The sequence below is a fragment of the Paenibacillus profundus genome (assembly GCF_021369635.1).
Lineage (GTDB): Bacteria > Bacillota > Bacilli > Paenibacillales > Paenibacillaceae > Paenibacillus_B > Paenibacillus_B profundus.
Genome location: NZ_JAJNBZ010000006.1, coordinates 115,343 through 173,013 on the forward strand (window position 1 = coordinate 115,343; position 57,671 = coordinate 173,013).

General features: G+C 48.1%; 36 protein-coding genes and 1 pseudogene (2 of these 37 running past the window's edge). 6 read left to right on the forward strand and 31 right to left on the reverse strand.

The genetic code is table 11. The features are described from left to right. The 23 genes from LQV63_RS10605 to LQV63_RS10715 all read right to left on the reverse strand — a co-directional run. Window positions 1-62, reverse strand: partial view of a hypothetical protein gene (locus LQV63_RS10605; RefSeq protein WP_233696677.1) — the start only. Its footprint begins 280 nt before the window's first position; only the first 62 of its 342 coding nucleotides appear in the window; the start codon lies at window positions 60-62; the stop codon falls past the left edge of the window. Between the two features lie 386 nt (window positions 63-448). Then, window positions 449-1,162, reverse strand: coding sequence for a GNAT family N-acetyltransferase (locus LQV63_RS10610; RefSeq protein WP_233696678.1), 714 nt, complete (start codon window positions 1,160-1,162; stop codon window positions 449-451). A gap of 104 nt (window positions 1,163-1,266) precedes the next feature. Continuing rightward, a complete protein-coding gene (locus LQV63_RS10615; protein ID WP_233696679.1) occupies window positions 1,267-3,663 on the reverse strand; it encodes an ABC transporter permease in 2,397 nt (798 codons plus the stop codon). Window positions 3,664-3,688: 25 nt separating this feature from the next. Next, window positions 3,689-4,393 (reverse strand): ABC transporter ATP-binding protein, encoded by a 705-nt coding sequence (locus LQV63_RS10620; RefSeq protein WP_233696680.1) that lies wholly within the window; start codon window positions 4,391-4,393, stop codon window positions 3,689-3,691. Between the two features lie 115 nt (window positions 4,394-4,508). Then, complete coding sequence (locus LQV63_RS10625; protein ID WP_233696681.1) at window positions 4,509-5,765, reverse strand: MFS transporter; 1,257 nt, start codon at window positions 5,763-5,765, stop codon at window positions 4,509-4,511. A 20-nt stretch (window positions 5,766-5,785) separates the two neighbouring features. Further along, window positions 5,786-6,592 (reverse strand): class I SAM-dependent methyltransferase, encoded by an 807-nt coding sequence (locus LQV63_RS10630; RefSeq protein ID WP_019423138.1) that lies wholly within the window; start codon window positions 6,590-6,592, stop codon window positions 5,786-5,788. 14 nt (window positions 6,593-6,606) lie between these two features. Continuing rightward, window positions 6,607-12,357 carry a non-ribosomal peptide synthetase gene (locus tag LQV63_RS10635; RefSeq protein ID WP_233696682.1) on the reverse strand — a complete coding sequence of 1,917 codons (5,751 nt, stop codon included), beginning with the start codon at window positions 12,355-12,357 and terminating at the stop codon, window positions 6,607-6,609. A gap of 27 nt (window positions 12,358-12,384) precedes the next feature. Further along, window positions 12,385-15,369: a type I polyketide synthase gene (locus LQV63_RS31755; protein WP_233696683.1), complete on the reverse strand. Its 2,985-nt coding sequence runs from the start codon at window positions 15,367-15,369 to the stop codon at window positions 12,385-12,387. Continuing rightward, window positions 15,366-21,908 (reverse strand): non-ribosomal peptide synthetase, encoded by a 6,543-nt coding sequence (locus LQV63_RS10645; protein WP_233696684.1) that lies wholly within the window; start codon window positions 21,906-21,908, stop codon window positions 15,366-15,368. Before LQV63_RS10645 ends, LQV63_RS31755 begins: the two co-directional genes overlap by 4 nt. Before the next feature lie 36 nt (window positions 21,909-21,944). Then, complete coding sequence (locus tag LQV63_RS10650; protein WP_233696685.1) at window positions 21,945-25,313, reverse strand: type I polyketide synthase; 3,369 nt, start codon at window positions 25,311-25,313, stop codon at window positions 21,945-21,947. Beyond that, window positions 25,314-26,948 carry a fatty acyl-AMP ligase gene (locus tag LQV63_RS10655; protein WP_233696686.1) on the reverse strand — a complete coding sequence of 545 codons (1,635 nt, stop codon included), beginning with the start codon at window positions 26,946-26,948 and terminating at the stop codon, window positions 25,314-25,316. A gap of 520 nt (window positions 26,949-27,468) precedes the next feature. Continuing rightward, window positions 27,469-27,966 carry a hypothetical protein gene (locus LQV63_RS10660; RefSeq protein WP_233696687.1) on the reverse strand — a complete coding sequence of 166 codons (498 nt, stop codon included), beginning with the start codon at window positions 27,964-27,966 and terminating at the stop codon, window positions 27,469-27,471. 30 nt (window positions 27,967-27,996) lie between these two features. Then, window positions 27,997-28,140 carry a GNAT family N-acetyltransferase gene (locus tag LQV63_RS10665; RefSeq protein ID WP_233696688.1) on the reverse strand — a complete coding sequence of 48 codons (144 nt, stop codon included), beginning with the start codon at window positions 28,138-28,140 and terminating at the stop codon, window positions 27,997-27,999. Between the two features lie 195 nt (window positions 28,141-28,335). After that, entirely contained in the window at window positions 28,336-29,883 is a 1,548-nt protein-coding gene (gene gntK / locus LQV63_RS10670) for a gluconokinase (RefSeq protein WP_233696689.1), read from the reverse strand. A 48-nt stretch (window positions 29,884-29,931) separates the two neighbouring features. Beyond that, window positions 29,932-31,293 (reverse strand): GntT/GntP/DsdX family permease, encoded by a 1,362-nt coding sequence (locus LQV63_RS10675; RefSeq protein WP_233696690.1) that lies wholly within the window; start codon window positions 31,291-31,293, stop codon window positions 29,932-29,934. Window positions 31,294-31,409: 116 nt separating this feature from the next. Then, window positions 31,410-32,087 (reverse strand): GntR family transcriptional regulator, encoded by a 678-nt coding sequence (locus tag LQV63_RS10680; protein ID WP_233696691.1) that lies wholly within the window; start codon window positions 32,085-32,087, stop codon window positions 31,410-31,412. A gap of 109 nt (window positions 32,088-32,196) precedes the next feature. Next, window positions 32,197-33,096 carry a phosphogluconate dehydrogenase (NAD(+)-dependent, decarboxylating) gene (gnd, locus tag LQV63_RS10685; RefSeq protein WP_233696692.1) on the reverse strand — a complete coding sequence of 300 codons (900 nt, stop codon included), beginning with the start codon at window positions 33,094-33,096 and terminating at the stop codon, window positions 32,197-32,199. A gap of 181 nt (window positions 33,097-33,277) precedes the next feature. Then, window positions 33,278-33,712 carry a GNAT family N-acetyltransferase gene (locus LQV63_RS10690; protein ID WP_233696693.1) on the reverse strand — a complete coding sequence of 145 codons (435 nt, stop codon included), beginning with the start codon at window positions 33,710-33,712 and terminating at the stop codon, window positions 33,278-33,280. Between the two features lie 148 nt (window positions 33,713-33,860). Next, window positions 33,861-34,865 carry an oligopeptide/dipeptide ABC transporter ATP-binding protein gene (locus LQV63_RS10695; protein WP_233696694.1) on the reverse strand — a complete coding sequence of 335 codons (1,005 nt, stop codon included), beginning with the start codon at window positions 34,863-34,865 and terminating at the stop codon, window positions 33,861-33,863. Further along, window positions 34,847-35,692 (reverse strand): ABC transporter ATP-binding protein, encoded by an 846-nt coding sequence (locus LQV63_RS10700; RefSeq protein ID WP_233696695.1) that lies wholly within the window; start codon window positions 35,690-35,692, stop codon window positions 34,847-34,849. The genes LQV63_RS10695 and LQV63_RS10700 overlap by 19 nt, the downstream gene beginning before the upstream one ends. Window positions 35,693-35,719: 27 nt before the next feature. Further along, on the reverse strand, window positions 35,720-36,577 hold the full coding sequence (locus tag LQV63_RS10705; protein ID WP_233696696.1) for an ABC transporter permease: 858 nt from the start codon (window positions 36,575-36,577) through the stop codon (window positions 35,720-35,722). Further along, the gene (gene nikB / locus LQV63_RS10710) at window positions 36,564-37,514 is read right to left on the reverse strand and encodes a nickel ABC transporter permease (protein ID WP_233696697.1); all 951 of its coding nucleotides are present in this window, start codon (window positions 37,512-37,514) and stop codon (window positions 36,564-36,566) included. Before nikB ends, LQV63_RS10705 begins: the two co-directional genes overlap by 14 nt. Continuing rightward, window positions 37,511-39,151 (reverse strand): nickel ABC transporter substrate-binding protein, encoded by a 1,641-nt coding sequence (locus LQV63_RS10715; protein ID WP_233696698.1) that lies wholly within the window; start codon window positions 39,149-39,151, stop codon window positions 37,511-37,513. Before LQV63_RS10715 ends, nikB begins: the two co-directional genes overlap by 4 nt. Before the next feature lie 394 nt (window positions 39,152-39,545). On the opposite strand from LQV63_RS10715, the gene LQV63_RS10720 reads away from it, so the two are divergent. Continuing rightward, a complete protein-coding gene (locus tag LQV63_RS10720; RefSeq protein WP_267933989.1) occupies window positions 39,546-40,364 on the forward strand; it encodes a class I SAM-dependent methyltransferase in 819 nt (272 codons plus the stop codon). Between the two features lie 96 nt (window positions 40,365-40,460). Here LQV63_RS10720 and LQV63_RS10725 read toward each other — a convergent pair. The 3 genes and pseudogenes from LQV63_RS10725 to LQV63_RS10735 form a co-directional block, all read right to left on the reverse strand. After that, window positions 40,461-40,934 (reverse strand): annotated as a pseudogene (locus LQV63_RS10725) (GNAT family N-acetyltransferase). Window positions 40,935-40,956: 22 nt separating this feature from the next. Next, window positions 40,957-41,217, reverse strand: a complete 261-nt coding sequence (locus LQV63_RS10730; RefSeq protein WP_233696700.1) for a cyclase family protein — start codon at window positions 41,215-41,217, stop codon at window positions 40,957-40,959. A 110-nt stretch (window positions 41,218-41,327) separates the two neighbouring features. After that, window positions 41,328-42,260 carry a DNA-3-methyladenine glycosylase family protein gene (locus tag LQV63_RS10735; RefSeq protein ID WP_233696701.1) on the reverse strand — a complete coding sequence of 311 codons (933 nt, stop codon included), beginning with the start codon at window positions 42,258-42,260 and terminating at the stop codon, window positions 41,328-41,330. Between the two features lie 871 nt (window positions 42,261-43,131). On the opposite strand from LQV63_RS10735, the gene LQV63_RS10740 reads away from it, so the two are divergent. Together LQV63_RS10740 and LQV63_RS10745 are read left to right on the forward strand one after the other, a co-directional pair. Beyond that, window positions 43,132-44,166, forward strand: a complete 1,035-nt coding sequence (locus LQV63_RS10740) for an efflux RND transporter periplasmic adaptor subunit (RefSeq protein ID WP_233696702.1) — start codon at window positions 43,132-43,134, stop codon at window positions 44,164-44,166. Between the two features lies 1 nt (window position 44,167). After that, on the forward strand, window positions 44,168-47,263 hold the full coding sequence (locus LQV63_RS10745) for an efflux RND transporter permease subunit (protein WP_233696703.1): 3,096 nt from the start codon (window positions 44,168-44,170) through the stop codon (window positions 47,261-47,263). A gap of 597 nt (window positions 47,264-47,860) precedes the next feature. On the opposite strand, the gene LQV63_RS10750 is transcribed toward LQV63_RS10745, so the two are convergent. Continuing rightward, window positions 47,861-49,693 (reverse strand): ABC transporter ATP-binding protein, encoded by a 1,833-nt coding sequence (locus tag LQV63_RS10750; RefSeq protein ID WP_233696704.1) that lies wholly within the window; start codon window positions 49,691-49,693, stop codon window positions 47,861-47,863. A 697-nt stretch (window positions 49,694-50,390) separates the two neighbouring features. Between LQV63_RS10750 and LQV63_RS10755 the strand changes: the two genes are divergently transcribed. The 3 genes from LQV63_RS10755 to LQV63_RS10765 all read left to right on the forward strand — a co-directional run bounded on the left by LQV63_RS10755 (window position 50,391) and on the right by LQV63_RS10765 (window position 52,168). After that, window positions 50,391-50,960 (forward strand): RNA polymerase sigma factor, encoded by a 570-nt coding sequence (locus tag LQV63_RS10755; RefSeq protein ID WP_233696705.1) that lies wholly within the window; start codon window positions 50,391-50,393, stop codon window positions 50,958-50,960. A gap of 72 nt (window positions 50,961-51,032) precedes the next feature. Continuing rightward, the gene (locus LQV63_RS10760) at window positions 51,033-51,539 is read left to right on the forward strand and encodes a MauE/DoxX family redox-associated membrane protein (RefSeq protein ID WP_233696706.1); all 507 of its coding nucleotides are present in this window, start codon (window positions 51,033-51,035) and stop codon (window positions 51,537-51,539) included. A 17-nt stretch (window positions 51,540-51,556) separates the two neighbouring features. Further along, on the forward strand, window positions 51,557-52,168 hold the full coding sequence (locus LQV63_RS10765; protein ID WP_233696707.1) for a peroxiredoxin family protein: 612 nt from the start codon (window positions 51,557-51,559) through the stop codon (window positions 52,166-52,168). A 77-nt stretch (window positions 52,169-52,245) separates the two neighbouring features. Here LQV63_RS10765 and LQV63_RS10770 read toward each other — a convergent pair whose 3' ends face one another. The 4 genes from LQV63_RS10770 to LQV63_RS10785 form a co-directional block, all read right to left on the reverse strand. After that, window positions 52,246-53,049 (reverse strand): PfkB family carbohydrate kinase, encoded by an 804-nt coding sequence (locus tag LQV63_RS10770; protein WP_233696708.1) that lies wholly within the window; start codon window positions 53,047-53,049, stop codon window positions 52,246-52,248. Window positions 53,050-53,168: 119 nt separating this feature from the next. Next, on the reverse strand, window positions 53,169-55,274 hold the full coding sequence (locus LQV63_RS10775; RefSeq protein WP_233696709.1) for an ADP-ribosylglycohydrolase family protein: 2,106 nt from the start codon (window positions 55,272-55,274) through the stop codon (window positions 53,169-53,171). Between the two features lie 96 nt (window positions 55,275-55,370). Next, on the reverse strand, window positions 55,371-56,531 hold the full coding sequence (locus LQV63_RS10780; RefSeq protein WP_233696710.1) for an ADP-ribosylglycohydrolase family protein: 1,161 nt from the start codon (window positions 56,529-56,531) through the stop codon (window positions 55,371-55,373). A gap of 137 nt (window positions 56,532-56,668) precedes the next feature. Beyond that, window positions 56,669-57,671, reverse strand: partial view of an extracellular solute-binding protein gene (locus tag LQV63_RS10785; protein ID WP_233696711.1) — the 3' portion only. The gene runs 455 nt beyond the window's last position; the window shows 1,003 of its 1,458 coding nt (coding positions 456-1,458); the start codon falls outside the window, past its right edge; the stop codon is at window positions 56,669-56,671.

Consider the following 57,671-nt stretch of genomic DNA (forward strand, 5'->3'; position numbering starts at 1 on the left):
GTCACCTTGCCGTCGGTTTCGTTGGAGTTCATCCAATAGTTTGACACTGCATCCACACCCATGGCTCAAAACCAGCTGGATTCATTGGACAATTTCCAGTCTACATGCCGTTTAGACACCGAGTCGGTGGATTTGACTGTATCATTTCCAATGGCGCATACTTCGGACTCCGATCTTGACTGCGGTCCGCAGAGAAGAAAACAGCGAGTTCCACGTCGCCACGCAAACCCGCTGCAAACCATCCATGTCGTTCACCATACAACATCTGCTGCCTTCAGATTACGGCCTAACTAATCAGTGAGCCTCGATAACTGTCCACTCTTTGCCCACATGTGAGCTGAAAAATGTCCAAGCCAATCACTGCGGTACCGAGTCATTTTTACGAAATCTGAGGCATTTCCATATCATTGAGATGGATCGTTCTCTCCCCTTCCTCGTATAAGCTCGTTCAGCTTCCTGCTTGTTCATACACATGCATATTGCAAATCGGTTCAAAGCCCAGCTTTTTATACAGGGGATAACCCATATCGCTTGAAGCAAGAATGCAGCTTTTGGATAGTGGCTGCGCTCTGTGCAGAAGAGTCGAGCATAGCACTTTACCTAACCCATTTCCTCGGTACGCAGCATCCACATATATGTTATCCATGCAAGCCACACCTTCCGCCGGGTTAAACGAGATTCTTCCATTTCCTGCAGGTTTCCCGTTAACGTAAACCGCATAATCCTCTATATCCGTATCCTTGATTCGTCTTGGATCGGCGATGGCAGCATTGAAATAAGCATTTAGCTCCAATGCCTCAGCCTCGTCATCAATTAGCTTCACTTCGGTTCCTGCGGCTGCCGTAATTTGATCTAACGGTTCTATTAACTTATTCACCATCAACGTTTCGCTGACTCTATACAGATATTGGGACAGGTTAAGCGGTTCACCCTCTGAAAAAACCGTGAGCCAATACTTCTGCTGCTCGTTCATATACTGCTCCACTTGTTTCAATGTCTCAGGCGCAGCTTCATTTATAAAAATCTCATCCGTCCGGCCCCCTACATGCTCGCCAAATTGCACATGAATAAATGCGCTCTCTTTATGAATTCGAGTATTTGGCACTCTTCTGCATATTACCCAGCCCTCAACAAACTGTTCAATTGTGGATTGAACTAGCATCGATCGCACTCCCCTCCCATATGTAATTTTTCGAGATAATAGTACTGATGTTCCGCTTCTTATTCTACCATTTTCCAAAAGTTAGAGAAGTTCTTTTTCCCAACTCACATATCGACCCGCTTAGGAGGCTTAGGAGCGGCGATCGGCACTGCATAAGACGGTTGGGAGTAAAAACGTCTGGCAATAAAAAGCACAGCATAATAAATAATCAAAATAATGGCCAATACCAAAACAAATGTAAATACGTTATAGATGAGAGGAATAAAATCGTTGGTGCTGACCGAAACCATTTTGAGAATATAATTCACGAAAAATAGGGCAAGCGGCGTAAACACAATATAGGATATGACCACGATAACGGTATAAACATTCAACAGCATGCTTCCGATCTCGCGCTGTGTATACCCGATCATATGGAGAACGGCCATATTTTTTTTGTTTTCCTCTACCGTAATTAACGTAATGAGCCAAATCATAATGACGGCAATGACACAGCCTAAAATCTGATTCAATACGGCGCTTAGCTGTGAAGAAGACGCCTGTTCCGTCATTTCCTTGCGCATGCTCTCAGCAGAACTCATTGTATACCTGCCGGACTGTTGGGGATCAGGGTCCGGTGAATTGGTGAACGTGCCGTTATAAATATCGGGTGAAATGCCGAGAGCGTTCGTCAACTGTGCCTTATCTATATAGAAGGCGGCTGGGTCTCCATTCGAACAGAATGCGGCAATCGGGATTTTAACTTCCTTGTCGCCAATGAGAACCTGTACGGATGTGCCTGCCTGCAAACCAAACAATTGAGCCTTGGAGGAATGCACAATTGCCCCTTCCTTCAGCTTAGAATTAATCTCCTTTCCATTCTCGTCTACCAATGTCAGCCACTTGCTATCCCCGTCAAAAGCGAGCACATTGACTTTCGCCCCTTCGCGGATGCCGCTGCTGCCGTCCCAAGACAACCGCTTGTCTTTCTGCAAGTAATAATCGTTGCGGTCTTCATTGTGTTGAGCAAGTCTGGCCTCTGAATATTGAATATCGTATTTGTAATGGACACCTTTAAAACGATGCTCAACAGCATTTGAGCTTGACTGATTCAGGGATATGCCGAGAATGAACAATATGGATGACAAACATACCGTAATTCCTAACAGAACGATCATTTTTATGCTTCTGGCAGACATCTGCAGTTTAACGCGCTGGATAAAAGGCAATCCAACCGTTAGGCGGCTTACCCATCTCGTCAGGAAGTTAACATGCTCGTTCTTCTGCCTTGCCAATAACATCGTCACCGTGTCGTTGTTCATAAATCGATGCAGCATCCAATACGCGGCCGCATTGAAACAGATGACAATGACAAGCACTCCCATTAACAAAGAATTGACACCCAGCTCCTTCGGGAACGCAGGCAGCACATATTGAGATTGAAACTGCTGAATAAGCAAATCAGCAGAAAAATAAGCTGCCGCCAAGCCTAGAATAACTCCTATTACACATAGCAGCACATTGTTGATTACATAAACATTGATTAGCAGCGCACGCGGATATCCCATAGCTATCAGGCAGCCCCAGGCTTTTTGCTGCAGCCGCAGGCGGCGGTTCAGAAAAATAAGAAATACGCCCGTGCACAACAACGTTAACGTAATCAAAAATATCATCGACATCCCAGCGTTGGATGCAATGCCCTTGATAAGCTCCGTCGCCTCGGGATTATCTTGGACGGGGAGAAAGAAAGCAAACCGAGCGTCTTCGGTCATTTTGCGGACGACGTCCCCGCTATACGTTCCATTTTGGAATCGTCCGCTGTAATAATGAGCTTCGATGTCGTCAATCAGCGCATACTGCTCCGGATTAGCAAGCACATATAAGGGGCGTTCCCCGTCAGCCGTGTTTTGGCGGATCTGGTCGGGCAATATAAAGCGCCCTACAATTTCGTAAGAGTGCCCGCGAATCGTCAACTCGTCCCCAACCTGCAAGGTCTGCATTCCAACCGCATTCGATGTAATAGCTATTTCCCCGCTGCTTGCAGGCAGTCTTCCTTCGGCAAGATAGATCTGATTGACGGTTCGCTTGCCTGTATCCCCGATCCATCGGTATAAGACCCCTTGCTCCTTAATCTCTTTGTACTTCACCTCGTCATAATGGAACTGATATTCGCCGCTCAATCGGGAGAGCGCTTGGTGTTCTTCGTCGGGCAGCTTTAGGTTGTATGTTTGCAGCAGGTTTTCAAAGCCCAATTGTTCAAGCTCGCGACTGGGAATAGAGGACCCGCTAATAATTTGCTGCTGTGTGTCTCCGTTTATAAAAACGGCCAGATTGGGGCGGAATGCAAAATGCTCCTGTTGTTGCGTTTCTGCAAATCGCTCGTATTCTGTATTTATTCCATCCGAAGCATATTTGATAAAGAAAAAGATAAAGGACGTGGCTGCAATCAAGAGCAATACAAGCCATACCTGCAACTGATTCTTCACCATGTCCCGACGAACAAATTTCAATACGTTTCTCATGACAACACATCCCTTAGCAAAGACGTTATCCCCAACTGATTTCCTCGGCCGTAAGCGGCTGGTCGTTCATAATCTGATCAACCAGCCGGCCACTATTCAACTTGATGATGTGCCGGGCCATTTTTGCGATTCCGACATGGTGCGTGACAAACACAATCGTAAGACCGTATTTCCGCTGCAGATGCTGCAAGTAGCTCAGCACTTGCTTCCCGTTCTCTTCATCCAATGCGCCGGTTGCCTCGTCACAGAATAATATTTCGGGCTTCTTGATCAGCGCTCTGGCAATGGCCACCCGCTGCTGCTGGCCTCCGGACAATTCATATGGAAACCGCTTTTTCAGGTGCTGGATGTTCAGTTCCTTAGTTATTTCATCCAAATCAAGACTGTCGGCATTCAAATACTTCCCAATTTCGATATTTTCCTGAACCGTCAAGTTGGGAATCAGGTGGTATTGCTGAAAAATATACCCCGTATACTGACGGCGAAATTGGACCAGCTGCTTGTCTTTATAACGGGTAATATTTTCTTTTGCGAAGTAGATTTCCCCCGCATCCGCCCGCTCCAACCCGGAGATTACGTTAAGCAATGTCGATTTTCCTGAGCCGCTCGGCCCGAGCAGAGCCACAAAGTCATTTTTTTTGATTTGCAGCGTAATCCGATTCAACGCATGTACTTGACTTTCCTTTTCTCCATACGTTTTGCTTACATCATTGACTGTAATCAAATCCATCTCGTCAGCTCCCTTCAAAGCCATCAAATGCCGCGTGCTTCGCCTTGCTATCTGTCAAGTGAAGGACAATAAGAGCCACGCTCGTCAACACGAACAGATCACTATCCCCCTGACCTCATTTGGCCGCTTTCAGTGAATGGGAGGGACTCTGTTCTGCTTTCCTCAGCTTCACATGAATGGACAAGTAAATTACACTGACCACTAGACAAAAGCCCAGCATGCACAATCCCGATAAAAAGTACGTCGTGTTAATTCCCAACCAGGCTACACCTGCTCCTCCGAAGAGGGGGCCCAAAATATAGGTGAGCGCCATTACCGTACCGAACTTATTCATCATTCCTCCAGCAGAAGCCATTTGATTCATCTTTTTCAAGTAGAGGGAAAAACCGATTTGCCAGCAAACGCCTCCGATAAAAAATAGTGCCAGAAACCAAATCACGTCAATTTGACGGTTCATAGCCCAGGTCACAACTAAGAAAACGAGCGACAGTCCGAGCGAAGAAAAGCTGAGTAACTTAAAGGGTGTCGTGTTGGTAGACGATTCGGATTCGAACCACATGCGAATCAAAAAGGTGCCCACGCCAGCGGCAGCCATTACAAAAGCAACGATAGCGGCATTATTCCATAGGAAAATATCCCGGAACAACACAACCAATTGAGAATCGCCGACCGTTACGAAGAAAGACATCGATGCAAGTATAACTAACCCTAACGTCAGATATGCGCCTGTAGACAAATCCAAGGCCGCATTCTTTTTCAATTCATCTGCTGTTTCATGGAAGGGTTCGTCACTTTGCGGCACCCCCACCTCTTCACGTCTGAACAGGTACACAATAGGTATGGCGGCAATTACGTAAATAAGTGCCGCTATCCACAACGTGACCTGCGGCTGCCACAGCATGACGCTTAGTCCGGCCGCCAGAGGACCTGCGAACTTGATGATCGCCGCAAAGCGTTCAAACCTGTTATCGATAGCGGCATATCGTTGCGGAGAGCACATTCTTTGCAGCAGCGCATTTTGTCCGTTGACGTAGCACCCGATGAACACCCCTTTGAGGAGAATCAATAGAATCGCCGTCATAAAAGACTGATTGGACAGATGGAGTATCATGATCACTCCGCTTCCCACAGCGGCCGTCATCATGACAAGTTCATTCCGCTTCTGAATACGGCCGGTTCCCAAAGCGGTCGCTAAGGCCATCGATCCTGAAAAGCTCATAACTAACACGCCCAGCTGCACTGGCGTAGAGGTATAGTAGAAGCCCCAGTAATTGAGCATGGACACGAGATCGACCCATACCGCCAAATTATAGATAACCGCCGACCAGAAGAGGATACGGATCATCATATTTTTTGCGTCATTCTTTCCCATGGAGGCACGCTCCTTCTCTATTAATTGGGTTTGGATCCGCAGACCGCCATCATGATCAGCAATGCATATGGATGGGCAGTGCCCAGAAATGCTGCCACACCTTTTTCCACCGCAGCCACTTCTTCTTCCGTAGCAAAGCCATTGTCTACCATCGTTCTCATTTCTTCGGCATCCACCTGCGGCAGGAATGATCGGATGCCTATCTCATCGCTGTGCGCTGCTATCAGCTTCAGATCAAGATCCGCGTAGCCGTTTGTCTGCAAAATATGCCACAGTTGACGTCCAATAAATCGGTTGCCCCCTTGCGAAGATTGTTCCTTGGCATGCTGATTCAGTATATATTGCAGTTCCGGTATGACGGGATCGATAATGCCCCAAATGGCATCGTCCACATCCAAAACAATTAGTTTCCCGCCTGGTTTTAATAAGTCGAAGATGTTCTGTGCGGCTAAGATGGGATCGGGTAAATGTTGAAAGACAAGCCTGGCGATAGCAACGTCAAATTGCCCAAGAGACAGGCGATGATCCAAAATATCGTCCTGCATGATGCTGATGCGGTCTTTCTGCTCGGGGGTTATGTTGTGCTGTGCGTATTGAACAAAATACTCTTCAATCTCGATGGAAGTGATGCGGCTAGCAGGATACTTTTGCAGGAGTCGCTCTGATATGAACCCAGGTCCGCTGCCGACCTCCAAGATGGAATCGCCGTCCTTGACGCCGAACTGGTCTAAGACCTGCTCTTCCTTTGACCAGCTGATATCCATTTGCCCCTTCATCCGGTCCATTAAACGCTTCATTTTCCATTCATCCATCATCAGTTTATTCATTTACATCCACCCCTTTATATGGTAATAGATTCAAAATAACCGCTGTCGACAAAATACTCGATATAGGTTTTCAATCTCTTCTCATCCATCTGCGGGCAATCTATGTTCATATTTTTCAGGAAGGCAAACGTGTTGTTCGCGCTAAATATAGGTGCTTCTCCTTCAATCATGGACAGCTCCTCGATAAATGGCAGCACAGAAATATCCACTTGTTCCGGAGTGCCGGTCTCCGATAGATCAGACACAGCTCTTTTCCAGTTGTCCCAAGGCAGCTGTTCAAATGAATATCCCAGCTTCAACAACATACCGACGATTTCCTTGAACGAACAATCGTGATCATTCATGACGTGAAACGTTTGGTTCCCATAAAGGGGATCGTGTGCGAGTTGGACAATGATTGTACCGGCAAAATCAGCCGGAATCAGGTTGAACCGGAAATCAATATCCGGAAAGGCACCCAGTTGGAGACAGAACCGGACTATCTTCCAAAAAAAATCGCTATCCTGGCACACTCCGGTACGGCTGTCCCCCGAAATTCTGCCAAGACGGTAAATATTGATGGGGAGTCCTCGGTTTCTCCCTTCCCTCATTAATCCTTCCGCTACCCATTTGCTTTGCGTATAGCCCAATTTTAATGTTTCGAAGTAGATAGGGACATCATCCTCCAGGATGATTTTCTTGTTTTTGGCATCTTCTTCTGAGAAAACATATAAAGTGGAAATATAGTGAACCGGTTTCAAGCTGCCGGCCGCAGCCAATCTCAGAATCGATTCGCAGCCCTTGACATTGGCCGCCTCCAAGGCCGAATAGGGATAGGCGAAATTCACGGTGGCTCCGTTATGGTAAATGGACGTAATTTGCTTCGTCAAAAAGTTGTAGGTTGCCTCATCCAAGCCAAGCCGCTCGGTGCCCAAGTCTCCGGTAATGACTGTGATTCGGTGAATCAGGTCATCTTTCCACAGCAAATATTTCTTCATTCCGCTTATTAATTTTTGCATTCCCGCCTCTCGGTTATCGGCACGAACAAGGCAGTATACTTGTGTATCTGGTTTCTGCAAAAGCTCGTGCAGTAAGAAAGCCCCGAAGAATCCCGTGCCTCCGGTCAGCAACACGGACTGGCTGCATTCTGTCTGCGGCGCCAGCGGGACGCCAGCTCCCTGAATCGCCGGATCCAACACTACTTTGCTTGCCAAATCCAACTGGACGTCAGGTGCTTCTTGCGCCATTGATCTGTCTATTTGCCGGGCTATGCTTTTGATCGTCGGTTCCAGCATCAACTGCATCAACGGGATATGCACCTGAAATTGTTTTTTAATCTGAAACATCATTTGACTGATCAACAGCGAATGGCCGCCGATTTCGAAGAAGTGATCTTCCATCCCAACCTGATCCACATCCAGCAAGCTCAGCCACATGTCTTGCAGCGCTTTTTCCGTAACCGTGTGCGGAAGCTGGTCATGTTCTGGTGTTTGACCCGCCCATGACCTGTTTGGTTTGAGCTCACGTAATTTCCCGCGTTCAATCTTGCCGTTCGCCGTTAACGGAAACTGTTCCAGCACCACAAATTGAGCAGGAATCATATAATCGGGAAGCCGTTTTTGGATCTCATCACGAATGATGGCAACAAGCTTATTTTCCACCTCCTGCTGTAATGGAACGCTTGACAGCTGCTGCCCCGCCTTCTTGGCATCCATGTTAGGAAAGGGCACAATCTTATCTCCCCCGATATTAGGTGTAAAAATAACGTCCAGACAGCCCTCATGCACCGCCTCTGAAAGGAGCATTTCCACATTGTGGCTATGTCCCCCCCACTGAACCATCGCCTCAGGCTCTATTCCCTTCGGAGAATCTCCTCCCTGTTGACTCCGTTTACGGTAATCCGCAATTTTGTCTTTGGGATTGGCTTGACGGCACCAGCGCAGGAAGCTCCACTCTTCCACAACGCGGGAGTTCGGTATTCCTTTAATAAGGAAGCATGCTTGCGGATGTTGTCTACACAGCTCGCCTCCATTCAACAATGTCTCGACGCCGGGACTCCAGTCGTAGCTGGCTTCCGGTTCCCACACCGCCTTCTCCCCGATATGCAGCACCGAATCGAAGCGGAATTTGCTCATCTCGTTGTGGAAGGCTCCTTTTTTATACAGCACTTCCACCGCTTTGATCTCAGGCAAACGCTGCTGCAATTCAAGGAAATATCCGCTGTCCAGCATCAGCTCGCTATGTTGCTTCATTTTACGCTGCACCAATCGGCTGAACTCCGACATTGTGGTCTGATCGTCCACACCATTCAACACAACAGAGGAATGAAACGCCTCCCTGAACATGAAGCCGCAAATGTCTCCCATAAAAATGCAGCCGCCCGGCTTCACTCTTCCGGCACTATGCTGCAGCACCGTATGCAGATAGGACAAATCAGGGAAATACTGCACCACCGAGTTCAAAATAATCATATCGACCTGTTCCAGGTCGGGAAGCTCGTGAGCGTTGCATTTGTACAGTTCCACCCTGTCCCGGGCATCACCCAACACATGCAAATGACTGTCCACATATTCGATCGCCTTCTCGGATAAATCGGTGCCAATATAGGATTCGCAAAATGGGGCGACACGGAAAAGCAGAAGCCCGGTGCCGCAGCCAATTTCCAACACCCTCTTTGGCTTGTATTTCAAAATCCTTTTAACCGTTTCATTCGTCCATTCTTCCATCTCAACCGCAGGTATGGGTTGGCCTGTAAAAGTGTCGTTCCAACCGACAATATGAAACGTTTTATCGTCATGTTCATTCCCCTTGGTGTAGTAACTGTCAAAGACCGTTTCCCATCTGTCAACCATATCGTGTGTCATCTGCACCAATGGACCGATCGTATGCAGCCGGTTTTTTTGAGGGATCAGATAACAAGTGATTTTGGGATCTCCATGTTCGTTCCGGTCGACTACCGCTACGTTTTGGGAGACAAGTTCGTGCTCCCCGACCACTCCCTCGATTTCTCCGAGCTCGATGCGGAAGCCGCGAATCTTCACTTGCTCATCCCGGCGTCCCAAATATTCGATCTCTCCCGCTGCCGTCCACCTGGCCAAGTCTCCAGAGCAGTACAGACGCCCGGACTGACTTCCCGCCCCTGCAAACGGATTCGCGATAAACCTTTCCTTGTTCAACTCCTCACGCTTCCAATAGCCGCGTGCCACTCCTCGTCCGCCAATGTACAGTTCACCCGCGACTCCAACGGGAACCGGCTGCTGGTGTTCGTCCAGAATGTACGCCTGCAGATCCGGCAGCGGCATACCGATTACACTTCCCGATCTTGCTTCCAGATCAGCTATGGATAAGGGCCTGTAAGTGGCATGAACCGTTATTTCAGTGATGCCGTACATATTGATCAATTGGGGATGCCGGTCACCGTGAATGTCGAACCAAGGACGCAGCGACTGCAGTTCCAGCGCTTCGCCACCGAAAATAATGTATCGCAATGACAGATCGGTGCTTCCTGCCATCCCCGGATGCTGTTCAATATGCATCAATTGCTTGAAGGCGGACGGCGTCTGATTGAGCACGGTAACCTGTTCCCGGACCAGGAGCCGGTAGAAGTCTTCAAACGAACGCGTGACGTCGAACGGCACGATAACGAGCCGGCCTCCATGCAGTAGAGCTCCCCATATTTCCCAGACTGAAAAATCAAAGGCGCACGAGTGATATAGTGTCCATACGTCTTGATCGTGAAATTCGAATAATCGTTGCGTCGAAATGAATAGGCGGCTCACGCTTCCATGTTCAACGAGCACTCCCTTCGGAAGCCCGGTTGAACCCGACGTATAAATCATATAAGCCACATCGGTTTCACTTGTTTGAGTATTCAAATTCTCTGCTGAATATTTGGCTATCTCCAGTTCCTCTGCCGTAACTTGAATCCGCGTACAGGACGCTTCGGAGAGCAGTTCGTGCGTATCGTCATCCACCAGCAGCAGCGAACATCCAGAATCGCTTACCATCCAGCGAATTCTTTCTTCGGGATACGCCGGATCGATGGGAACATAGGCACAGCCGGCCTTAAGAACCGCCAATATACTTGCAATCAAATAGGGGGATCTGTTCATGCATAGACCGACAAATTGCCCATGTGACGCCCCTGATTGCCTCAAATGACAAGCAAGTCGGTTCGCATGATCATTAAGCTCGCTGTAGGTCCATATCTCGTCGTTCCATTTCAGCGCCGTATGTTCGGGAAATTGGGCGGCAATTCTTTCAAATTGCTGCTGTAAACATTCCGGATCTTTTTCCTGAACTGCCATCCTGCCCGAACGCTGTATGATATCCGCCTGTTCGTCCTGTTGCAATAAGTTCAACAGGCCAATAGGCCGATCCGGGTATGTAAGTGCCGATCTTATGAATTCGATGAAGTGATTGGCAAAATTCCGCATCGTCTGCGGAACAAATAAATCTGCGTTATATTCAATGCGCCCGGTAATTGCCCCTTGCATCTCCGTCATGGACAGCAGCACATCCGATTTTGACGTGCGATTGTGCAATTTCAGCATTTCTGCTCGAACGTGCGGAAGCTGAATTTCAACAGCCGGGGTGTTTTGGAACACAAACATATTTCGAACTAATGGGATCGACCAGCCTTGGCGGTCCGGCTGCAATTCTTCGATTACCCGATCAAAAGGAAAATCTTGATGATCATATGCTTCTGTCGCCGCTTTCACCACCTGATGCAGCAAGTCATGAAACGACATCTCCCCGCTTATATCCAAGCGCAGCGGCAATAAATTAACGAAATAGCCGATGACCCCTTCTATTTCGGTGTAATTGCGGTTGGCAATTGGTGTCCCTATCACCATGGTTTGTTCATGGGTATATCGGTACAGCAGACCTCCAAACATGGTTAATAGCACCATGAACAAAGTCGTTTCTGTTTTTGCGCAAAAAGATTTGAGCAGTTGAACCCATTCATCAGGAAGGTCAAACAGCACTTCTCCGCCTCGATTTCCGGCCGACTCTGTTATTTTTCTGTCTGGCAGCAAGGCAACGCTGGGGCATTGATTCAATTTCCCCTTCCAGTAGCTCAAATGCCCGTCCCACTTCCCTGAACTCAACTGCTCCGACTGCCAGTACGCGAAATCCCCATACTGTATCGGCAAAGGAGTCAAAACCGGAGCAGCACCAGCCAAATACGATGTGTAGCATGTCATCCATTCCTTCACCAACAAGCCCATGGACCATCCGTCCGAAATGATGTGGTGCATGCATAGCATTAAAATATGCTCTTGGTCCTTCAGCCGGATGAACCGGGCACGCAATAACGGCTCGCGTTCCAAATCAAACGGCTCCGAGATCGCACGTTGAATGAGGACGTTCGCAGCTTCTTCAGCTTCATGAGCCTGTAATCCACTTACGTCTTCCACTGGCAGATCGAGCGAAAAGCGCTCCATTCGCTTGATCTGTGGACTGCCATTCACATTGGTGAAGTTGATGCGCAGCGATTCATGCCGGTCGATGATGAATTGAAATGAGCTGCGTGCCGCCTGCAAATCAACCGTTCCTGTTAGCCGCACGGCAAAATACATGTTGTACGCAGACTTGTCTGCCAGCAGCTGGTCCAAAAACCATAGTCTTCTCTGAGCCGGGGACAGCAACAATCCGTCCTCTTCTTTTCTGGGGGAAATCCACTGTTTTTTTCGATTGGTTCCTTGCTTCCATTGCTCCAAAAGCAAACGCTGCTTGTCCGATAAATGTGAACGTCGTGTTTCCAATTCGTTTTTTTTCGACATAGATACCCACCGTTCCGCCGAATTTTGTTAATGGAAGTTGCTTTCCAAATGCTCAATCATTTGCATCTCTATTTGCTCCGCAATCCCCTCAATGGTCGGGTAATTGAAAATCCGGTCGAACTGAATTTCAATTTCTGGGATCAGATTCCGCAGCCTGGAAATGAGTTGTGTCGCCAGCAAAGAATGGCCTCCCAATTCGAAAAAGTCATCCTTGATGCCGATTGGTCGAATCCCTAGAACCTGCTCCCATATGTCCACCAGATTTCCCTGCAAGCCATCAGCAGGTGGAACATATGCTGTCGACAGATGCGCCCTGTCCGCTGATGACCGCACAACTTCCGAATCGCCTGCCGCAGTGGCAAGCCCTTGTTCTTCAACCCATTCGCTGTCCTGCTTGCCGTCTATCCAGCACCGTCTTCCCTCAAACGGATACGTTGGCAGCGATACACGTCCAGGCAGCGCAGGATGAAGCTTCTCCCATTGGATATCCGCCCCGGATAACCAGCATGCAGACAAGCCCTTCAACAAGGCAGAAACATCGGACTCGTCTTCTTTGCCGTGCCTCATCATGTTGAGCACATTTCCCTTGAGCGATTCGATGCCATGCTGGTGAACAAGCTGGGTCAACGCTTTTCCGGGCCCCACCTCCAGCCACATCAGATTTCCGCTCTGCCGCAATGTTTCGATTCCTGCGCTGAAGTTGACGGTCTCTCTGATATGATCGCTCCAATAACGAGGGTTCTTCACTTGCGCTTCTGTCATGTAATCTCCAGTTACATTGGATATGTAAGGAATGTGGGGAGCATGCAGCTTGTACTTCTGCATCACCTGCTCGAATGGCCCCAAGACGGGTGCCATTAGCGGACTGTGAAACGCATGCGATACAGGCAGAAGCTTATGCCCGATTCCGGCCGTCTCCAATCGCGCCGCCAATCGGAGAATCGCTTCGCCGTCACCGGCGACCGTACAGGAACCGGGATTGTTAACGGCAGACAGATGAATGCCTTCATCCGTGAAGCCCCCGATCTCTCCGAAAGGGGCCGAGACAGCCAACATGGCTCCACCGGGGCTCTGCTGCATGAGCTCTCCTCTCTTCACGATAATTGCCAAAGCATCCTCCAGCGATATAACGCCTGCGATGCATGCGGCGACATATTCGCCGAGGCTGTGGCCGATCATCGCATGCGGCTCCAGACCCCAGTCCATTAAGCAGCGGGCAAGCGCATATTCTACAACAAAGAGAAGCGGCTGAGCGATGGCGGTCTGATCCAGCAACGCTGCATTGGCTCCGCCCTCCGGCGCTCCGAACAGAATAGGCGCCAAGTCCGTGCGGAGATGTTTATTCAGTTCGGCAAAGCACTTGTCCGCCCAGCGGCGGAACAAGGGGATGTGTTCATATAACCCGGCCGCCATGTTGATGTACTGGCTTCCTTGACCAGGGAACATAAATATAATCTTCGCCTTGCCTTTATCCGTTTTGTTCTTTCCAATTAATTTCAGTCCGCCGTCAACGCCGGATAACGCAGCATAGCGGTACGGAAATGCTTGTCTGCCGACTTGAAGCGTATACGCGACATCCTCCATTGCCAATTCCGGATGCAGTTGCAGGTGCCGGTGCAAAGCCGCGGCCATCGAATCGAGCGCCGTATCCGTGCGCGCAGACAACAGGAGCACCTGCTCCATCCGTGATCCCGCCTTCGGCGATGTTGGCGCCTCCTCCAAGATGAGATGCGCATTTGTGCCGCCGATCCCGAATGAGCTTACCCCGGCGCGACGGGGGTGAGCCGCTGCGGCCCAGTCCGTCAAAGCTGTGTTGACATAAAAAGGACTCTCCTTAAAATCGATGGCCGGATTGGGCCTATGATAATGCAGGCTCGGGGGAATCTGCTTGTTATACAGCATCAACACCGACTTGATCAGCCCCGCAATGCCCGAGGCCGCGTTCAGATGGCCGATATTCGTCTTGACGGAGCCAATCGCGCAGTATTGCTTGTCGCCGGTATCTCCGAATGCTTCCTGCAGTGCCGCAATCTCGATGGGATCGCCCAATACCGTCCCTGTTCCGTGCGCCTCGATGTAACCGATCGTCCGCGGGTCTGCTTCCGCCATCATCATTGCTTCCGTTACGACGCGCCGCTGACCTTCAACGCTTGGGGCGGTATAACCCACCTTGGACGAACCGTCATTGTTAGCGGCGCTGCCTTTTATCAGGGCATAGATATGATCGCGATGTTCCAGGGCGTCCTCCAGACGCTTCAGCGCCACGATTCCCGCTCCGCTGCCGAATATCGTCCCTTTAGCTTCTGCGTCGAACGCTCTGCAGTGCCCGTCAGGGGAGAAAATCCCCCCTTCTTGGTACATATAGCCTTCCAATGCCGGAATACGCAGCGAGGCGCCGCCTGCCAAGGCCAGATCCGACTGGTACATCAGCAAGCTTTGACAGGCATAGTGAACGGCAACCAGCGAAGTGGAGCAAGCGGTCTGAAGAGTGACGCTTGTCCCGCGTAAATTCAGCTTGTAAGAGATTCTCGTGCTTAAATAATCGTTGCTGTTGGTCTGCAGCACCATTTGCAGCTCTTCCTCAGAAAAATCGTCCTTGCGTGATAAAATTTCATTCACTAAATAATTGTTAAACCCGCATCCGGCAAACAAGCTGATCAGTCCTTCATATGAATCAGCTACGTATCCCGCATCCTCAAGCGCTTCCCATGCACACATCAACAGCAGGCGGTGCTGCGGATCCAGCATGTCTGCCTCCCGCTTGCTCATTCCAAAAAAAGGGTAATCAAACTTGTCGATATCGGTTAATACAGGGGCAGCTTTCACATAATTCGGAGCGTGAAGCTTATCCTCCCTTACGCCAGCCTCCCGCAGCATATCGTCAGTGAAAAAAGTGATCGATTCTTGGCCGTGCTTCAGGTTGTCCCAAAACTGCCCCACATGGCCGGCCCCGGGAAACCTCCCGCTCATCCCGATAATGGCAATCGTGTTCTCCGTTTCGCTCACCGTCACTTTCGCTCACCCTTTCGCCGTGATTTTTGTGCCTGCTGTGCCGCCCGCTGCTTGCTTTTCCTGTGTGCGGTTGTATGACGCTCCTCCTCCGCTTCGCCGCTTCCCTCCAAATAACGGGCCAACAAGTAAATCGTCGGATACTTAAACAAATCGACAACATGGATTTGACGCTGTAAAGCTTCTTCAAGATGCTGTTGGACGCGAATTAACAATAGTGAATGTCCGCCTGCTTCGAAAAAGTTATCGTGAATCCCTACTTCTTTTACATTCAAATGGTGTTGCCACACCTCCGCAAGCTTCTGCTGCAGCGCCGTTTCCGGCATGGCAGTTGCTTGCTGCTCATCTCTGTAGTTGAACGCATCCGGTTCCGGCAACCTTTCAACATCTATTTTCCCGTTGCGGGTCAGCGGAATTTGTGCCAATTCCATATATACCGCAGGCAGCATGTAATCCGGCAACTTTTCTCTCAGGTGCAGCTGCAGACCGGAAGGATGAAACGGTTGTTGGGCCGGCACCACATACGCGATAATCCGGTTGTCCTGATGGACTTGGCACAGCATGAAGCAATCGGTTACAGATGGATGCTGCAATATGACCTGCTGAATTTCACGCAGTTGAATCCGATATCCGCGAACCTTGACGATATCTCCTTGTCTGGCGATGAATTCAACGTTGCCGTCCGGCATATACCTGCCTAGGTCACTCGTTCTGTATATATAATCGTCTTCTGCAGAGGTATAAGGATTTTGCACAAAAGAGGATGGATTGCCGTCCGCGTCCGCTGCTGTAAGATAGCCAGAAGCCAAATAAGGCGAGCGGATGCATATTTCTCCTGTTTCCCCAATCCCCTTCTGCCTAAGCTCGGAGTCCATTACGAGAAGCTGTGCTCCTTCTCTTCCTTTCCCAATCGGGATAAATGGCCCCAGAGGCGCTGGTATGGCATATATCCCCATAATTTGCGGCGTTTCCGTCGCTCCGTAACAATTAAAACAGCGGATTCGCGGTGCGATAGCACGCATATTTTCAATGTGGGATGGCACCAACACATCCCCGCCAAACAAGGCGTACCGCCAATCGCCGAGCACACATCCGTTCCGTTCATGCCCGCTCCATCCTGCTATGACCATGCCCATCGCCGGCGTTAAATGCGAGACGGTAATCTTGTGGCGTGCCATCCATTGGTTAATATAGCTGGGAATGACCAGCTTGCTTCCATCTGGAATACAGACCGCGGCTCCGATGGACAAAGGAACGAAAATATCCCTTAATAATGGATCGTGTCCCAGACCGGAAAACATGCTGAATCGGTCCTGCGAATCAAGCCGAAATTCATTCACATACCAGCGAATAAAATTCGAGAGCGGTTCATGCGTGCATGGAATTCCTTTCGGAACGGCCGTCGTGCCCGAAGTGAACAAAATATAAGCTGTGTCGTGCAGGGAGATGCCGATCTGTGCCAGCTTCTCTGAAGATGAATAATTCGTATTCGTACAACCGGCAGTGCCATCGTAATGCATAGTAAAAGAAACCAGATTCGTTAAATCATCGTATAGGCTGGTTGGCTGCGCGTTCCCGGTGTCGAGGAATACAATACCATTCGCCGAAGAAACCTTGATCATCTCTGCCAAACGCCCGGATGGATGCGCCGGATCCAATACAATAAATACGGACCCGCTCTTAAGCACGGCCAGCAAGGCGACGATCAAGGAGACGCTTCGTTCCCCGCATACGGCAATAACCCCGCGTTTTTCTTGCGTATGCTGAATCAAGTTCGAAGCCAGTTCATCGCTTAATCGATCCAGATCGCGGTACGTATATACGGCTTCGTCCCGGTCAATTACGGCGGCGGCCTCCGGACATCGTTCCGCCATGTCCGCAAACAAGACATGAATCGGTTTTAATAGATCGTCGTCTGCATGTTTTAACCGCAGGGCCGGATCGGGCAGAAGCGCATTGGAATTCTCTGTTAGGAGTGAATATTGCTCGATGGACCGTTCCGGATTTTCTACGACTTGATGGCATAGGCATTGGAATTGAGCCAGCATTTCCGCGGCCCTTTCCTCCCGGAACAGATCGGCTGCATACACCATTTCCAAATGAATGCCATCCGCATTCTCCTGCGCATATAGAGTTATATCGCATTTGGAATCATGCTCGTCCATGTCTACGATCTGCACTGTCAATCCGCTGAACTCTGCCGTAACCGGCGGGATATTGAGCATGTTGAACATGACCTGGAACATGGATGAACGGCTGAGATCGCGGTCCGGCCGCAACGTTTCCACAAGCTTCTCAAAAGGCATGTCCTGATGCGCGTACGCGCCTATGGCCGTTTCACGAATCTGCATCAGCAAGCGGGTAAAGTCGGGCTCGCCGGATAGATCGGTACGCAGGAGCAGCGTATTGACAAACAGCCCCACGACTTTGTCCAGATTCTGCTGATTTCGACCCGCAATTGGCACGCCGACCGCAATATCGGACGCTCCGCTCAAGCGATATAACAGCAGATTGAAAATGGCGATTAACGTCATAAACAGCGTACAGTTGTGCCGCTGTCCCAGTGCCATTAACGGTTCGCTCAACGCCTGCGGGAGCTGCAAGCAAATACGCTTGCCGCGATAGCTTTGCACTGGCGATCTTGGATAATCGGACGGCAGAGTTAACGGCGGGATTGGTTTACGCAGCATCCCTGTCCAATATCGAAGCTGCTGCTGGTACGAATCGCTGTCCAACCAGCTTTGTTCCCAAAGTGCGTAATCGGAATACGCCAGCGGCGGATATGGCAGCTCCACACGCTTCTTCTCAACCTGGCCTGCGTATAACTGCCGCAGTTCGTTCATGATGATGCCCATGGACCAGCCGTCCGTCATGATGTGATGCAGAACCATCACCAAGTAATGGCGGTTGTCACCGGTATGCAGCAGCGTAATTCGATATAAGTCGTTCGAGAAATAAATCGGGCGGCAGCATTCCGCATGCATCCATTGCCATGCGTCTTCCTCCGTGCAATCCTTAACCTCTAGCTGGAACGTCACATCAGCTCTGATGGCAGCAACGGGACTTCCGTTCTCCAAATGAATAGAGGCCCGGAGGGAATCGTGTCTGCGAATAATTTCCTGTAAAGACAGCTGCAGCGCGTCCATATCCACAGGTCCTTCCAGTGACAAGACGCCCGGAATCAAATAAGCGGTCTGGGCTTCGTCAAGCTTTTGCAGGAACCACATTCTCTGCTGCGCGCTCGTTAAAGGAACACGATAGTCACCGGTGCGATTCAAGGGGATGATTTCTTGCTGGGCCGCGCCGGTTCCCGCATCCTCCTGCAACAGTCGGATCTCATGCGCCATCTCACGCAGCATCGGCTTGGCAAAAACGGTGTGAATCGGCAATTCAATCGAAAACACGTCGTGAATGTTGGATATGAGCTGGGTCGCCAGTAATGAGTGCCCGCCGGCTTCGAAAAATTGATCGTCAACCCGCACCTGTTTTTTGGCCAACAGACGTTTCCACATTTCCATCAATATTTCTTCGACAAAATTGTTGCTATAGCTTCTCTCTTCCACAGCATCGTGCGCATGGTGTTCCAGAGAAGCCTGCAATGCTTTGCGGTCCACTTTTCCATTGGGCGTCAAAGGCATGTTGCCGATGACAATAAATCGGGAAGGGATATAATGGCCCGGCATCCGTTCTTTCAAAAAGTTCCTTACACCCGTTTCATCCCACAAAACGTGTGGTTGCAGGACAATAAAAGCGGCAAGCGCCGCATGCTCGGGCAAGGCCCCCGTGACAAGGACGGCATTGCCCGCAATTCCCGCGTGCTCCGACAAATGATGCTCGATTTCACCCAGGTGAATCCGGACCCCTCTGATCTTGACCTGATCGTCTTTTCTGCCTACAAACTGCAGGCTTCCGTCAGACAGGCATCTGACCAAATCCCCTGTTTTGTACAAACGCTTTGCCTGAGGCTGTTCCGCGTCTGGATAAGCAATGAATTTCGCTTCCGTCATTTCCGCATTATTGTAGTACCCCCGGGCTAGGCCCACACCCCCGACATGGAGTTCTCCTATGGCGCCCGGGAGAGGATGCTGCAAGTACTCGTTGAACACGTGTATCTCTACATTGGGAATCGCTTCCCCCAGATCAATGACAGACTCCTGAGCGAAGCACTCCTTTACGGTAACCCAGACGGTAGCTTCCGAAGGTCCATAAGCGTTGAAAAATCGGCGGCCGGGAGCCCATCGTGCCACGATCTCTCTGGTGCACGCTTCACCGGCTGAAATGACGACTTGCAAATCCGGCAGGTTCACATCCGGTATAAGGGAAAGGACAGACGGCGGGAGCACCGCATGTGAGATCCGTTGTTCCTTCATCCATCGCACCATCGGTTTGCCGGGCAGCAGCGTTTCTGCAGCAGCCATACACAGCGTCCCCCCACTGCGGAAAGCCATGACGATTTCGAAAATCCACGCATCGAAGCTGAACGAAGCGAATTGAAGTATTTTACTTGTGTCATTTAAGTCAAAGTATCTTCTCTGCGCCTCGGCCATGTTCCAGATGCCACGGTGTTCGACAAGCACAGCCTTCGGTTTGCCTGTGGAGCCTGAAGTGAAAATGACATAAGCCAGATCGTGAATGCCGATGTTTTCCTTTACAGGCTGCACACTTTGACAAGCGATTTCTTCTTCGTTCAGGTCTAGCAACACGAGTTCGACTCTATCCCCGAACGAATGGGGATCCACTGTCGAGGCGCTGATAATCGCCGCCATGTTGACCAGCTCCACCATATACGCTTTGCGCTGCGGCGGATAGGCGGGATCAATGGGAATGAAGACCGCACCTAGCTTTAATACGGCGAACACCGCCGCAACCATATCAGGAGAACGCTCCAAGCAGACCCCTGCAAAATCTCCTTTTTTCACGCCTCTTCGGGCTAACAACCGAGCAATTTGGTTGGCTCTTTGATCCAATTGACGATAGCTTACCGTTTCGTGCAGAAAAGTAATGGCGGCCGCTTCCGGTCGGTACTCTCCTTGATATTCAAGCAGATGATGCAGACAAATATGCGGTTCTGCCGCCGTTGGCAGCACGTGCTGTTCCTTCTGTCCATATGGGGTTTGATAGAACCTCAAATTTCCAATCCGTTCCTGCGGATTCCGTACAATGTGCTCCAACAAATCCGTAAACAGCCGAGCCATCGTTGCCATAAAGCTGTCGCTAAACAGCTTCGACCTGTACATAAAAGAACCGTGAATGAATGTTTCCGTCTCTTCCATCATAAGAACGAGCTCGAACTGAGTATCCGCCGTCTCAAGCGGAACAGGCTGCAGAATCATGGATCCCAGCTCTACCCGATCTTGATCGTTGCTGATGAACAGCGGGGATCGACGCCCCTCCGAGCTCTGTGCTCGCTCCATGACAAAGGCAACCTGAAAAATAGGTGAAACCCTTGCATCGCGCTCTGGCTGCAATCGTTCAACAACCAGAGGAAATGGATAGTCCTGGTGCTCCATGGATTCGAGCACCTTCCGTTTGACCTCATCCGATAATTGCTGAAATGAGAGATCCCCTGAGCACTCGAGACGTATGGCAACGGTATTCACAAAATAGCCGAATATGCGTTCCAACCCGGCTTCGCTCCTGCCGGAAGCAAACGTGCCGATCACGAGTTCTTCCTGCTCCGTGTACCGATACAGGAGTGCGGCGAAAGAGGCCAGCAGCAACGAATTTAACGTAATGCCGAGCTTTCTGCTTAATTGAATGATTTCCTGCGACAAGGATTCGCTGAATCTGAAGGTGCAGCTGCTTCCCCGATTGCCTTCTATCATCGCCCCGGGGTTGTCCGCAATAAGCGAACAGACAGGCAGCGGGCCCGCCAACGTTTTTTTCCAATATAACCAGTCATGCTCTGCACGAGCGCTTTTCAAATAACGGTCCTGCCATTCCACAAACGCACTATAGCTTCTCTCTTCGATATATGGGTGTCCCTCCGAGATTTCCTGCTGGTAACGGTCCATGAAATCACGCAGAAGAATAACGATGGACCATGCATCTGTAATAATATGATGCAGAGACAGAAGAAGGCGGGGTGGACGCTTGGGAGCGCAGTACAAGTTGACACGGAACAGCGGTCCTTCATTTAATGAGAATGGCATCTTCAGATGTCTGGCGAACATGGCTTCCGCCTCTGGTCCCCATTCGTCCAGACGGTGCACCCGAAAATCGACTTCGCAATCCGGCTTGACAATCCGCTTAATGTCTCCGTTTTCCATCATAAATGTGGTGCGAAGTGAACTATATGTATCGGACAGGCTCTGAAACGTTGCTTGCAGCTTGCGCTCATCTACCGGTGATAAAATATCCCATGCCGCTTGAATGTGGTAGGCACAATTGTCTGGATTGACATGCTGCAGCAACCAAAGCGCTTTTTGCCCATACGATACCATAGTATCTCGCTTCTCCGAGCGCTGCTGCAGCAGCTGTTGGATCAGCTTTTCTTTTTCCGCGCGGGATAAGCCAGCGACGACAATCGAATCATTCTTCATCTTCATTCTCCTGTCATTGACTTCCTGAAATCGTAATCATTCAGATCCTTTTTGCGTTAAAAGCAGCAATAATCGATCCATGTCTTCGTCGGACAGTTCGCTCACATCGCGCTCCATATCATCCGATGCTAGTAAATCGTCTATCTGCGAATGTTCCCCAGCATCCTGACATCGGGTATCCTGCAAAATCTCACTCATTTTTAGCGCAGCCTGCCGCGTTGTTGTTCCTTCCAGAAAATGAACGAGCGGCAAAGATACTTGGAACTCCTGCTCGATTTTGTGCTTAAGCTGCAGGGCCATAATGGAATCCATACCAAGCATGACCAAGGGTTGGTCCATGGATAAGTCCGCAGCCGGAGTTATCTTCAATATGCTTGCAAAGAGGGTCTGTAAATGCTGTTCCAACAGCGGCAGAGCCTGTTCGCGCTCGTGAGCAACCTGAATGATTGACTGTACGGACAGTGCGGCATGGTGGCCGGTCAGGCTATCTTCCGTAACGGGAGGCGCTGCAATCGTCCCCTGAAGAGGCGCATCCGAATCGTCGATCCAGAATCTTTTTTTCTCCCAGGGATAGGTCGGAATGGAGACGCACTCACCTTTAGATCCCATGTTCCCCCATTTCAACTCCACACCGTGCTGATACAGCTTGACAGCGGCCTGCAGCATGGACTCCCCGTCGTCACCCTTGCGCATGGAGAACAGCGCGAGCTTCGCCCTGCAATCCTCAAAGCATTCCTCTACATTTTGAATTAGCACTGGATGCGGTCCAACCTCCACAAATGCTTCGTACCCGTCCTGCTTCGCCTTGACCAGCGCATCCGCAAACAAAACAGGCTTACGCATATTGTCCAACCAATGATCCGCATGAATTCGCAGACCGTTCTCTACCTGGCCTGTCACCGTCGAATAAATACGCAGATGTGCCAATCGATGTCGAATTGATTTGACTTCGGAATGGAACCGATCGCATAAAGGCTCCATTTGTCTGCTGTGAAAAGCGAACGAGCTTGAAAGCGGGTAGGTTTTGACTGTATCGGGCAGATTCTGAATAAAGCGTTCCACTTCATATTTGTCTCCGGAGAGCACGATAGACGCTGGTCCATTAACGGCAGCTATACACAGGCTCGAATAGCTGTTGTCCGCCAGCCGCTGTTCAATATCAGCAAGTGGAATACGGACGAGTGCCATGGCTCCCTGTCCTTGGGTCGTCTGCATAAGCTTACTGCGCCAATATACAATCAGCAGCGCGTCTTCCAAGCTGAGCACGCCTGCCGTATAATGCGCGGCAATCTCACCCAAGCTGTGTCCGATCACGGCCTTCGGCTCAACTCCCCAGCTTTTCCACAAGGCTGCGAGGGATACCTGAACGGCGAAGACCAGCGGCTGCGCCGCATCGGTACGATCAGACCAGTCATCAACTTGGTCACGGTGAATCTCGTCCCAGAGAGACCATCCCGCATAGTTGTCCCATAACGCATCGCATTCTAAAAAAACGCGTTTAAACTCGCCTTCATGTTCAAGGAAATATCGCCCCATGCCTGGCCATTGGTTGCCTTGACCCGAGAAGACGAACACCATTTTGGACACATCGATGGTTCCGCAGCGTGCGTCGAGTCGTTCCAACTCCCCGATGAGCTCCGTACGATTGCTGCCGATAGCGGCCCCGCGCCATGCACGATGCGTCCTTCTTCGTTGAGCTGTATAGCAAATATCGGTCAGCGGCATATCGGGATGTTCATGCAAATATTGCTTCGTGTCGGCTGCCAATCGGGCCAAAGCACTCTCGGTGTTGGCTGACAGAGGCAAGAAATACAGCTTCGGGTCTTCCCTCTTCTGTGGAACCGTCCCTACAGGGACATATTGTTGAAGCACGACATGGGCATTCGTTCCTCCGAAGCCAAAGGAGCTTACTCCGGCCAAAGCGGGTCTGCCGCCTGCCGGCCGTGTCGTTGACTGCCTCACCACTTGAAGCGGCAGGTCTTGGAACGGGATATATGGGTTGATTTGCTCAAAATGCAAATTGGGCACCCACTCCCTGTTTTTTAAGCAAAGCACTGTTTTTATAAAACCAGCAATTCCAGCCGCCGCCTCCAAATGTCCAAAATTGGTCTTTACGGAACCAATATAACACTTATCCAGCATGGAACGATTGGTTGACAGCACCCGCCCTATAGCCTGGACTTCAATCGGATCTCCCAAAGCGGTGCCCGTCCCGTGCGCCTCGATGTAGTCTATATGTTCCGCGTGAACACCGGCAATACGGTATGCCTCCTTCAGCACCTCTTCCTGAGCCTGTAAATTGGGAGCGGTCAATCCATTGCTCAAACCATCCTGATTGATAGCGCTGCCCCGTATAACGGCGTATATCTTATCTTGGTCACGAAGAGCGTCGGACAGCGGCTTCAATATGACGGCACCCGCTCCTTCCCCGCGAACGTAACCGTCCGCCCGGGAATCAAACGTTTTGCATCTGCCGTCTGCCGAGAGCATACCCGCCTCGAAGAAGGCCTTGCTTATTCCTGGGTTTAATATCACATTCACTCCGCTGGCGATGGCCATGTCAGATTCACCTGTTCTCAGGCTTTGGCAAGCCAGATGAATGGCGACCAGCGAAGAAGAACACGCTGTATCCACAGCCAGGCTGGGACCACGCAAGTTCCATATGTAAGAAATTCTGTTGGCAGCAATGCATTTGGAATTTCCCGTTACTCTGTAAATACTGCTCTGCCCGAAATCCGATAGCTTGCTGTAGCCGTAATCGTTGCTGGAAATCCCCGCAAAAACCCCTGTCCTCGAGCCGCTTAAACGTTCGTTCGTCAGTCCCGCATCCTCAATCGCTTCCCATACCACTTCCAACAGCATCCGCTGCTGGGGGTCCATCTGCTCCGCTTCACGCGGAGATATGTAAAAAGCCTCATTGTCAAACCGATCGATATCGTCCACAAGTCCGGCGTAACGCATTCCGTCCTGTGCAAAATGGGCCGAACGCTCTACTGGTATTTCCGAAATGCAGTCCAATCCGCTGTGCAAATTTCGCCAATATTCGGAGATGTTTTTTGCTTTTGGGAACCGGCATCCCATCCCGATTACCGCAACACCATCCGCATGCTCCTGCATAGAACCTCCAGACCGGATATAGCCACGTTTGTCTTCACCACGGGAAGAATAATATTGGGCCACGGAATGAATAGATGGATAGTCCCAGAACAAGGTCGGATCGACAGCATGACTGACAAAGCTCTCCAATTCTCCAGACAAAGACACCAATTCCTTGGAATCGAGTCCGTAATATGAAAACGGAACCGACGCTTCTATTTCACTTGGCGAAAGCTGCTTCACAGCGCTGATTTTCTGTACGAACCACCTGCAAATGTCGTTGTAACGGCTGCTCTGTTCCCCGCTCATTCAATCACCCCACACGATTAAACTTCCGTTCAGATACATGTCTTTGCATTTGCGGCGTTGAATCTTGTTGCTGGATGTTTTCGGAATATTTAGAGGTTTAACAATTTTGATATCGTAGGTATGAAGCTGGAATTTTTCGATAATTTCTGCTTTAATATGACGGGTTATCTCTTTCAGACACATTTCCATGTCGAGCTGTTGCCGTTGAACGATATGTTTGAATTCCCTATTCATTTCGCACAGCACGACAAGCTCCTCACTGCCTTGTACGTCAATTGAGAAAGCGGCTGTACTGGCGACATTGATTTCCGAATGACAACTTGCAGCAATTTCCTCGATATCATGGGGATAATAATTTTGCCCGCGAATAATGATCAAATCTTTCAACCGCCCGGTAATGTACAATTCTCCATCGCAGATAAAGCCAAGATCGCCTGTCCGCAAAAAAGGGCCTTCCCCCGTATCTGACAGGCAAGCGGCAAACATTTCTCTACTGCCTTCTGGAGCTCCCCAATACCCTTTGGCGACACTATCGCCTTTAATCCAAATCTCGCCCGCTTTCCCTGCCGCACATTCGATCATTGTGAGCGGGTCTACGATTTTAATTTGCTGATACGATAAAATTTGCCCGCATCCGACTTGTGCACGCGATGTATTGGGCGAACAATCTTCAATGACAATATCGTTGCTTTGCAGAGCCTTCTCATCAATATGTAAAAACTTAGGAGGAGCTTCTCTTTCCCCAACCGTTACGCATAGTGTTCCTTCAGCCAAGCCGTAACTGGGCAGCATAGCCTCTTCACGAAAACCGCATTCCCGAAAAGCATTGCAAAACTCCCGGATCGTGTCCGCTCGCACTGGTTCAGCCCCATTAAAGGCGTTCGCCCAATGGCTCAAATTCAAATCGCTTTTATCTTCAACCGATATTTTTTGGACGCACAGCCGATAGGCGAAGTCGGGGCCACCACTGAAAGTGACTCCATATTTGCTGATCGTCCGCAGCCACCTGATCGGTTTTTGCACAAAATCCAAAGGTGACATGATATAACAGCATCCGCCATTGTAAATATTTTGCAAAACAACTCCAATAAGGCCCATATCATGATACATTGGCAGCCAAGTTGCCATAATGGTGTGATCCGAGTGTTGAAACCGTTGTTTCATCATCTCTAAATTGTGAAGTAAGTTGAGGTGACTCACCATTACCCCTTTGGGGGCACTGGTCGAGCCGGACGTATATTGGAGAAAAGCAATATGATCAGAGAAAATCGTGTCGATCTGCGGCTTATATTCGTAATCGCTCTGTAATATCTCATCAAGCTTGATCGAGTGGACGTTACGCATCATCTCAGGAAGTTTTTCGGGATCTTGAAGGGATTGCACAATTACCAGAGCTGGCTTGGCATCGTTATAGATCGATGCGATCCGCTCCGCATTTCGTGATTTACTGGGAGGGTAGACCGGTACCGGAAGTGATTTTGCATACATACATCCGAAAAAAGCAATGATGTAATCAATCCCGCTGGGCAGCAGAATCATGATTCTCTCGCCTTCCAAATTCAGAAGCTGAAAATAGGCGGCAAGTTTTTGGGATTGGCGGCACAATTCGCGATATGTGCAGCTGTCGCTCTCCACTTCCCCGTCTTTTAAATATACAAACGCTTTTCTATCCGGGTGCTGATGCGCCATTTTTTCCAACACTTCCAGCAAATTTCGATACACTCTTATTCCTCCTACCTAGTTTTGGCTATTGCCAAATGCAGATACTTAAGAAGCAGAGTTATTGAATTGCTAATAGTATAACAAATAATCTATCAAATACAATATTATTCATATAATTATAATATTTAATAATTATTGACACTAATTATTGACACCATATTTTTTACTGATCATGTTCGAGCGCTCCTTACCTTCCTCAATTCCACATATTTCATGTGCAGATGTTAGTTTGTTGCAATATACTACGATTGTCTTTTTATGTCAATGTATATTGATAGTTTGGCAAAGTTAAAGCCTTAAGCCATTAGCGCTGCAATTATATTTAACATTATTAAACTTCGGGGAGCTATTCCATTACGCATAATGATAAAGAACTCCCCCATTTCGTTAGAGAAATGGAGGAGTCCGGTGGGTCTAGGGCGGTGAAAGTTGTTCAGGCCGTCGTGTACCATATATAAAGATAAACAATTTCCTCGTTATGCCCTAATAGTTGAAACAAATTCCAGTCATCAAAAATAACAACATTGTTGGAATCATTAGCAATTTCATGCTCGAACTCAATATCTGCATTCATTTCATTCATCTTTTTTACAGCGGTTGTTCCGCTTATTTCTTCGAAAAGTCCGTTTTTCATCACATAATATACTGCCTTATAAAGGACATTGATTCTGTTATGTTCCACAAGAGTCTTATCCCATTCCCACTCTTCTTCTATATACTCAAGTCTTTCTAGAAGTAATATAAAGCCTTCTATATTGGTGTTAACATATCCCCTGTTCAACGATATAAAATAAGATGAAACTTCGCTCGCCGGGTCGATGTATGCTTGAATGCGGAATTCGTCTGCAAACAGAAACTCCTTTGTATGAAGATGATGTAGAAATGAAGTGACTTGTTCTCTATTTATAATTGTATTCCCCCCCCAATACATTAGCTCGCGGTCAGGTGGCGTGACCGGCGTTCAACTGTCTTCCAAGGTCCGAATTTTCGCCGGATAGTGCGTCCATATTTCAGGATGCTCAGAGTATTCGTACAAATTCGGGATATGATCGAATTCGAGCGGAATCAGCTTGATGCGTTCACCTTGCAGTTCATGAAATTCCATACCTAACTCTCCCTATAAACAATTTGGATATGCAGCACTCGATCGGCTCGAACAACATATGTCATTTTATGTATTCGTGAAATTGTGGAATTCTCCTCTTTCAACAACTATCTTAACAACTCGAAAGGATGAAGAAAGAAATAAGACCCTGAATCACGACAAATTCGTCATTCAGGGTCTTCCCTCAAATATAGGTTACTCTTCAAACAGCTTCCGTTGGAATTGCGCGATCGCCTCATACTCCTCTTCCAGCTTGCGCGAGATCGAAATATAGATGGGCAGAAGCTCGTGGTACAATTCTGCGTTTTCCTTGATCGGCTTATGCTCGTGAGTCGCCCCCACCATATCGGACACGATATGCAGCGAATCACTGCGGCCAATCGCGTATAGGCCGAGCACGACAGCGCCCAGACAGGAGCTTTCGTAGCTTTCAGGTACAACGACTTCCTGGTCGAAAATATCCGCCATCATTTGGCGCCATAATGCCGAGCGGGCGAAGCCGCCTGTGGCGTGAATTTTGCGCGGCCGTCCGATCTGCTCTTCCATTGCCAACAGCACCGTGTACAGGTTAAAAATGACTCCTTCCAGCACGGCGCGAATCATATGCTCTTTCCGATGGTGCATCGTCAGTCCGAAGAAGGAACCGCGCGCATCCGCATTCCACAGCGGCGCGCGTTCGCCGGTCAAATACGGGTGAAAGAGCAATCCATCTGCGCCCGGTCTTACCTGCTCTGCAATTTTCGTCAACAAATCATAGGAGTCCACCCCAAGACGCTTGGCTGTTTCCACTTCCGCGGCCGCGAACTCATCCCGCACCCAACGGAACAGTATGCCCCCGTTGTTGACGGGACCACCGATCACCCAATGCTTATCGGTCAAGGCGTAACAAAAAATTCTTCCTTTCGGGTCCGTGACCGGACGATCCACAACCGTGCGAACCGCTCCGCTCGTGCCAATGGTAGCCGCGACCACGCCGGGTTCGATCGCATTCACTCCCAAATTGGAGAGGACGCCGTCACTCGCTCCCACTATGAACGGCGTGGACGCCGCCAAGCCCATCTCTTCTGCATATGACGCATCCAACCCCTGTACCTGATGCGTCGTCGGGACGAGCTTAGACAGCTGATTACGGGTAATCCCGGCAATTCGCAGCGCCTCTTCATCCCAATCCAGATCCCTTAAATTCAACATGCCGGTCGCTGAAGCGATCGAGTAATCCACCACGTACTCGTTGAAGAGCTTGGCGAACACATACTCTTTAACCGAGATGAATTTATTAGTCTTTTGAAAAATCTCAGGCTCCTCATCGCGCATCCACATCAATTTCGTAATTGGGGACATCGGATGAATCGGCGTCCCTGTCCGCAGGTATAGCTCATGCCCGTTCATGTCCCGCTTCAACCGCGTGGCATATTCGCTGCTGCGGTTATCCGCCCACGTCATGCATGGTGTAAGCGGTTTGCCTGCGGCATTAACAGCAATGACGCTGTGCATCGCCGAACTGAATGCGACGAACAGGATGTCCTCACGCCGAACTTCGCTGTGCGCCATCACTTGCTTGACCGATTGGATGACCGCTTGGAAGATATGCTCTGGATCCTGCTCCGCAATCGTCGAATTAGGCGTATATAAAGGATACCCCTCGCTCCCCTTGGCTACGACCTGTCCGTTCTCTTCGAACAGAACAGCCTTGGTGCTCGTTGTTCCGATATCGATACCGATCATGTACTTTTTCATGCTCATTGGTAAACCTTCTTTCTCGAAATCCTGCTTGCCATAATCCTGATTCACTTACACTACTGTACTGAGGAGAAGTATAAAAACCAATCCTACAACTGATAGCAGCGTCTCCATCACCGTCCATGACTTCAATGTCTGAGGCACGGACATATTGAAGAACTCCTTCACCATCCAGAAGCCAGCATCATTGACATGGGACAGCACAATCGAGCCTGCACCTGTCGCTAACACGACAAGCTCTACATTCGCACCAGGATTCAGCGCAAGGACAGGTGCCACAATTCCTGCGGCTGTCGTCATGGCCACGGTTGCAGATCCAGTGGCGACCCGAATCAATGCAGCTACAAACCAGGCGAACAAAATAATATTCACATTGGCTTGTGTCGCAATTTCGGCAATCGCTCCCCCTACACCGCTATTAATCAACACTTGCTTGAAGGCTCCGCCCCCGCCAATGATGAGAATAATCGTGGCAGTGGGCGCTAAGCACTCACTTGTAAAGCGGGATACTTCTTCTTTCGTAAATCCTCTCGCAAAACCGAGTGAGAAGAACGAGAATACAACCGCAATCAACAGCGCTATAATTTCGTGCCCGATAAATTCGCAAAATACAGTGATGCTGCTAGTTGCTTCTGGATCCGCGATATCTGCCACCGAACCAACTAGCATTAAGATGACCGGCAGCAAAATCGTAAACAAGGTGATGCCAAAGCCCGGAAGCTTACGATCGCTCTGCAGCGCAAATTGCTCAGCCAATTTGGCCGGTGGTTCCACCTGAATGCGCTTACCAATGAACTTGCCGAATAAAGGACCGGCAATAATTGCGGTTGGCAAGCCAATCAAAAGAGAATACAGAATCGTTTTCCCTAGATCCGCCTGATAGGCATCAATCGCAATCATCGGTGCCGGATGCGGCGGGACAAGTCCATGCACCGTCGAAAGTCCAGCTAAAATAGGAATCCCAATTTGCAAGAGCGGCATTTTTGTTTTACGTGCCACAGTGAACACGATTGGAATCAAGAGGATAAGACCCACTTCGAAGAACACCGGAATCCCTACGATAAAGCCAACGATCATCATCGCCCAATGAACTCGCTTCTCTCCGAACTTATCTACCAAGGTAGAAGCGATTTGCTCCGCGCCTCCGGATTCTGCCATCATCTTGCCAAGCATCGTTCCGAGAGCGATGACGATCGCGATTGTCCCGAGTGTACCGCCTAGACCGCCTGTAATCGAGCTCACCACATCAAGCGGCTTCATCCCTGCAAGCAATCCCAGCATCAAAGCTGAAAGGAGCAGTGTGACAAAAGGATTCCATTTATATTTAGCAATAAACACAACCAGAAATACAATTGCAATCAATGTCCAAATGAGCAACGTTACATTGTGACTGAGACCAAAAATACTGCTCATATATAAATCCTCCCTGCGATTCTGACTCTTCTATAATTCCCCTTAGTATTTCCATTCCACATATTGTATACTTGTCGACAACTTTAAGCGAAAAGAAAATTCTCCTCTCGTTTTCCTTAAAATTGAGGCAAGCTCGTATGCAGTGTCTGGCGCGAATCCGCAAAATATTCCCGAACTACGTTCTGTATCGTGTCGGCATTCTTGGATTCCAACCCTTTCACAATCGTACGATGCTTATTAATGACAGAGCTGAGCTTCTGCTCTCCCTTGGAAAATACCTCTTCGGTTGTAATCAACATGACCGTCATGACGATGTGGCGGATGCTTGTCCATAGATGAAAAATTCTTTTATGTTCCGCCGCTGCCACAATCGCTTCATGAAAGGAAAAATCCTGATAGGCGAAATCGACAACATCGTTATATTTGACTGCTAATTCCATTTTATCGATAATTTGATTGCATTTCGAAATTAACCTTTCTTGGTTGCCATGGGCCAGACGCTGCTGAACAAAGCTTTCGATGAGAAAGCGGACATCATACAATTCCTCGATATCCTTTGAGCTCAAACCCAAGACTACCGCGCCCATCCGTTCTAACCGGATCAGACCTTCGTTCGATAGCGTTTTCAACGCTTCCCTCACCGGAGATCTGCTCGTGCCGAAGTCGGCGGCCACTCGATTTTCAGAGATGACCTCACCCGGTTTGATCGTTCCATTTATAATTTGCAATCGTAATTTACAAGCAATCGATTCCCCAAGGGAAATTCCCTGCAGCCATGCGGATGGATAATGCATAAAGGTTCAACTCTCCTAATGAATGGTAGTTCGCCCGTTAAGGTGACATTTAGACTCATTCTATCACATTCTCTTGACGATTCCATCAGGATGAGGAGTTGTTGCGCCCTCAGTTGTTCTTAACTACCCCATGACCGCCAAATTCATTCCGCAGCGCAGCGACGATCTTGCCATGGAACGTATCGGCTTCAAGTGAACGATATCTCATGAACAAGGACATCGCGATGACCGGTGCGCTCGCTTGCAAATCCAAGGCCGTCTCCACGGTCCATTTCCCTTCGCCGGAGCTCTGCATGACACCGCAAATCCCTTCTAGCTTCGGATCTTTCGAGAATGCATTTTGCGTCAGCTCCATTAACCAACTGCGAATAACGGAACCATTCGACCATACACGCGCCACATCTTCATAGTTATAATCAAAATTGCTCTTGTCCAGCAGTTCAAACCCTTCAGCGATCGACTGCATCATGCCATACTCAATGCCATTGTGAATCATTTTCAGAAAATGACCGCTGCCGCTCTTACCGGCGTACAAATATCCTTGTTTAACGGCGATATCTCGGAACAAAGGCTCAATCGATGCAAAAGCTTCCTGATTCCCGCCAATCATAAAGCAGCCGCCCTGTGCCGCGCCCTCGGTTCCGCCCGATGTCCCGACATCGAAGAAATGAATCCCATGTGCGTGCAGCTTCTCGCCCCGCGCCAACGATTGTTTATAATGAGAATTGCCCCCGTCAATAACGATATCCCCTTGTGACAGGAGCGAAATGAGCGTGTCGATTACACCATCCACGATCTCGCCTGCAGGCACCATCATCCACACCACTTTAGGGGATGCCAAGTTCGAAACCAGCTCCTCGATAGAATCCGCAGGTACTGCCCCCTGCCCTGCCAATTGCTGCCTTGGCTCTGTATTCACATCATATACGACTACCTCGTGCTGATGACGAAGCATATTTTCAACCAGATTATATCCCATCTTGCCAAGACCAATCATGCCTAACTTCATGCTGTCTTCACTCCTCTTAAAAGACTACAAGTATACTTGTATACAACTTTGTTGTTTTTATATTACTTCTTTCCCTCGCATCTGTAAAGAAGAAATTTGAAAGCGCTATTTTATGTCATTTTGTTCTTGTCATATATGAGGGGAAGACAATGAAGACAAGCTCACTGCCTCCCCCGGCGCTTTATCTGCATTTATTTATTTGCTTTTTCAGAAAGTATCTGTTTTGGTTTTTTACGGGCACATCTTTAAGTTCCCCAAACTGCTCATATCCGTTTCTCAGATAGAAACCCGGCGCTTGAAAACCAAACGTATCCAAATGTATCGTGTCTACTGCACGTTGTGCGGCTATCTCTTCTATTTTTTTCAGCAGATTCGTTCCGAGTCCGCTGCCGCGTAATCTTTCATCAACACATAAAATCTCGATAAAGATACTTTGTCCGTATCTATAGCTTAGCAAACCGCCGACAATCTCATTGTTTGGTGCTTTCAGAACCAAATTAATTGGCTCGAAATCCGCATCCACACTCTTCATATTATACGAGTATAAATGATTCCTTACTTGCTCCAACTCTTCCTCATCACTTGTCATTTCCAATCGCACATCGTTTTTATTCATTCCTTCGGCACCTTCTCCATTTCAACTTGTATCATATTTATTATAGACTCGAATCCATAAGTAATTGTGACAAAAAATAGCACACTGTATGTTTTCTAATGAGGGGCTGCCGTACGTAAAAAATTACTGATGCAGCGCTCTCTGCGCATTATAAATCGCTCGTGTCGTCAAGCTCGTGGCAGGCGGCATAATGCCCCCGTTCCCTCAGCTTTAACTGCGGTTTGACTTCCCTGCACAACGGTGTGCCGAATGGACAACGGTTATAAAAACTGCAACCGCCCTCCTCAGATGTTGCTTTGTCGTCCTTCTCTGTCTCCGTTTCTTTCCATTGATGGCGTTTGAGAGGGTTCGCAATAAGTATGGAGGAAAGCAGCAGCTTCGTATACGGATGATGATGGATGACGGACATTTGGGAGCTGTCGAATATTTCGACAATGGCTCCTCTATACATGACAGCAATCCGGTCGCACAATGATTGGACAGCGAGCAGATCGTGGGAAATAAACAGATAGGATAAAGCACGCTGATCCCGCAGTCTTGCCAGTAACGTTAGAATTTGTGTCTGCATGGGGGCGTCGAGACTGGACAGCGGTTCGTCGCACACAACTAACGAGGGCTTACAGACCAGTGCCCTGGCTATATTGACCCTCTGATTCTGGCCTCCGCTTAATTCGCTCGGATAGCGTGACGCTAGCTTTGGATCCAAGCCGACATCCTTGATAAGCTCTTGAACCAGGATATCGCGCTCGGAGCGAGAGCCTAGACCAAAATTTCGGAGCGGCTCTCGAATGGCTTGCTCTACCGTTTGATAAGGGCTCAGACTGGATACCGGATCCTGAAAGATCATCTGAATATGCTGCCTGAAGCCTTTCAACCGTTTGCCTCGCAGTTCCGTGATGTCTTCCCCATTCCACAGCAGTTGCCCAGCTGTAGGCGTGTCCATCCGACAAATCAATCTAGCTAGTGTGCTCTTCCCGCTGCCACTTTCTCCGACGAGCCCGAATGCTTCACCTTTGCCTATAGTAAACGAGACGCCATCAAGAGCGGGAGGAGACGAGCGTCGGCGCTTCTGCTTCAGGCTTAGATTTATCGACTCCGTTAGAGTGGGTGTCCCGTAATGTTTTAACAATCCGTTCACTTGCAGCAATTCCATTCGTATGTCATCTCCTTATTACTCTCTCCCCTAACATTGCGCAGTAATTTTTTTGTGTATGGATGATGCGGATCTTGAAAAAGATCCAATGTTTTTCGATGTTCGACTATAATTCCCGCATGTATAACTGCCACCTCATCAGCCATTTGAGCCGCTATACTGAGATCATGTGTAATGAGCAGAATAGAGGTGTTCCAACGTTTCTTCAATTGCAGCAGCCTGGACATAACTTGTGCCTGAACGGTAACATCAAGAGCGGTCGTCGGCTCATCGGCGATTAGCAGCCTTGGCTTTAAGCTCAGCGCCATGGCGATCATGACACGCTGCAGCATTCCACCGCTTAACTGGTACGGGAATCGATTCATCGTTTCCTGTGGACGGGCAAAACCGACTTCCCGCAAGCAGTCCAATGTACGCTCATCCGCCTCCACTCTTGATAGTTTCTCATGACTGCGGATAGTCTCCGCACACTGAACGCCAATCTTGATGACGGGGTTCAAGCTGCGCGATGGATTCTGAAAAATCATCCCCATCTGCTTGCCGCGGATGCGGGTTAACTGTTGTTCTGACAGCGAGAGCAAGTCTTCCCCATCCAGAAGAACCTGACCGTTCGTAATCTTGCCCGGTGGGTCGATCAACTTTAGCAGGGAGAGCGCTATAGCACTCTTGCCGCTGCCGCTTTCTCCCACAATACACAGTACACGACCGCTTCCCATTTCAAAGCTGGCATCCTTAACTGCATGCACCATCCCGCGCCGATTTTCGTATATAACATTCAATTGATTTACTCGCAGCAAGGTGTTGGCATCGTTTTCTCTTATCGTCATATCCATCCTCCAAAACGCCGATAGCGGTTACCTTTTGACATCCAACGCATCTCTTAAACCTTCACCGAGCAGATTGCATGCCGCCATCACGAGCAAGATGGCCAGACCGGGAGACAAAAGCAGTCGTGGCGCGGTTTGCAAATAATGCCGACCATCGCTGAGCATCGCGCCCCACTCCGGGGATGGAGGCGCAACACCGAGACCGAGGAAGGCCAGACCGGAAATCGCAAGAATCATTCGGCCGACATCCAACGCGGAGAATACAAGCACGGTTGGCACCGTACCGGGCACAATATGCCGGAACATCAGCCAGACGTCCGACGAGCCACAGCCGCGGCTGGCTTTGACATAGGGCTTCTCCTTCAATGACAACGTCATCCCTCTCACAATTCTCGTATACTTCGCCCACCACACGGCGACGACCGCGAGTAAAATATGCAACGTTCCCGGCCCAAGAAATCCCGTTAGTACAATGGCCAGCAGTAAATTCGGGAAGGAGAGCATCGTATTCACCACGACCATGATGATCCGATCGAACACGCCCCCATAGTAACCAGCAATAACGCCAAGGGGCATGCCGATGAGAAGAATAAGTGCCATCGCAGTCAACGGCATGACGAGTGAGGCCATGGTTCCGCTAATGATTCTTGAAAAAACGCATCTTCCCATTTGATCGGTCCCAAGCGGGTATTCCAAGCTAGGCGGCAGCAGCTTCGCAGTCAGATTGACCGCAAGCGGATCGTGAGGCGCAATCATGGGTGCCAGAATACCGACCACAATGACCATTAACAGGATATACAAGCCGGAGCTGGCAATCTTATTCCCTAGCGGATTTCCGATTGCTCCCGCCATTTTTCTGATACGCTGTATGTTAAAGTTCCTCATAACGACCGCCTTCTGCCCGAATTCTCGGGTCAAGCCAATAATAAATGAGATCTACTGCCAAATTCACCACGATAACGCAAGCGGCTGTCAGCAGTGTAATTGCCTGAATGACCGGATAATCGCGGTTAAAAATAGCATCAATCATCAATCTGCCTACCCCTGGCCATGAGAAAATCGCTTCAACAATAATCGAGGAACCCCAAAAATAACCAAAGCTATTCCCGATTACCGTTATAAACGGCAGCAATGCCGGTCGAATCGCATGCTGAACGATCAAACGGCTTTGCTTGATTCCCCTAGCCCGGGCCGCTTTATAATGGGGATCTGCTATCGCCTCCAGCATCCCAGCTCGCAACATACGAGCATATACGGCCGCCATGCCCGCCGCCATCGTTATGGACGGCATTATATAATTCATAATTCCTCCGTCACCCATCATGGGGAGCAGGTTAGTGCGGATACAGAACAAATAAATAAGCATGGCTCCTATCCAGAAGTGCGGCAGCGATGCGCCCAAAATAGATAGGAAACGAACGGCATGGTCGAGGTGCTGCTGCTTATACCATGCCGATACGATGCCGGCTGGAACCGCAAGAATACACGCGACAGCGAAGGAGGCGCCCATCAGTCTCAAGGTCGCTGGCAACCGCAATGCGAGTTCCTTCGTAACCGGCAGCCCGCTTTGAAACGATAGTCCCAGACGTAAATGAAAAATTTCATTCAGCCATGCTCCATACTGCGCAATCAGTGGTTGATCAAGCCCCATCTGGCGCCGTATTTCCGCTATGCTGACGGCGTCAGGAATAATCCCCTTGCTTCTCAGCGATATATCCGTCGGATCTCCAGGCATTAATTGAACGAGCGCAAATGTTACAACAGTCACGCCTAGCAGGGTGGGAATTGTCCAGATCAGTCGCTTAAGCAGAGCTTTATTCACCGTTGTTCATCCAACCGAAGCTTTTCCCATACAATCGGTCTGAATGTAGTCGCTCCTAACTGTACGTCAGAGATACGATTGTTCACTACAAACAAGTCGTCGGGGTAAAACAACGGCACACTCATTGCTTCTTCATTCATCAATTGAAAAATATCATTGTAAGCTTTAAACCGTTCTTCGTCAGTAAGAGTCGCGGCCGCGCGGTCAATCAAGCTGCTTAACTGCTCCGTGCCGAAAGCGACCGCTGGAGCCTCATTTGTTTTGTAAAAAAGCGCCATCAGGAAGCTAAGTGGATTGAAGGCATCGGCATACGTCCGGTAGATGAGCAAATCGTAATCTTTGTTCTTCCACAAAGCATCGTAATACGAAGCCTGCTCCAGAACCTTGAGCTCTACTTGAATGCCAACTTTGGACAATTGGTCCTGAACAGCTTCAGCCAACGGTTTCCACTCAGGATACTCCTCGGTTTGCAGAACAAGTGAAAATACAAGATTTTCTCCTTCTTTTTCAACCGTTCCATCCCCATTTGCATCCTTCCAGCCAGCCTCGTTAAGGAGCTGCTTGGCCATCCCCGGATTATATGAGTAACCTTTATTATTATCCTCGGAGACGTAGGCATTAGTTGTCGGAAGTATGCCGGTAGCTGGACTGCCCGTACCGTCAAACAAGTCTCGTGCGATAGACTGCTTATCAACAGCATAATTAATCGCTTGACGCACCTTTTTATCGGCAATTGCCTTATTTGCATCATTAACAACAAGGAAGTAAGAAGCGGTGCCCTTTTGAGTGGCCAGCTTCGTCTTCTCTCCATTTTTCAGTAATGATAAGCTTTCCAACGGAATTTTACTAACTTCGCCTCCCGCAATATCAATAGTGCCGTTCTGGGCGGCTAGGACACGCGATTGGGAATCCGGAACCACCTTGAACGTGAGCTTGTCAATTCCGGACTTATCGCCCCAATAGGTAGAATTAGGCGTAAAAACAGTTTGTACATCTTGTATATATTCTGCCTGTACCCACGCTGCTGTGCCGATCGCCTTAACAAATTTGCCCTCCGGATCGCCGGCCGGTTCGACGGAAGTCGGACTCATGATTCGAAACGGCCTAGGGTAGGAAAGTTCCGCAAGTGTCATATAATAATGCTTCGTAAACGTAAGCTTAACGGTAAACTCATCTATCACTTCGACCGATTTTAGATTTTTCGAGGTCAACAGCCAATCATGCTCAGGCTTATTCGCCCAACGATCCACGGAGAACTTTACTGCTTCTGCATTAAAAGGCGTTCCGTCAGAAAATTGGACATCCTTACGTAAATGAAACGTATACTCTTTGCCATCCGGCGAAATATCCCAAGACTCAGCTAAAGCGGGTTGGATCTCCCCTTTTTCTCCATACTCAACCAGAGAATCGTAAATTAACGGGTAAGCTTGCATCATTCCTTCATAAGAAGCTGCATCCAGTCGGTTGATTCCACTATCCGTACTGCTTGCGACGGTAATCTGTTTGGCTTCGGATGGAGCAGCCTCGGAGGATTCTTTTGCACAACCGGCAATGACGATAACCGCCAGCATCAGAATAAACCATGGTTTGAGCATTTCTATGGGTGCTTTGTATCTTACAGCATTTTTTATTCTCACAATCTCTCTTCTCCCCGCGATATTGAATTACTTGAATAAAGTTTTGATACGGCTTCGTTACTTTTCTCAAAATATTGGAGAGGCGATACTCTCCCCATTTGGCGTTTCCGCTCACTCTCCCCTTCTGTCAGTAGCCACGATTCCCGCATGACTCAGGCGCTAGGTAGTGTAATCTGACGGTGATGCTGCTGCATCATCCGAGAAGCCATGTTACTAGAGGCATGCACAGCAAAGGTCAATCACCCATACGAAAGATGCGCCTTCTGAACGAGAGGGAGAGTGGTGAGAAGGACCTGGCAGCGTATCGATACTGACTGGAAATGTGATCTTTCTCTAATTCAACTTATATTATTTTTTCCGTGTGATGAAAAAAAGCTTGCCCTCCTTAATCGTAATGTTTACTATTATAGGAGCGCGTTTGCAAAACTGTCAATATAAAATAGACAAGATCAAGGAGGGTATGATGGAAACGAAAAACCGTTCTCAACAATATTGGGATGAAAGCGCCGAGGTTTATAATGATATCGTTTTGGATGAGCTTAACAGCTTTAAAGCGCCGGCATGGAGGGCCATAATTGAGCAGCATATCGGCAGCGGATCGGGGCTTGATGTGCTGGATGTCGGTACCGGACCCGGTTTTTTTGCGATTCTGTTGAGCGGTATGAATCATACGGTTACGGCTGTCGATTCATCGCCGCTCATGCTCAAGCAGGCGCAATTCAACGCCTTCCGAGCGGGGGCTGGCGCTCGGTTTATACAAGGAGATATTGGCGTTCTCCCTTTCCAGGAAGCCAGCTTCGACGTCATTATAAGCCGCAATGTAACCTGGACACTGCCGCAGCCTTTCGCAACATACGATTCATGGCACAGACTGCTGCGTCCGGGCGGAAAAATCGTTATATTTGATGCGAATTGGAATAAACATCTTGTAGATGAAGAGCAGCGCAAGCAGTATATGGAAGATTCCGAAACCGCGAGAAGGATGGGTTATGGCATTGAGCTGGAAGAAAGCCTCGAGCGCGAAGGCGATGAAATTACGAGTAAGCTTCCGCTTACCTTTGAGCATCGTCCTGATTGGGATGTGCAATCACTGGAGAAAATCGGTTATAAGGAGATTGTCTGCAATTGGGGATTTGACGAAGCTATCTACACAGAAAGCGAAAAAGTGCTGAACAGGACGACGCCCATGTTCTCCATTGTCGCGGAAAAGTAAGTTAGCCAGTCAGATTAAGGAAGAACAGCTTGTCCTTCTTCTAGGGACAAGCTGTTCTGCGATCTAATAGTTGGGCAGTGTGTCGCATATGAGTTCTTACTTTGTCGACGGTATAATATATTTCATTTTCAAAAATTCAAACCGCCCCCCGTTGGTTGCCTGCATAAATGTATTCAAGGCTGCAAATCCCGCTTTTTTGTAAACCTTGATCGCTCTTTCATTGAAAGCAGCGACGGCAAGCGTCAGCGTTTTAGGACAATATTTCTCTTTAGCAAACTCAATGCCAAATTGCATAAAACCTAGCCCCATTCCTTTTCCCGTTACATGCGGCTTCATTCACAACCCAATGTCCACTGTATCGGCATCCGTTCGATGGAAGCAGAAAAAGCCGATTAATTGATCATGTTCGAAGACACTCAAATATTTATTTCCCCGCTCTTCGGCACTGATGAATTCTTCCAGATCGTCTTTGTCCGCCTCCATATCATAAAAGGAATAGATTCCATCATAATGCCAATTCGCTATTATATCAGATTTATGCTGATTCATTACATGAATGGTATATGACATCGCGTCATCATTCCTCTTTTCTCTATACTTGCCATTCACTTCTGCAAAAGCCCTTACCGGAAATGTCCTTGCCCTCGGAATATCGATGAAACGAGGTATCAATATATGTTCCTGTATTCGATACCATTTCGATTTTACCGATTTGAAACTCCGTTCCTTCTTCGTAGAGCTCTTTAGAGGCTTCTCTGCTCAAATAATCGCATATATGCGGGGCAGGCAATCCTTTGTATGTAACTAACCCTTCTTCAATCGTATGGCTTAGATCGACAAGCTGTCTTTTCATGGGTCTCTCCTTATGAAGTTCTAACAAATTTTCTCAATTTGTTTATAGCATAAATTGGATTGCGAAATACGTCAAACCTAATAAAATCCCGTTTTTTCGAACCTATCCTGTCACTTGGAATTTACCTTCGCAAGTTCCTCTGCTTGAAGCTGAAACCACCAGAGAAAGGCCGCCCATCCCCTCCACGATGCCCATCGTTCCGCCAGTTGCCGCACCTGCTCCTCCGTAGCCTTTTTTCCGATCCCATAGGTTCGGCCGATAATGGACTGCAGCCCCACATCGGCCGCCGGGATTGCGTCTGGAAACCCAAGTCCACGCATAAGGACAGACTCTGCCGTCCACCTGCCCACACCCTTGTATTGCATCAAAGTCTTGCACGCAAGGCTATAATCAACGTTACGCAGCTCCGGCAGGTTCAAATCACCGCCTGCAACCGCTTCAGACACGGTTATAATGGTTCTCGCCTTTTGATGACTCATTTGAATGTCTCGCAGTGATTCTTCCTTAAGCATTGCAACGTCTCCGGGCTGCGGAAAAACCCCGTATTCCGTTCTGTCATACGCAATCTTTCGACCGCACAATTCCACAAAAGCGAGCTTCAGCTTACGCGCAAATCGCACATGAACCTGTTGTCCGATAATGGCCCAGATGAGCGCTTCATAAGGATCCGCGACAAGCACCGGACGCAGACCGCGATAGTTGTGTATGAGGCGTCCAAGTATCGGGTCATGAGCGTACAGCTTGTGAAAAGATAACGGATCTGTATCTAGCGTAAACGTCCGTTTCACCCATGAAACAGCTTTTTCTGCGATTTCCTTACTGATTTTTTCCCCCGTTAATTGTAGATGCAGCATCGTATGGTCTATTGGTCCCATGCTTGTGATCTGAACGAGCACATCCGAGCCTGCAATGGTTAACGCTCGGGAAAACCGCTGCTGATCAATTCGTTCCAATATAGCAGCAGTAGACGAACGAAGATAGGCCAAAGCCAACCCAAAGTTGTACGGACGCGCAGGCGCAATGTCAGTCTCAAAAATGTCCATTCCTCTTTACCTCCAGTTGTGGTGCAACAAATTTCTCGCATTTGCCCAACATCGAAGTAATAAGGTAACAGTAAATGTTGGCTATCCCAGTATAAGATGCAGTAACTTCGACGAGCATCGAAATGTGGATGTTTCTACATTTGACGCGCAAAGAGGCCGTGGAAATGGTGGGTACCCGTATACGAGGCGTCTAGGATGCAGAATTGCGAATAGTCATAGAAGCAAATCTTTATATCATCCCCCTTTATCCCCTCCTACATTGGATTCTATACAGTGGAAAAACACGTTTACCTTTATAACGGCAGGTTTCATTGGATTCTGTCCAATGCTTTGACATTATTTCCGCCGCATACGCTGAAAACAACCTATCCGCTGTACAAAATACAGTCTGCATATCGCTTACCCGTCTGCTCGGTACATTCCACTGTACGTTTTCCAATGGGCTAGTATCATAGGGCTAGCTTCGACCGCCAAAAACAGTGTAGTTCACCATATATTGCTGCTCTCTTTCGCATATGAATTCCATAGATTTCACAGGATTACGCTGCTCTGTCACAAAGCTGAGGAATGCCTCACAAAGCCTTTTATTCGCCGCGTCGATCCCATTCTTCTATTACCCTCTCGCCTACAAGCTTATTACAATAAAAGGCCGGAACACGCTCCGAGCTTTGAACCTTTTCAAGAATGAAGTTATGCAACTAGCATTCCAGCCTCTCATTCGTTATTTTTTTCTAGCAAAATGCTGCCATATTGTACCTTTATTCGTGAAACTGTGTTAAATTAAGCACGTATAATTATTAGCTTTCTTTATTTTGGAACGACGTTCCTAGATAGAGACAACCTATACATCGCAAAAGGAGTGGTATAAATCTTGAAAAAACATTGGCTGTGCGCTAGCGTGCTTGCGTTAACGCTGAGTGTCGTATTAACAGGTTGCACCCCGCAATCAGAACAACCGCTGCAAGGAGCACAGGAAAAAGAAACTCCTGTTCAAGTCGCTCCGATTGAGATTGGAGCTCTTAGCTTGCAGAATGAAATTATCGGAACAGCCAATCCGAACAAAACCATCGACGTCATTCCAAAACTCAACGGCGAGCTGAGCAAACTAAATGTGAAAAAGGGGGATTACATCAATAAAGGAGCTTCTCTGGGCAGCATCAACGCAGAGGACTTGGAAATCCAACTGCAATTGGAACAGTTCGCCTTAGAGCAGGCTCAGGATCAATATAAAAACACGCATAACGCTGCACCGGCAGAAATGGAACTGGATCAAGCGAAGCGAAGCGTCGAGCAAGCCCGGCTGCGGGTGAAACAAGCCCAGAACCGGATAGATGACGCCTATCTGAAGGCTCCGATTAGCGGGCAAGTCATTCGCGTCGCCGCCGAAGAAGGGGGATTCGTCACGTCAACTTCCCCGCTGTTTACCATCGTGTCCACCAATCCGGTTACGTTAACTGCCAATGTCAGCGCCAACCAAATGCTGCTGCTGCAGGACAGGAAGGAAGCGAAGGTGGAAATTCCTGATCTGGGAAAATCTTTTTCCTCCAAGATTACCTACCTTTCTCCTATAACCAACGAATCCGGCTTCTATACATTGGAAGCGCAGGCGGACAATAAGGACGATGTGATTAAGCCGGGAATGGTTGCGAAATTCATTGTCGATCAGGAGCTGCTGAAAGACGCTCTTCTCATCCCTACCGAATCCATTGTGGAGAAAAACGGAGCGACACATATATACATAGTGAAGGACGGCCGCGCAGTTGAAAAAGCTGTCGAGGTATTGGAGTCACAGACGAAAATGTCTGCTGTGAAAGGCGATTTCCATAAAAACGATCAAGTCGTCGTGAAAGGTCAGTTCACGTTAAGCGATGGCAACAAAGTGAAGATTATCGAGGGGGCGCGATAACGTGAAAATCATTGATATCTCCGTTAAGCGTCCAATCGGCGTCATCATGATCGTGCTCGCCATTATTGCGCTCGGCTTGATCAGCTTGCGCAGCCTCGCGATCGACTTGTTTCCGAAAATCGATCTGCCGATTGCCGTCGTTGCGACTTCTTATCAAGGCGCGGCGCCCGAGGAAATCGAGAAACTAATCTCGCGGCCGCTGGAATCCTCCTTAAGCACCATCCAAGGGATTAATACGGTCTCCTCGCAATCGCAAGCGAATTCATCCCTAGTCATGCTGAATTTTAAAACCGGCACCAATATGGATAACGCCTTAATTGACGTGCGGGAAAAAGTCGATCAAATCAAAAGGATGTTGCCTGAAGCCGCCAACGATCCGACCGTGCTCCGCTTTGACCCGAACCAAATGCCCATCATAACTCTGGGATTGACGGGAGCTCAGCCAGAGAAGCTGCAGGAGATTGCCGACAACAGCATTATCCCCTTCTTTGAACGGGAAAACGGTGTCGCCTCCGTCTCCGTCCAGGGCGGAAAAACACGGGAAATTCTCGTTGAGCTGGACCGCGCCAATCTGGCCCGCTACGGCATTACGCCTTCGCAGGTTGTGCAGGCGCTCAATATGGAGAACAAATCCGCGGCGGCAGGAAGCGTCCCGAAGGGTGTGCAGGAGCTTCAAATCCGCATCAAAGGCGAATTTTCTTCTGTAGATGAAATTCAACAAACCTTGATCCATTTGCCTAACGGCGGGCAGATTCAAGTGAGCGACGTGGCTCAGGTCACCGATACATTCAAGAAGCAAAATTCGCTTACGCTGGTTAACGGCAGCCCTGCGCTAGTGTTGTCGGTGCAGAGACAATCAGACGCGAACACGGTAGCGGTAGCGGATCATATTTACAAGGCAATGGACAAGCTGGAAGCGAAGCTGCCGCAAGGAATCGAGCTAAAGATGGTATCGGACACCTCCATTTTTATCCGTCAATCGATGGATAGTGTCGTCAGCAATATGCTCAGCGGCGGCGCGCTGGCGATATTGATTTTGATTTTATTTTTGCGCAGCGTCCGCTCAACGTTTGTTATCGGCATATCGATGCCGATCGCCATCATTTCTACGTTTACACTCATGCATTTTACAGGGCAAACGCTCAATGTCATTTCCATGGGCGGCCTTGCGCTCGGAATCGGGATGATGGTAGACAACTCCATTGTCATCTTGGAAAATATTTTCACGTTTCGGCAAAAAGGAATGTCTATGAAAGAAGCCGCGGTCAAAGGCGCTTCCGAGCTGGCTTCCGCCGTAATCGCGTCCACCATGACGACGTTGGTCGTGTTCTTGCCGATCGTGTTCGTGCAAGGAATTACGTCGGATATATTCCGGCCGCTGGCTTTAACGGTCTGCTTCTCCCTTATTGCTTCTCTCGTCGTGGCGATAACGCTCATTCCGATGCTGTCTTCCAAGCTGGTATCCGCGAAGAAGAAGGAAAAGGCAGAGAAGAAGGGCTGGTATACCCGCTTTTTTGGTCTTTTTATTACGTTCTACAAAAAAATATTGCGTTGGGTGCTCGGACACCGCAAAACGACGGTATTCGGCACGTTTGTGTTGTTAATCGGGAGTTTCTTCCTCGTTCCATTCATTGGTATGGAGTTTATGCCGGGCGGCGATCAGGGCCAAATCCAAATCACCGTTCAGACGCCAAGCGGCACGAATCTAGAGGAAACCAAAAAAATAGCTGACAAAGTATCCTTACTACTAAAGCCATATGAGAAGGTAATCGACACCGCGTCGGAATCGATCGGTGGAGGTGGCGGCCCGTTCGGAGGAAGCGCCAATTCAGCGACATTTATGATTCAGCTGGTTCGCGCAACCGAACGGGAGATTACAACGGCCGAGATGATGCGGCAATTAACGGAAGCGGCCGGAGAATTAGCCGGAGCGGAGATTACCGTTTCTGCGATGGAATCCGGGTTCGGAGCGGGGGCACCGATCCAAATCAAATTAAACGGGCAAGAGCAAGATGTGCTGGAGGAGGTCGCCAATCAGGTCGTGTGGCTCATTTCCGAGATCGATGGCGTCTATAATGCAGAATCATCTGCGGCGGAAGGAAATGCCGAGTTGAATATTACTATCGACCGGAGCTTGGCCGCTAAATATGGATTGACCTACCAGCAAATCATGAATGAAATTTCGCTTGCGATTAACGGGCAGTTGGCAACGCAATACCGGGAGGGCGGCAATGAATATGATGTGCGAGTCATCATGCCTGAAGAGAGCCGTTCAAGCATTGCGGCGCTAAACACGTTAACGATTCAATCGCAGAGCGGCAGATTGGTTCCGCTGTCCGACGTGGCTGAATTTAACCAGCTTCAAGGACCTGTCATGATTCAGCGTGAAAATCAACAGCGGCAAATCAACGTTACCGCCGATATTTCGGGAAGAGATTTGGGCAGCATCTCCACCGAAATTGAACAAGCGCTGATGACAATGAACTTTCCGGAGGGGTATTCCTACTCAATGGGCGGCCAAACCGAGGATATGATGAAGTCCTTTGTCGATCTCGGCATCGCTCTCATCTTCTCTATTTTCCTGGTCTATGTCGTGATGGCGGTTCAATTCGAGTCCTTGCTCTATCCGTTCATTATTATGTTCGCCATGCCGACGACCTTCACGGGTGTCGTGCTGGGCTTGTTCATCACCAAAACTCCGTTAAGCGTAACCGCCTTAATCGGAGTCATTATGCTAGCGGGTATCGTAGTGAACAACGCGATTATTCTGGTTGATTACATCAACATCATGCGCAGAAGCGGACTCGAGCGGACAGAGGCAATCATGCAAGGGGCGCCAAGCCGGATTCGTCCGATTTTCATGACAACCTTGACGACCGTGCTCGGATTGCTGCCGCTCGCGCTCGGCATCGGCGAAGGCGCAGAAATGCAGGCTCCTCTTGCCGTCGTCGTTATATTCGGCTTGTCTTGCTCGACCATCTTTACATTGCTGCTGGTGCCAGTCATGTATACGTATCTGGACGATTTTTCGAACTGGATCAAGCGGCTGTTCACTAGAAAGAATAAAGCAGACAAAACAACGGAAATAACCACATAAGTTATTCGATTGAAATGTGAAAACCTCCAGCACCGCTATACAGCAGGCTGGAGGTTTCCTTGTGTTAGAACATTAATTGATATGCTGGTCTTGCACCCTATTTCAAGTCAAAATAGTACATAAGAAATTCATAGAAACTGGTCCAATCCGCTTCTAACTTACCTGCTATCAGCTTTTCGTCTCCGCCCTCAAAATCAACATTGTACACACTGTCTGATCGTGTATCTAGAACCAAGCACGCATCTGCGCACATTTCACTCAGAACGACATACTGATTCGGAAAATGATGATATTGTCTGCACTGTTCCGTCCACCGTATGAATGGCTCCCCCCCCCAATAAAACAGCCTCTCCTGACAAACCCCACAGGGTGTCAGTATTTTGAAGGGAGCATGTTCATCATCTCGGACAACACAAATGGTATGTGTAATCTTCTCTTCTAGCTTGTGCGGCACACCCGTTGGCCATTAACTATCGAATGAGGCCCGCGATGGGATCTTAGGATAGTCCACTCATTTTACCAGACAGAGCAGTAGATTAACTATTCTGCAAAGAGACCTCTCTAAGGAACGAAGTCTTTTACCAAATTGCATGAAAGTTAATTCACTGCTGCGAATTGAAATCCTTCCGCTTGAATATTGAACATATCCGCATACTCCCCGTTTAAACGCATAAGCTCGGCATGAGTTCCTTGCTCAATAATACGGCCGCTCTTCATCACTAATATAAGATCCGCATTGACACAGCTATTTAATCGATGCGATATCATAATGGTTGTTTTGCCGACAGATAATTCCGCAAACGTCTTGTACAGATTCGCTTCTGCCATCGGGTCTAACGAAGCGGCAGGCTCATCCAATATAATAATGTCGGCATCGCGAAAGAAGGCGCGGCTGATCGCAATTTTTTGCCATTGCCCCCCGGACAATTCGGTCCCCCCGTAGAAGCTTCGTCCCAAGTTCGTATCATAAGCGCACGGCAGCTTGGAAATAAAAGAATGAGAGTCCCCTTTCATAGAGGCTGCAATCATTTTATCATCCATTTCCAAATGCTCAACTCTGCCAAAGCCGATATTCTCGCGCGCGGTTAACTCATACTTGGCAAAATCCTGAAATACAGCGCTAATATGCTGCATCAGCTCTTGCGCCGGAATATGCTTCAAATCGACATCCTCATACGTGATGCTGCCCTTGTAAGATCGGTACAATCCGAGCAAACATTTCACTAACGTGCTTTTTCCGGCTCCATTATTGCCGACAATCGCGACTTTTTGGCCCGGTTCGATTTGAAACGATATTTGATCAAGTATGATCGGCCCGTTTTCCTCGTAGGAAAATTGCAAATTATCTACCTTTATCCCCTTGTCACTCATCGCAGGAAACGCAACCTCTGTTCCTTGCGGCTCATCCTCGGGCTTTATTTCAAGTGGATATTCTAAAAAGTCAATTAAGTCTCGAAGCTGTAAACTATTTTCGTATAGGGATGAGATGGAAAGAGCGATGCTGAGGACAACGCCTTGTATCATCATAAAAGCCTGTGAAATGGCCATATATTCGCCGATGCTAAGTTTTTGCTTGGTCCCCATCCAAATAATAAAAGCTAAATTAAGGCTGATGAGAATAGCGCTTATACCGTCAATTCCGAAACGATATGCATTTGTTTTTATTTCAAAAGACAACATCTTCTTCGCATAAGACTCAAACAACTGTTTCCAACATTGAATGAGATGGTCTTGCAGCTGAAACAACCGGATTTCTTTGGCAGTGTCGCGGCCTTTTAACAAATTCAAATAATATTGCACGCGTCTGGACAACGGCGTTGCTTCTTTAAGCAGGCTATATCTCATTTTGCCAATATACGCATTTATAACAAGCGGTAATGCGGCCAGTAGAAGAACCGTTACGCCTGCTAGCCAGTGAAATGTTGTCAACACTCCCACTACCGTTGTAAATGTAATTATATATTGGAGCATGCTTAACGGGCCATTCAGCATCTCGACCACCCGTTGGCTTTGGCCCGATGATGCCCGCATCAAATGGTCGTAAAACTTGCTGTTCTCAAAATACGAAAGTGAAATGACGGAAGTTTTGCCGACTATTCTTCTTTCCACTTCATAGTTAATTTGCTGCTGCATTTTCGCGTTGTTGATTAGTTCAGCCGTGGTAATCATTTTGTCAAGTAAAAGCAATCCGGTCTGAGCTGCCAGATAATAATAAACGATATATACATCCGACTGCCCATTATTTTGAAAAATATGATTGATGGAATCTACCAGCTCTTTCGTAATAAGCAGCTGTACGCTAGGAATAAGAGCGTGTACTAATTTGCTTCCCAGCATCAGGACGATTCTGAACCAAACTAATTTCCAAAAATAACTCAAAAATATAAATATGTTTTTAACAGCCTCTGAGAAATGCATCAGTTTTTTCATGTATGCACCTATAACCTGTTTTAGTAGAGATCGCTGACAGACAGCAGCTGTCTATCAGCGATCACGGTTGTCTTCCCGCAAAACAACTTTAGTTAATTAGTAAAGATAGTAAGACGCTAATGTGTCAGCAATTAGCAGCTTCCGGACCAACATTCTTTATTGACACCGTTATTGCGAAAACGGTTAGAACCCGCCTGAGTTAAAACACCACCGGAGTTTTTAGGATCTTCACCGCAGCCACAACAGGTATATGTTTTCCAATCACAATAAACGTAAGCAGAATCCGACGGATCAACCTTGCAATTCGTGTAATACGTACAAGTCGTTCGAGTTGCAGAAATAACTGGTATCATAAGTTTTTTATCCTCCTTTTTTTGTTGTTTGCGGGACCCTCTTGATGACACTCTATAATGTTAAACACAACAACAATCAAAATAATCACAATATTTTATATGAAAAGAAAAGAAAAGAAATTTTCCTATATTTAGACATATAAGTATTTACTTTAGTCCAAAATGGATTATACTTATATAAAACACCAATAATTAACATCAAAAAAAGGAGGGGGTTACTACTATTACCGCATTTTTCGATAAAACTGAAATCATCTTTTACAATTCTTTCAGCAAACATTGAAAGCCTACCCTTACTCTTCTAGCCTTTTAATTAAAGTGGGGTGAAGTTTTTGAGGACAAATATGCTTGTTAAAGAGTTATATGTTTGTTTCAGCAAAGATTTTAATAGCCTGGATGATGAGCTGCAAAAAAATATATATGATCATTTTCTCTATATAAACTACAAAATGGTGTTTTCTTTTGTTCGCAACCATTATTCAACGGAAGATATTATACAAGAGGCTTTTATTCGCGCCATTCGCAAACCGCCCAAATATGTAAACGACAAACAGCTTATGTCATGGATTTTCACATTAACTCGAAACGTAACCTTAAATTATGTACGAAAAAACCGCCGCCAATATCAATGTATAAATATCGATGATCTAACAACTGAAATCGTTGATAATCATAATATGACGGATATGGAAGTGATGAGAAGGTGCACATTCCACACCATTATGAGCAAGCTGAACACGTTGAAGCCAAAATATAAACAGGCTCTGTATCTTCAAATCATCGAACAGCTTACATATAAAGAGATAGCGGCAAAGCTTCATGTCACCGAAGGAGTCGTCAGGCAAACCTTGTATCGCGCCAGAAAGGAAATGAGGGAGCGGCTAGAACAGGAGTGGAGCGAAGCCATCATGTGATTATTTCGTCTTTTCATGTGTTATATGGATTAGAGAGGTTCATATATGTATACCAGATCAAGGAGGTATTATATGACTTTGTTCATTTTTATGAGAGTGTTCTTGGCAACAATCATGATTGCAGCCGCATGTTTAAAACTACTATCGATTCCATCTTTTAAAAGAACGTTGCTTCAGCTTGGCATTTTTGTTAGAAATCCTTTCATTGGGGTTTTATTTATTGTTGGCCTTGAATTCGCAGCAGGAATTCTGATGTTTTGGGATGCCGTGCATCGATGGGGATTGTTATTAAATATGATCCTGATAGCAGGATACTGCTGGGCGGTATGGCGAACCGTCCGTTCTAAGATGACCATCACCTGCAACTGTTTTGGAGATCTGATGCCCAATCAATTAGGAAGGAAAACCGTTTACCGGATTGCGCTCCTCTTTTTGATTACGATAGCACTTTATTGGGGAGATGCCTCCATCAAAAGCACAGACGGATTCGAGATTCTAATTGCGATGTTAATAAGTATTGCTGTTATTGCATTTACTGCCTTAAGCAAGTCATTTATCGATTACAAAAAAATCGTATAGATGGGATGGGAAAAGACATGTCCGTATTTGTGCAATTATCAATCGCCGTTCTATGGGTTCTTATTATCGCTCTTCTTTATTTTGTGACTTATATTTTTCGAAAAAGTTATGAGGCTGTATCCATAAATCAAGCGGTGGCTAATGCTCCTCAACATAGCAGTTTAGAAATCGGTGATGTATTCCCTCGTCTGGAAATGCCTTCTACCTCAAATGAAATCATTCATTTAAAGCAACCAGCCTATGAGGGAACGATATTGCTAGTAAGCGTATATGGCTGTGATGGCTGTGAAGAGCTGTATCCAAACATAAATCAGATTGCAAAAACTTTTTCCGCTTATCAGGTTATTACGATTATAATAGCCCCGATTGAGGAAGTGGTGAAAAAACAAAACAAGTACAAACTAGAAACGCCAATACACCAGCTTGATTTGCACGAAATGCGTTTGTATGGAACGAGTACGTTTCCGTTCGCATATATACTCTCTCCTGATGGGATCGTAATGAACAAAGGAACGATTAATGGCGAGGAAAGAATTAGAACTCTTATACATAACGATGAGGAGAAGTTTGGGCAGTTGAATATGGATGTAAGGCCTCAAACATCCGACCAACACAGCTTGTCACTGTAAAATCCCTTATCGGCTTATTATGTAAAAAAAAGAACTGGCATTGATTACGTGCCAGTTCCTCTACTACTAATCCTTCATCATGTAAGCTCCGCAAGCGTAGGGATGGCATCCTGCGCTCCCAGACGAGTTACCGTGATGGATGAGGCATGCTGCGCGATATCTACAGCCTCGTCCAACCTTTTGCCCGCCGTGATCATCGCCGCTAACGTACCGGAGAACGTATCTCCGGCTGCTGTGGTATCAACGGGCCGTACCTTGTGAGCTTCTTTGTACCTGTTCTCGGTCCCGTTATAATACACGATTCCCTTCTCGCCAAGGGTAATGAGCGGATAACGAACTCCTTTGTCCCGCAGCTGATTCAACGCGGCAAAAGCATCGTCCTTGCATTGGACATCCACGTTCGTGTACATACGGCATTCGATCTCGTTCGGTGTAAAATAATCTACTCCCCGCAATATCTCGTCGTCGATCGGGACGGCAGGCGCGGGGTTGAGGAAGATAGGCACTTTTCCTTTCAGCAGACGAATCGCTTCGTACACCGTTTCCATCGGAATTTCCAACTGCAGCATAACGGCTGACGCGGACAGCAGCTCCTGCGCGAAGCTGCGGATATAAGCAGGTGTCATTTCGCTATTGGCACCGCCATGCAGAATAATGCTGTTATTTCCATCGCATACCGTTATGGCGGCAACACCCGTCGTAATGTTCGGCTCGCGGGCAATGAAATCGGTACGAACGCCAAAACCGGCAAGGCTATCGATCAGCGATTGTCCGAATATATCTTGACCGACTTTTCCCATAAGCCACGTATCGGCCCCCATTTTTGCGCAAGCAACCGCTTGATTGGCCCCCTTGCCGCCAGGTGAAAACAAAGAATCCATCCCCCGTCATCGTCTCCCCTATTTCAGGAATCCGGCTCGTCCGCATGACCATATCCATATTTGCACTGCCAATGACAATAATTTTCATGGTTCACCTCTGTTCAATGCACCGTCAAATTTTAGATCTCTGTTATTTTAAAATGATTATAATAGGTTCTAGCTGCGCCAAGAGTGCTCACGCCATACATGCCGTAGCCCCACGTGTTGTCCGTATGCCGCAGAATCGGTTCCCCGTTGATGCACAGCGTGATCGCATTGCCGCGTGCCGTCACCTTAAATTCATAGTCTTGATTGAGCTGCCATGGATAACTGCAGCTTGCTAACTTCGTATAACCGAAATTATTGATGTATAACGCAACTTCATCTGTGCCATCGAATCCCACATGATAACCGCGCATAGCACCTTGCGCACGAATAGCCACCATATGTGAATGACCGCTTTGCGGATTCAGCGTAACCGAAACCGAATAATCTTTGGCAAAATAATTGCCTGTATACGCTTCACTAGGTTCAGCCGTCATCAGATACATGCTTCCATCCACAAGACTCCAAGCCCCGTGATTATGTGCGAAAGGGGTGACACAGCCAAAATTCGTCGCTTGCTTGTGAAAGTCGATCGTGTAGGCAGCTTTGCCGAATATTTTGAATTCATCGATAAAAATGCGCCCTAAACTCTTCGGCTTGCGTGTAGAATCCGACTCCAATACGATGCCGACTTCATCGATCAGCTCTCCTTCGGAATCAGGAATTTCGAATTCCACATCAATCCATTGCTCATTCACAAGCTTCTGGTACCCTTGCACCAATTCCTTCTTACTCGTCGCCAAGCGTACATATGGCGCAATCGTCATCGGTGCATTGCCGCCCCATTGGTCGAGGTTAATCTTCATCGATACCTTCTGTCCCGAATAGGCTTTTGGCGCGAACGTAGGTGAATATCGCTCATCGTTGAAATCGTCCCGCGTATAGAATGGTTTATAGAACACTTTCGAATGTTCGCCACGAGTCATACGATCGAACACCACTTCCAGCGAGCCCGTTCCTTGATATGCCCGCTCCGTAGAATGCTTGGTGCGGCAAAAGAACGGATCCGACACGCGTATATTATGCGTAGAGCCAGGCAGTTCAAAATCAAAATAAATTTCATCTTCCTTAAAACTGTCAATGAGTTCTTGCGGACATTGTTCTTGCGCCAAGCGATACCCTAGAATGGCCAGTTCTTTCGCATAAGTAGGAATGTCCAAGATGTTCAAATATCCGGAAATGCCCGACATGACAATCGAATCATTGATTGGCTTGCGATAGTGTTCGCCAATCCCGGACAGACCGCAAGCTACCCCCAATACGGTTCCGACATTGCCAGCATTGCAATCCGTATCCCAGCCGCACATCGTAGCGATTTCAACCGTTCGGTTAAAGTCGCCCTGACCATAGATCATCGCCAACACACATACGCCCGCATTAGGAATAATATGGCATACTCCTTTATATTTATCATAGCCCCAATCCCGTTCGAGCATGGCGCGGCACGCCCTGAAATCATCCGGGTGCTGAATGTGAAAATCGAGCACCGCTCGCGCCACTTGCGCATAAAGGGAATCATTAGGTATTTGTCTGAGACCCGCTTCGATAATCTCATTAATATCCGCTGTTTCAAAAGCTTTTGAAATAGCCGCGCAAAAAAATCTGGCGCCTAACACGCCTTCGCCGTCATGCGATACCCTTGCCGCCGCTTCGCCGAAGTCAGCAGCTTTCTTAGGGTTGCATGGATTCACAAGGCCCCACGTGTCGATGAAAATTTGCCCGCCAATCTGTTCGGCAATAATGAGCCCGTTTTGTTCAATCGAACCGGACTGCGGAGCTTCAATCCCTTTTTTCAAATGAATATATGCCGTATGTTCGGTACTGACACCATAACCGCCCCACCAGAACATACCGATGCCTTCACGCGCATAGTTCAACCAAGCGCGCGCGACATCGTTCGGCGTAATGTCGCGATCGACGGCATCGTCATAGAGCGCTCGCAGGAAGTAGTACGGCCCGTTCGCATCATCATCGGCAGCGAAATTTTTGAATTCCTTAATATAACCTGTAATATCGCCATACGTATTCTGTATTCTTTCATAAGTCCAGATCGTCGGCTCCACCGGCGCACCGAGTCTTATCCCAATGTTCATCCCTAAATAGCCAGCGTAAATTTTCTCCACATAATTCGAAGGTATCATACCTGTCACCGCCTTTAAGAGGTTGTTCAAAAAGTGGCCCTTTTGATCACGAAGCACCTTCTCGGTGCTGAAAAGCGACTTTTTTGAACACGCATTTTAAGTTATTGAGCAAATCTGCTGTTGTCTCTGTTTATTGAATTGAATATCTTCCTGAATAATAGCTATCGCTGCTTCAATGAATTGGTTGCAATGCTTCTCCATATTTTGCTTGTTAACATCTTCCAATATCGCAATCTCTGCAGCAGGTATCGCGTTTACGCCCTGCATCGCTCCCAAAATGGCGCCGATCATGACTCCAATCGAATCCGTATCGCGCCCCGAGCTCACGCCATCCTTCACCGCTTCCAAGAAATTGCCGTCATGCACAACGATATACGCAAGCGCAAGCGGAAGCTCTTCAATTGCGAACAAACGGCTGGGCGTATAATGATTTGACGGTATCCCTACTTTGTCCATGCTTCGATTCACATCATCCCCCATAGGCGAATAGTGTGCGATCACTTCATGCAAAGCATGAACCACCTGCTCCCGGTCCTCTTTACATGGCTGCAAGGTGATCGCCTTCTCACAAATGTCATGAATCGCGCGTTTCGTACCATCTTTGGCATAATGCAATGCCGTATTGACGATGTCTTGCACCGTTGCTCCCGGCTCCAGCGCTTTGGCCACACAGCAAGCCATCACACCTGCCGCTTCCAGCCCATAGCTGATTTGATGACCGGATGCGAATAGGATCGCTTCATCGTAGGCCCCCTTGGGATTGCAAGCATTTGCGATGCCGATTGGGGAAATGTACATGGCCGCTCCACAATTGACCATATTGCCATATCCGCCTTCCCGGGGCTCGCAATTTGCTAATACATGCCGATTGAAGATATGCTTCTCGGGATAAAACAATCGGTCCACTATGAGCGCTTCACGGCCAAATTCCGGGATATACCGCTGGCGAAAGGCAATTTCTTTCACAAATTCATTCGCCATATCGTAGGCATCCAGATGACGGCGTTCGGTAATATACACATTCATTAAGGCAAGCGTCATCAACGTATCATCGGTGATGATGCCCTGGCCTCTCATTCTGCCCAGTCTCGCGGTTTCCGGCCAGTCCGCTTTCCACCACTTTGTCTGCGTCGTTTCAATGCGATCATATTTTTCTTTAATTTGGCTGTACGTCATTTTCTCTACAACAGCACCCATCGCGTCGCCAAATGCCGTACCAAAGATTACCCCTTTCACTCGATCAGCAAAAGAAATCATCCGTTGCCCTCCCCCTGCTCGGAGAGCGAGGCAGCGCCCCGCTCCACCGTTTATTTGATCAACCTATTAATCTTAATCACAGTTTCAAAAAGTTCGCTTTTCAGCACCGTTGAATCACTCCGTGATCAAAAGCGGACCTATTTAATGGTCTGATTGGCGTAATCCGTAATCTCTTTGCCGCCTGCATCGCTCCAAGCTTGCACAAATGCATCGAAATCCGCACTTGTTTTATTGCCCATAACCATATTGGCGGCAAACTCTCTGTACAACTCATTGCATGCGTCCCATTTACCTGCCAGTTCAGCTGGAATAATAAAGCCATTGTCTTTGCCCGACATTGAATCAATCATTTCCAGCGATTTGATTGCTGGTTCAGATAAGTAAGGCGTCGCAGGATCGAATGCTTGATCCGGCTTGAAATTGACGGTGGACGCAACGAATATCGGATACCACTCCGCAAATTTTTCCGTCAACTTGATTTGATTATTTACGATTTCATATTCTTCGCCTTCAAAGCCCAGCTTATCAAGCATTTGTCCCTTCGGACTCGCCAAATATTCCAATACGGCGAATGCCAGTTCTTTATTTTCAGAGAGTTTGCTAATAGCGAAGCCGCGGCTTTCCTTGCTGACATCAATCGGCGTATAGCCTTGAGCTTTGCCTTGAGCAGGCGGCAGTGGCATCACCGTCGCAGACGCTCCATTCTGAGATATTGATTTGTTATTGTACAAGTCAATCACTTTGCCTTGAGTCCCTGCGATGATTGCTGCTTGGCCATCATAGAAAGCCTTCTCTTTCGTATCCCATTTTTTGGTCAGAAACTCTGAATCCAGCAAACCTTCGCGATACAGCTTCGCATAGAACTCTAATTTTTCTTTTTCAAAGGATGACGTTTTGCCAAAGACATATTTGCCATCAGCACCTTTTATCCATGTTGAGGTTAATCCGAAAGCTTGGCCGAACATGACATCCAGCTCTTCGAGGCTGCCCGCTGTCGTATAAGCAAACTGGGCGCCGTTCTTCTCTTTCACCTCTTTAAAGAAGTTGTAGTAGTTGTACGTCGTCGGATTAGCCAGCAGTTCTTTGCCTGATTCAGTTTTGTCGAACCAATCCTGACGCATAACCGGTATCTGGCTGTTC

Bases quoted from the DNA above. Each gene is read 5' to 3' on its own strand.
- LQV63_RS10610 (WP_233696678.1), bottom strand. From the start codon at position 1,162: ATGCTAGTTCAATCCACAATTGAACAGTTTGTTGAGGGCTGGGTAATA.
- LQV63_RS10615 (WP_233696679.1), bottom strand. From the start codon at position 3,663: ATGAGAAACGTATTGAAATTTGTTCGTCGGGACATGGTGAAGAATCAG.
- LQV63_RS10620 (WP_233696680.1), bottom strand. From the start codon at position 4,393: ATGGATTTGATTACAGTCAATGATGTAAGCAAAACGTATGGAGAAAAG.
- LQV63_RS10625 (WP_233696681.1), bottom strand. From the start codon at position 5,765: ATGGGAAAGAATGACGCAAAAAATATGATGATCCGTATCCTCTTCTGG.
- LQV63_RS10630 (WP_019423138.1), bottom strand. From the start codon at position 6,592: ATGAATAAACTGATGATGGATGAATGGAAAATGAAGCGTTTAATGGAC.
- LQV63_RS10635 (WP_233696682.1), bottom strand. From the start codon at position 12,357: ATGTCGAAAAAAAACGAATTGGAAACACGACGTTCACATTTATCGGAC.
- LQV63_RS10645 (WP_233696684.1), bottom strand. From the start codon at position 21,908: ATGAAGAATGATTCGATTGTCGTCGCTGGCTTATCCCGCGCGGAAAAA.
- LQV63_RS10650 (WP_233696685.1), bottom strand. From the start codon at position 25,313: ATGAGCGGGGAACAGAGCAGCCGTTACAACGACATTTGCAGGTGGTTC.
- LQV63_RS10660 (WP_233696687.1), bottom strand. From the start codon at position 27,966: ATGTATTGGGGGGGGAATACAATTATAAATAGAGAACAAGTCACTTCA.
- LQV63_RS10665 (WP_233696688.1), bottom strand. From the start codon at position 28,140: ATGGAATTTCATGAACTGCAAGGTGAACGCATCAAGCTGATTCCGCTC.
- gntK (WP_233696689.1), bottom strand. From the start codon at position 29,883: ATGAGCATGAAAAAGTACATGATCGGTATCGATATCGGAACAACGAGC.
- LQV63_RS10675 (WP_233696690.1), bottom strand. From the start codon at position 31,293: ATGAGCAGTATTTTTGGTCTCAGTCACAATGTAACGTTGCTCATTTGG.
- LQV63_RS10680 (WP_233696691.1), bottom strand. From the start codon at position 32,087: ATGCATTATCCATCCGCATGGCTGCAGGGAATTTCCCTTGGGGAATCG.
- gnd (WP_233696692.1), bottom strand. From the start codon at position 33,096: ATGAAGTTAGGCATGATTGGTCTTGGCAAGATGGGATATAATCTGGTT.
- LQV63_RS10690 (WP_233696693.1), bottom strand. From the start codon at position 33,712: ATGAATAAAAACGATGTGCGATTGGAAATGACAAGTGATGAGGAAGAG.
- LQV63_RS10695 (WP_233696694.1), bottom strand. From the start codon at position 34,865: ATGGAATTGCTGCAAGTGAACGGATTGTTAAAACATTACGGGACACCC.
- LQV63_RS10700 (WP_233696695.1), bottom strand. From the start codon at position 35,692: ATGACGATAAGAGAAAACGATGCCAACACCTTGCTGCGAGTAAATCAA.
- LQV63_RS10705 (WP_233696696.1), bottom strand. From the start codon at position 36,577: ATGAGGAACTTTAACATACAGCGTATCAGAAAAATGGCGGGAGCAATC.
- LQV63_RS10720 (WP_267933989.1), top strand. From the start codon at position 39,546: ATGTTTACTATTATAGGAGCGCGTTTGCAAAACTGTCAATATAAAATA.
- LQV63_RS10730 (WP_233696700.1), bottom strand. From the start codon at position 41,217: ATGAAAAGACAGCTTGTCGATCTAAGCCATACGATTGAAGAAGGGTTA.
- LQV63_RS10735 (WP_233696701.1), bottom strand. From the start codon at position 42,260: ATGGACATTTTTGAGACTGACATTGCGCCTGCGCGTCCGTACAACTTT.
- LQV63_RS10750 (WP_233696704.1), bottom strand. From the start codon at position 49,693: ATGAAAAAACTGATGCATTTCTCAGAGGCTGTTAAAAACATATTTATA.
- LQV63_RS10755 (WP_233696705.1), top strand. From the start codon at position 50,391: ATGCTTGTTAAAGAGTTATATGTTTGTTTCAGCAAAGATTTTAATAGC.
- LQV63_RS10760 (WP_233696706.1), top strand. From the start codon at position 51,033: ATGACTTTGTTCATTTTTATGAGAGTGTTCTTGGCAACAATCATGATT.
- LQV63_RS10765 (WP_233696707.1), top strand. From the start codon at position 51,557: ATGTCCGTATTTGTGCAATTATCAATCGCCGTTCTATGGGTTCTTATT.
- LQV63_RS10770 (WP_233696708.1), bottom strand. From the start codon at position 53,049: ATGGATTCTTTGTTTTCACCTGGCGGCAAGGGGGCCAATCAAGCGGTT.
- LQV63_RS10775 (WP_233696709.1), bottom strand. From the start codon at position 55,274: ATGATACCTTCGAATTATGTGGAGAAAATTTACGCTGGCTATTTAGGG.
- LQV63_RS10780 (WP_233696710.1), bottom strand. From the start codon at position 56,531: ATGATTTCTTTTGCTGATCGAGTGAAAGGGGTAATCTTTGGTACGGCA.